Genomic DNA, 57,671 nt, shown 5'->3' with positions numbered 1-57,671 from the left:
CAATGGCTTGCGAAGCTGCCCTCGCAGTCGCGTGCACTGCAGCGTAACGACATTATCAGTGCGTCGCGAGCCGTGATTGATTTCGCGCTGCAACGGCGCGGAGGCGAGCCGAGCGCGGCGCAGCTCTCGCTGATCGACGTGATCGTCGATAGGGCGCTTGGAATTTCCAGCTAAGTCTGCGCGCGCCGCGCGTACATCTTCACCACGATGTGCCTAGCAAGCAGGCTTGACTAGCTTTATTGCTTAGCTATTCTTGTTTGGCAATTTTTAGAGCATGATCCGGAAAAGTGGAAACCGGTTTTCCGAAAAGATCATGCTCAAACAAAGAGATGAGATCATGATCCGATTTCTTCCAATCGGATCATGATCTAATAGGATCGATCTTGCAGCCTGAAGTTCTCGATACGCGTTTCCGTTCGGCGCTGGCCCGTCTGGCACAGCGTGGCCGCATCCTCACCTATGAAAAGCCGGTCGATCCGCATCTCGAACTCGCCGCGATGCTGAAGAAGCACGACGGCAAACAGGTCTTGCTGTTTCCGTCGGTCAAGGGCGCGGACGTTCCGGTCGTCGGCAATCTCCTGAGTTCGAGGGAAAACTGCGAAGCCGGCTTCGGGCTTGATTTCAGGGGCATCCGCGGTCTCGTGCAGCGCGCCCTCGGTGGTCCGCTGAAGCCGGAGCTTGTGAGCGAAGTTCCCGTTCAGGAAGTGGTGCTGCGCACCGGCTTTGACATTACGAAGACTATCCCTGCGTTGTTTCACGCGCCGGGCGACGCGGGCCGCTACATCACCGCCGGCATCGTGGTGGTGAAGGATCCGGTCACCGGCATCTACAACGCCTCCTACCATCGCCTGCAGCTATTGCGGCCTGACCGGGTCGCGATCAAGCTCGACTTCGGTCGTCACCTGCGGCTCGCATTCGAGCGCGCCAAGGAGCAGGGCAAGTCGCTCCCGGTCGCGGTCTGCATCGGCGCCGACCTCGCACTGCACTTCACCGCGGCGACCATGGGTTCGCAGATGCCGGAAAGCGCCGACGAGCTTGCCGTTGCGGGTGGGCTGGCGGGCCGGCCGCTTACGGTCGGTAAGGCGGTGTCGCAGGATCTCCTGGTGCCGGCGGAGAGCGAGTTTGTCCTCGAAGGTGAGATTCTCGCCGACGAGGTCGCCCCCGAGGGACCATTCGGCGAGTTCGTCGGCTTCGCCGCGCCGGCGGCCGACGCGCCGGTCCTGAAGATCACCGCCGTCACGCATCGGCTGCGGCCGATCTACCACGTCATTAACGGCTTCGGGCGCGAGACCATCATCCTGCGGAAATACGTGCTGGAGGCCAGCCTGCTGAAAGTGCTGCAGTCGGCGATTCCGATCGTGACTGACGTCGAGATGACGTCAGGCGGCCTGCATCGCTTCCACGCGGTCATTCAAGTCCGCAAGCAGAGCCGGCAGCACAATGGGCTTCAGCGCAACGCGATCCTGGCCGCGTTCGGTGCGCTGAAGGATCTCGATCTCATCACCGTAGTCGACCACGACATCGACATCCGCGATCCCATCGACGTGGAATACGCGGTGGCGACGCGGATGGAAGCGTCTGTCGACCTGTTTCTCATCCCGGGTGCGCGCGGCCACGAATATGTGCGCGTCAGCAAAGAGGGCGTGCGGACCAAGCTCGGCATCGACGCCACAGTGCCGTTCGAGGATCAGGACAAGTTCCGGCGGGTCGAATTCGCGCCGACGCCGGTCGAGCTCAGCGAATTCACGGCGGGCGAGACGGTTGCCAGGAGCGCGCTCGGCCTTGCGGGATCGAACATCACCTGAATCATTCTCACGAAATAGATCACATGCGGGGAAACGAAAGATGATGCGAATTGCGGCGGCCGTTCTGTCGGCAGGCATGGCATTGAGCGCCACGGCGGCATCGGCGCAGGAGTGGCCGAGCAAAACGATCAAGCTGGTCGTGCCCTATGCGCCCGGCGGCTACACCGATTCGGTCGCGCGCATCACAGCGCGGTATCTAGAGAAGGAATTAGGGCAGACGGTGATCGTCGACAACCGCGCCGGCGGCGGCGGCATTGTCGGCTCGGACCTCGTGGCGAAGTCGCCCGGCGACGGTTACACGCTGTGCATCTGCAGCGTGGGGGCCATTTCGGTCGCTCCGGTCGCGCAAACGACGTCGTATGATCCGGTGAAAAGCTTCAAGCCGGTCAGTGTCGTCAGCACGATTCCGCAGACCGTGATCGTCAACCCGTCGCTCCCGATCAACACGATGCAGGATCTCGTTGCCTATGCCAAGGCCAACCCTGGCAAGCTGAGCTATGGGTCCAGCGGCGCCGGCGGCCTGATGCATTACTCGGTGCAGCTATTCGATGCGCGGAACGGGACCAAGATGACGCACGTTCCGTTCAAGGGCGGTTCGCCGGCCACGGCCGCCGTGGTGTCGGGCGAGGTCAATTTGTCCTTCACCAACATGACCGATGCGTTGCCGCAGATGGAGGCCAACAAGGTGCGCGCGCTGGCGGTGACGTCGGCCAAGCGCAACGAGTTCGCGCCGCAATTGCCGACAGTGTCTGAAACGGTGACGCCGGGCTACAGCGTCGAATCCTGGAACGGCCTGATGGCGCCGGCCAGCACGCCGGACTCGATCATCGCCAAACTGTCGGACGTGCTGAAGAAGATGGCGGCCGACCCCGAGGTCAAGAAGAGCATGGCGGTGGTCGGCGCCTCGACCGAGTTCACGACACCAGACGAATACAAGGCGCAGATCGCCGCTGAAGTCGAGCAGTGGCGCGAGCTCCTCAAGGAAATCGCCGAGAAGAAGAACTGACTCACCTCGGGATAGGTGAGCGGGAGGCAATATCAGCATGAGGTCACCTGCCGGGCGGCGCGGCCACAACACCGACTTCTATTCCGGCTTGCTGCTGGTAGCGGTCGCGACGGTCGCGCTGCTTTATATCCGAACGCTCTCAGTCGGCACCGTCCTGGAGATGGGGCCAGGCTACTTCCCGCTCGGGCTTGCGCTCGTTCTGTTGGGCATGGGGCTTTGCCTTGCCGTCAAGGGACTGCTCGCTGAAGGCAATCCGATCGGATCGTTCCATCTGCGGCCATTGATCTGCGTCCTGCTATCGTTCACGGCCTTCGGCGTGCTGGTCGAGCGCGCCGGGTTGATCATTGCGATCCTGGCTCAGGTGGCGATTGCGCATTTCGCGTCCGTCGAGACCCGTTGGCAGCAAAGCCTCGTGAGCGGCGTGCTGCTCGCGGCGGCGTCAGCCGTGATCTTTGTGTGGCTTCTCAAGATTCCGGTGGACCTGCTGCCATGACCGATGTGTTCGCCCAGCTTGGTCATGGCTTCGCCGTCGCCGCGACGCCGATAAATCTATTCTTCTGCCTGGTCGGTGCCATCTTCGGCACGCTGATCGGTGTGCTGCCCGGCCTTGGCCCGGTCGCCACGATCTCGTTATTGCTGCCCGCGACCTATGCGCTCAGTCCGGTCTCCGCGATCATCATGCTGGCCGGCATCTACTACGGCGCCCAGTATGGCGGATCGACCACGGCGATCCTGGTCAATATTCCCGGCGAATCCACCTCCGTGGTCACCGCGATCGACGGCTACAAGATGGCCCAGCAGGGCAGGGCGAGCGAGGCGCTCGCGATCGCAGCCATCGGGTCGTTCATCGCGGGATGCATCGGCACGGTCGTCATCGCGCTTCTTGGACCGCCGCTCGCCTTGATGACGCAGCAATTCGCCTCGCCGGACTATTTTTCGCTGATGGTGCTCGGGCTCGTCTCGGCGGTGGTGCTCGCCAACGGTTCGGCGTTTCGCGCCATTGCGATGATCTTTCTCGGCCTGCTGCTCGGCATGGTCGGCATGGACCTCAACACCGGCGAAGCCCGCATGACGTTCGGCCTCGTTGAACTGTCCGACGGCATCAATTTCGTCGCGCTTGTCATGGGGCTGTTCGGCGTCGCCGAAGTGATCTCCAATCTCGAAGGGGCATCGGTCCGCATCGTCAACCAGATGCGGATCGGCACCATCTGGCCATCGTTCAGCGCATTGCGAGGTGCCTGGGGGGCCGTTTTGCGCGGCACCGCCCTCGGCACGTTGTTCGGCATCCTGCCGGGCGGTGGTGCGACCATCGCGTCGTTCTCGGCCTACGCCCTCGAGAAGCGCGTCGCCAAAGATCGGTCACGGTTCGGCAATGGCGCCATTGAAGGCGTGGCAGGACCCGAAAGCGCCAACAATGCCGCGGCGCAGACCTCGTTCGTGCCGTTGCTGACGATGGGCATCCCGACCAGCGCCACCATGGCGTTGATGGTTGGCGCCTTGACGCTGCACGGCATCGCGCCCGGACCCATGATCATCTCCCGGCAGCCGGACCTGTTCTGGGGCCTGATCGCCAGCATGTTCCTCGGCAATGCAATGCTGGTGATCATCAATCTGCCGATGATCGGCATCTGGGTTCGTCTGCTCGCAGTTCCATACCGGCTGCTTTATCTGGTCATCGTCGTCATCTGCGCCATCGGCGTCTACTCGGTGAATAATTCGAGCTTTGACGTTTACATGACGGTCGGCTTTTCCCTGCTGGGTTACGTCCTGCGCAAGCTCGACGCCGAGCCGGCGCCATTGTTGATGGGCTTTGTGCTCGGACCCATGGTCGAGGAGAATTTCCGGCGCAGCCTGATCACCTCGCATGGCGATCCCATGGTCTTCCTGCAGCGGCCGATAAGTCTCGCGCTGCTCCTGATCTCGGCAGCGTTGCTGATCTCGATCATGATGCCGGCGATCAGGCAGCGCCGCGTCGAAGTCTTCCAGGAATGAGCGGCCGGCAGGACGCCCATCGCGCAACCAGGAACGAGCCCGTGAACAAGCATGATCCGGTGCAACCGGCCGGTCCGGTAACGGCTTTGCGCAGCGGCGGCCAGCTATTGGTCTCCGCATTGCGCATCAATGGCATCGACCGAATGTTCGGCGTGCCCGGCGAGAGCGCGCTGCCGATTTTCGACTCGTTATTGGATGCAGGCATCCACTTCGTGACCTGTCGTCATGAGGCCACGGCTTCGCATATGGCGGAAGCGGACGGCAAGATTTCCGGACGCCCCGGGGTTTGCGTCGTCAGCCGCGGCCCCGGCGCGATGCACGCCGCGATCGGATTGCATACCGCCTGGCAGGATTCGACGCCGATGATCCTGATCATCGGACAGGTGCCGCGCAGCCACCGCGGCCGCGAGGCATTTCAGGAAATCAACTACGTCAGAACATTCGACGACATGACGAAATGGGTCGGCGAGGTGCAGTCGCCGGACCAGATTCCCGAGTTCGTCAATCGTGCCTTCCACATTGCGATGCAGGGGCGTCCCGGCCCGGTGGTGCTGTCGTTCCCCGAAGACGTCCTTAGTGCCATCAGCGATGCCGCCGATGCGCTCCCTGCGCAGATTGTCGAGACCGCGCCGTCAGATCAGCAAATAGCGCGGGTCGGCGAACTGCTCAGTCGAGCCGAGAAGCCGCTCGTTATCGTCGGCAATCTCGGCTGGATGCCGGAGGCGGCCGAGCAATTCAAGGCGTTCGTTGCGCGCAACGAGCTGCCGGTCGTTGCAGGCTTCCGGTCGCAGGACGTGCTGGACAATCGAAGCCCGAACTATGTCGGCGATCTCAGCCTCGGCTGCAGCAAGGCCTTGATGGAGCGCGTCAAGGCGGCAGACCTGCTCCTGGTGATCGGGGACAGGCTTGGCGATGTCACCACCAACCATTTCTCATTGCTCGACGTGCCGACGCCGAAGCAAGTCCTGATCCATGTGTTCCCGGCAGCCGAAGAGCCCGGCAGGACCTATAATCCGACACTCGCGATCCAATCGAGATCGTCCAATTTCGTCGCCGCGCTCGCGAAGCTGCGGCCACTGGATGCAAAGCCGTGGGCTACATGGCGCGAGGAGTCACGCCAGGCTCTGGTCAACTATCAGTCGCCACGGCCCGATACGGCGAGCTTCGATCTCTCCAAGGTGATCGCCCATCTCAATCGCGTATTGCCTGATGATGCCATTGTCACCAATGGCGCCGGGAACTATACGATCTGGCTGCATCGCTATTACGGCTACCGGCAACTCGGCACGCAGATTGCGCCGAAGTCCGGCTCGATGGGCTATGGCCTGCCGGCGGCGATCGCAGCGAAGCTGCGTCATCCGGACCGCACGGTGGTCTGTCTCGCCGGCGATGGTTGCTTCATGATGGCGTCGCAGGAGTTTGCGACCGCGGTTCAGCACAAGCTTCCGATCATTGTCATCATCGTCAATAACGGTATGTACGGCTCGATCCGGATGCATCAGGAGAGCCATTTTCCGAATCGACCGAGCGGCACGGATCTGCTGAATCCGGATTTCGCGGCCTTGGCGAAATCGTATGGGGTGCACGGCGAGATTGTCGATCACCACGATCAATTCCCCGATGCCTTTGCGCTGGCTGTAAAGGCAGATCGGCCGACCGTCATCGAACTGCGCGTCAATCGCAATCAACTCACCCCGGATCGTAGCCTGTAAAAGTTCGGCTCAAGAAATCGCGCCTACATGGAACGGACATGAAGAACGACATCGAATTCACTTTGGTTGCCGAGAACGCCGCAACGCCGCTCAAATTGTCGATCACGCAGGCGGTGATCGCCGGCTGGACCGGGCGCGATCCGGTCGCGCGCGATAAGCACATTGCCGAGCTTGCGGCGATCGGCATCGCGCCGCCGGCCTCGACGCCGATCTATTACCGATGTGCCGCGCGCAGGCTGACAACCGCCGGCAGCATTGAATGCACCGGCACCGAGTCGAGCGGAGAGGTCGAGTTCGTGCTGTTTGGATTTGAGGGGCGTACGCTCGTCGGCGTCGGCTCTGATCACACCGATCGCAAGGTCGAAACCTACAACATCACGGTGTCCAAGCAGATGTGCGACAAGCCCGTGGCGCCGATGCTGTGGGATCTCGCCGAAATCGAAGGCCACTGGGACCAGATCATGCTGCGATCCTGGGCGACGATCGCCGGCGAACGCGTGCTTTATCAGGAAGGCGCGCTGAGCGGAATGCTGCCGGTGCCCGATCTCATCGAGCGCGGATTTGGCAGTGGCAAACTGCCTGACGGCTGCGCCATGTTCTGCGGCACCTTCGCCGCCAAGGGTGGCATCCGCCCAGCCAGCCGCTTCGATTATGTGATCGAAGATCCGGTCCTGAAGCGCAGCATCAGCCACGGCTACGAGATCATCACGCTGCCGGTGCTAGGCTAAATCCCTACGCCGGGACTTCACACCCGGCGCTGTCAACTTCGCAGAAGCGCTTGTAAAGCCACTTCTGCCCGTCATGCCGGCGCCACACGCGGCCATGCACCAGTTTTCCGGTGATCGATCGCCGAGGGACGATGACGATCCATAGATGCCAAAGTCTCGTCCAGGATGGCTTTGGACGGCGGGCGATCATCAGCGGTGTTTCCAACGCTGGAACGAAACCCATCGGGCGGAGTATAATCGCCCGATGGGCATCGCCATGTTAGTCCCGGCAAGGGCAATTTCCGGCGAGGCCGATGCTATCGCGACCGTGCGCGCGGTCTCAATGACATTCGGTCGTTAAGCTTGATGCTGGCGATTCCGGTTAATTCTGGAACTCGGTCGACGCTTTCCTGTCCGGGTCTCGATCATTCTTGTTGCCTTCGGAGAGGCGGACGCGCCGCTCATAGTGTTGCGCCAATTGCAGCAGGCGTCGCTTGATCAAGGGATCAGCTTGCTCCGCAATAGCGCGAACCGCACGCGCTCTTTCTCTGCAAAACTCGTCATCCATTCGATTGGTCCCCGCAGACATTCCGCAAGCGCGAGAGACCTTAGCGTGGTTGACCCGATTTAATTGTGATCGAGATCACACCTCCAGGTCAAAGTCGAAGCGAGTTCCAGCTACGCGGTGACGCATATCTCGACATACGCCGTGATCTGCAAGACTTCCGCACATCCGGATTGGAGCGACGGCATTCAAATTTGACGGGGCAACGTAGGAGTTTGATATCGGAAGAGCAGCGATCCTCGCAAATCTTCCAGCACTCGTATCGACGGCAACGCAATCATTGCCTGTCCTGGCAAACAAAGCTGGTTTCATTTCATTGACTGAAGATCGATCGCTCTTACGATTTGCTGATCATAGTTTCGTCTCCGCCGACGCTTCAGCGACCGAGGCATGGCGGAGCAACAGGATCGCGCAACCATGTCTAGCCTCGAAATGCTCATGCTGCTCGAACTTGCATATGGCCGCCCGGCATCGCTTCGAAGGGTTGAAGAACCTTCGCCGGTAGCGCGTCGACTGCGTCGGCGCCTCCGGCGGTTGGTCGCTCTGGTGCGAAGGTCGCAGTGGCCGGCAACGCGGCGGCGTCAGCACGGCAGCCTGGGTGGGGTTTTCCGGATCGTCCCCTAGAAGAAGCCCTTGGCCGGCAGCGCTGTGCCGCTGATCTCGTATTGCCCGATCGAGCGCGCCTTGAAGTTGGTGGGGTTGTGTGAGGACAGGGTCCGAGCGTTGCGCCAGTGGCGGTCGAAGTTGGTGACCTTCTTGGTGGCGGAGGCGCCGCCGACATCGAACAACAGGCTGCCGGCGCGGATCGCGAATTCGTCCGCCACGATCTTGGCCTTTGCCGACAGCAGCGCAGCCTTGTGCGCCGCCTCGACTGCGTCGGCGGCGCCCGCGTCGAACGCATCGGTCGCGACGTCAAGCGCTTCAGCCGCCGCCAGCACCACGGTCTCGGCAGCGAAGGCGCCGCTTGCGATCTGGCCGACGGTCTGCTGCAGCAGGGGATCGTCGGTCGGGGTCTGGCTCGGCGCATAATAGAAGGTCCGCTTGCGGGAGCGGACCAGGGCTGCTGCGTCGTGCAGGCTGGCGCGCGCAATGCCGGCGACGATCGCGGTCAGGAACAGTTGCGCGAACGTGTTCGAATAGGGCACCCCATAACCGATGTCAGGCGCATCGAACACGACCTCCTGCCGCTTGACCTTCACATCGCGGAAATGGGTCGTGCCGGTTGCCGTCAGCCGCTGGCCGAGGCCGTCCCAATCGTCAATCAGCTCAACGCCGTCCCGCTTCACCGGAACGATCGTCGCGCCCATCGCCCCGGTGGGATCGGCGGCGCGCACTAGCACGTAGTCCGAATAGAGCGTGCCGGTGCTGTAATATTTCGTCCCGTTCAGCAGGAAGTCGCCGTTCCCGTCCGGCGTCAGCGTCGTGTTGGGCGTGATGTCGCCGACCTTCGGGCTCTCCAGCTCGGTGGTCGCCAAGCCGATGATGGCACCTTCGGCGACCGCCTTCTGCCATTCCCGGCTCTGCTTGTCCTTAGGCGTGCGCACCAGGCGCTCGACCACGCTGAAATGGTTGCGAAGGATATGTGCGACATTGGCATCGGCTTCACCAAGACTGATCACGACCTCGAACAATTCACGGATCGTGCTGCCGGCGCCGCCGGCTGCCGTCGGGAGTCGCAGCGCGCCCAGCCGCGCCTTGCGGATCAGGTCGATCTCCTGGAACGGAAGGACACGGTCGCGCTCGCGTTCGCTGGCGCCTTTCGCAATATGCTTCAAGAGCGCCTCAATATCCGGGGAGCGGGGATCGAGACGGTGCGGAGACCCAAGCGAATGCGCGGATACAGGCTTGTTCATCGTTTAACCCGAAATGGAGATGAAGTGATCGTTCAGAGCTGAGCCAGGTGATCGGTGATCTTGACCGGCTCGGGCAAGACCTTGCGTGCCACCAGCCAGTCGGCGGCCTTCTGCAGGTCGGCGAGGAACTTTTCGTCATTGACCGGGAAGTAGCGGTACCGGCGGTTCAGCGCGATGAACTGGTCGCGCACCTGGTCGCTGTATTTGCCGGCTTTCTGCGCGATGTATTCGGCGTCCTTGCTGTTCTCCGAAATCCATTTGCCCTCAGCGCGGAAGGCGTTATTGACGGCGCGGACCAGCGCCGGATTGTCGGTCGCGAATTTGCGGGTGGTGAGGTAGGAAGTGTAGTCGATCTGGAAATCGAGGTCGCGCCCCTCGAGGAAGATGTCGTGCGCCTTGTATTCGAGGCGCGCGATGTCGACGCCGGGGCTCCACATCGACCATGCATCGACCTTGCCGGAGGCGAGCGCCGGCGCCGCATCGGGTGGATTGAGATAGACGAACTTCACCGCGGAGCGATCGACCTTGTGCTTCTCCAGTGCCGCGACCAGCAGGAATTCGCCGAGGCCCGAACGGTTCACCGCGACCGACTTGCCGACGAGATCTTCGATCTTGCTAATGCCGGAATCGTCCTTGGCGATGATCGCAGTGGTGCGCGGCTCGTAGACGACGAATTGCGTGAACACCAGCGGCGAGCCGGCGATGATCGCGGCCAGCGCGGGCGTGGTGCTGCCGCCGAAGCTGAAGTCGGCGCTGCCGCCGGTCACCGCCTGCAGGGTCGGTGCATGGTTCGGGAACGGTCCGAGCCATTCGACCTTGATGCCGTCCTTGGCCAAGAGCTTGTCGAACTCGCCGCGTTCCTTGGCGATCAGATTGAGGCCGCTGAGGCCCCAGGTCAGGCGGACGGTGTCGGTGGTTCGGCCGGTCGCCGATCGCGCGGTCTTGGGCAAGCCGAGGCCGGCGAGCGTGCCGAGGCCCGCGGCGGCAGAGCCGAGGAAACGGCGGCGCGACGGCTTTGCAAACGCGAAGTCAGACATGGATGAATGATCCTTCCGAGAAAGCTCAAGCAGTATGGTGAGACGCAACGACGCCGAGCTCTGTGAGCAGCTCGGCGCGGGCAATCCGGCTTGCGCCATCGCCCTTGGTTCGATGCTCGAACGCAATCCGCCCTTCGCGCATCACCAGGATGCGGTCGGCGAGCGCAATCGCTTCGTCCACGTCGTGTGTCACGAGCAGGACACCCGGCCGATGGCTCGCGACCAATTCGCGGACGAGATCGTGCATGCGGATGCGGGTCAGCGCGTCGAGCGCGGCAAAGGGCTCGTCGAGCAGCAGCAACTCCGGCTGTTGCACCAGGGCGCGTGCCAACGCGACGCGCTGCGCCTGCCCGCCGGAAAGATTGCGCGGCCAGTCATCGAGGCGGTCGCCGAGCCCGACCTCGGCTAGTGCCGCTGCGGCGCGTTGGCGTGGATCCTTGACCTGCAGTCCGAGCGACACGTTGCGCCAAAGACTGTCCCACGGCAGCAGACGATGCTCCTGGAACACGACCGCCGGACGTCGCGGCGCGACGATGCGGCCATCATCGATCGGATCGAGCCCCGCCAACGCGCGCAGCAGCGTGGTCTTGCCGCAACCGCTTTCGCCGAGCAGGGCGACGAACTCGCCGCGTTCGATGCGCAGATTGAGGTTTTCGATCACGACCCGGCTGACATAGGCACGACGCAGGTTGGTCACCATCACCGCCGGTGAGGCAACAGACGAGGGCACGACATGAAGGGTCACCGCGCGCCTCCATAATTCGGGTGCCAGGCGAGCAGGCGCCGTTCGAGCAAGCGCGCGATCGCATCCGCTGCGACGCCGATCAGCGCATAGATGACGATCGTCAATACGATCACGTCCGTGCGCAGGAATTCGCGGGCATCCATCGCGAGGAAGCCGATGCCGGACTGCGCACCGATGGTCTCGGCCACCACCAAGGCAAGCCATGCGGTCGCGAGCGCATAGCGGACGCCGGTCAGGATCGAGGGCAGGGCGCCCGGCAAGATGATCCGCCGGATCAGTTCAAGCGTGCCAAGGCCCTGGATGCGTCCGAGCTCGATCAGCTTCGGATCGACCTGGCGGATCCCCAATGTGGTGTTGATGTAGATCGGAAAGGTGACGCCAAGCGCGACCAGGAAGATCTTCTCGGCTTCGCCGACGCCGAGCCAGACGATCACCAGCGGCAGCGCCGCCAGGAACGGGATCGCGCGGATCATCTGCACGCTGCGGTCGATCGCGGCCTCCGCGATGCGCGAGAAGCCGACCAGCGTGCCAAGCGCAAATCCGATGCCGCCGCCGATCGCAAAGCCCGCTGCAGCACGCAGCAGGCTGATGCCGAGATCGTTCAGCAGGCTTCCGGTGGTCACAAGCTTGAACGCCGTCCTGACGACCTTGCTGGGCGCCGGCAACACGTGCGGCGACAGCCATCCGGCCTGCGCCAGCACCTCCCAAACGACGAGCAGCGTCACCGGCGCCAGCCAGGAGAGCAGTTGCAGTGTGCGGCGGCTCAGCTCGATTGGCTTCCGCGGGGATAGAGCCGCGCCGTCCTTGGGCTTGATCTCATCGAATTCGGCCGGGGAGACGGTCTGTTCCAGGGTACTCAAGATAACGTCGTCCTCGTTTTCATCGAGTTGCATGATGCACGCGCGCATGACGTGGCATCAAGATGCCGCGCGCGAGACACATCAGACTCGGTGGGCGCCGCATTGCCGCCCGTGAGTGCAAGCCGTTTCACACCTTGCAAAATGTCCCACGAATTTGGCCGGACAGAAATAGAGCGGTTTTCCAATTGTCAGGTGTGGCGGAGTGTTCTGGTTTCTTTTGCGCGCGCAGGACGGCAAAGAATATCTTTCAGCGCGGCTGCGCTTGATCTCTCCTCGCGCTTTGGCGAAAACAACCGCGCGCAATTCGAGAGAAATCAAAATGACGGCACGACCGCTTCGTTTCGGCATCTGGGCGCTGGTCCATGGACCGCGCGCCGCGCATCAGGATCCGGAAGAACCCTATGATGCATCATGGGAGCGCAACCGCGATCTGGTGCTGGTGGCCGAGCGGCTCGGCTATGACTCCACGCTGGTCGCGCAGCACACCATCAATCCGCATCAGGAGGATCTCGATCAGTTGGAAGCGTGGAGCGCGGCGGCGGCGCTTGCGGCACTGACGAGCCGGATCGAGATCATCGCCGCCATCAAGCCGTATCTCTATCACCCCGTGGTATTGGCGAAGATGGCGCTTGGAATCGAGAATATCAGCCGCGGCCGCTTCGCGATCAATCTCGTCAACGCCTGGAACAAGCCCGAGCTCGAAAAGGCGGGCATCGGCTTTGCGGAGCATGACGCGCGCTATGCCTATGGCCGCGAATGGATCAGCGTGGTGTCGCGCCTGATGCAGGGCGAACGCCTGACCTACAAAGGCGAGCATTTCGACGTGCGCGACTATGCACTCCGGCCCGCCGACCTTTACCGGCAACGGCCGCTGATCTATGTCGGCGGCGAATCCGAGCCGGCGCGGGCGCTGGTCGCCGATCACGGCGACGTCTGGTTCATCAACGGCCAGCCGCTGGCGGATGTCGCGGCGCTGATTGCCGATGTCGCGGCGCGGCCGCGGGTCTCGGCGCCGGTACGCTTCGGCCTTTCGGCATTCGTGATCGCGCGGCAGACCAATGAAGAGGCCCAGGTGGCGTACCGGCGGCTGTCGGACCTCGCCGCCAAGGATGCGTCGATGCGGGCGATCCAGAGGCAGAACACCGATCCGAAGGTCGTGATGATGCAGACAATGCAGAAGACCGCGCGGGTCGGCAGCAATGGCGGCACGGCCGCGGGCCTTGTCGGCAGCTATGACGAAGTGGCATCGCGCATTCTTGCATTCCACGGAGCCGGCATTGAGCTGTTCATGCTGCAGTTCCAGCCGTTCGAGGCGGAGATGGAGCGTTTTGCGAACGAGATCATCCCGCGCGTGCGGCAGGTGCGGTCCGCGTTGGCGGCCGACGGAACATCATTGTTGGCAGGTTCGCGCTAACGATCGGTCGGTGTCAAAAACGGGCGTGCCTGTTCGGCTGGGAGGAATTTTCTCTCGTGGAGGCGAGCGACGAAAGCTTGGCCTACGTCTCCGCCGATATCTGGAATTGCCAGCGGCACCTGCTCGCGTAATTGTGCGCTGCAGCGTGTAGCCGAAAGACCGGAAATCCAGCAATGAATGTGCATCAATCTCTTGCGGCCTCGCGACCTGCGGAGGCATTTCCGCCCGTCGCGCCGGATGTCCTCGCCGAAGACGCGATGGTGCGGTTCGAGGCCGTCTCGAAGACCTATCCCGCCTATCGCGGCAAGCCGAGCGTCATGGCGCTGCAGGACATCGACTTCGCGATTTCGCGCGGCGCCATCACCGGCGTGATCGGCCGCTCCGGGGCCGGCAAATCAAGCCTGGTGCGGCTGATCAACGGGCTGGAGAAGCCGACGACAGGCCGCGTCATCGTCGACGACAGCGACATCTCGGCGCTTTCCGGCCGCGAGCTGCGGCTGGCGCAGCGCTCGATCGGCATGATCTTCCAACACTTCAACCTGCTGTCGTCGCGGACGGCAGCGGACAATATCGCCTTGCCGCTTGAAATTGCCGGCTGGTCAAGAGCCGAGATCGCCGCGCGCGTCTCGGAGCTGCTCGACCTCGTCGATATCGCCGACAAGCGCAACCGCTATCCGTCGGAGCTCTCCGGCGGCCAGAAGCAACGGATCGGCATCGCGCGTGCGCTGGCGACGCGGCCGAACGTGCTGCTGTCTGATGAGGCGACCTCGGCGCTCGATCCGCAGACGACGCGCTCGATTCTCGACCTGCTCGCCAATATCAACCGCGAGCTTGGCGTGACCATCATCCTGATCACCCACGAGATGTCCGTCGTACGACAGCTCGCCAAGGAGGTGATCGTGCTCGATGCCGGGCACATTGTCGAGCGCGGCCATGTCGCCGACATCTTTACCCATCCGCAACATGCGATCACGCAGAGCTTCCTCTCCGAGGTTCTCGGCGATGCCGTTCCGGTCTCCTTGTCGAGCCGGCTGCAGCAGCAGCCTGTACCAGGTGGCCAGGCCGTGATCCGCGTGCTCGTCCGCGGCGATGGCGGCGACCGGCTGGTGGCGCGCCTGTCGCGCGAGCTTGCGATCGATGCGGCGCTGTTGTCGGCGCGGATCGACGAGATTGGCGGCCAGCAGGTCGGTTCACTGACGCTTGGCGTGCCCGGCGACGAGGCCGTGGTTGCACGCGCGCTGTCCTTCCTTGTCCAACATCGGTTTTCCGCGGAGCGTCTCGGCTATGTCGCCTGAACTCATCAATCTCATCATCCAGGCGACCGGCGAAAGCTTGTTCATGGTCGCGGTTTCCGCTGCGCTCGGCACGTTGTTCGGCCTGCCGATCGGCGTCTTCCTTGCGACCAGCCGCAAGGATGAATTGTTCGCCGCACCGGCCGCGAATGCGATCCTTGGCATGATCGTCAATGCGACGCGCTCCACGCCCTTCATCATCCTCGTCGTTGCGATCATCCCGTTCACGCGCCTCGTTGCGGGAACCTCGATTGGGTCGGGGGCGGCGATCGTTCCGCTCACCATCGCCTCGACGCCTTTCATCGCGCGCCTCGTCGAGGGCGCGATCCGCGAGGTCGATGCCGGCTTGATCGAAACGGCGTCGTCGTTCGGCGCCACCCCGCTGCAAGTCGTGCTCAAGGTCCTGATCCCCGAGGCGCTGCCGGGGCTCGTGCTGTCGCTGACGCTCGCGGTGGTCAGCCTGCTCGGCTATTCGGCGATGGTCGGCGCTGTCGGCGGCGGCGGACTGGGCGATCTCGGCATCCGCTACGGCTATCAGCGCTTCATGCCGGGTATGATGCTGGCCGTGGTGGTGGTCCTGATCGTGCTGGTGCAGACGGTGCAGACCGCCGGCGACTATCTGGCGCGCCGGGTCAACCGCCGGCTGCGCCATCGCTGAAGCCGCGGGATTTGGTTACGACCCCTTCGGCGCCCAGATCTTGACGTCGGTGGTATCGACCTTCTTCGGGATCAAGCCTTCGGCGACGAACGCATCCGCGATGCGCTGCTGCTCCGACAGGCCGGCGACCGTGACCGCGCCGACCTTGTAGGAGCGATGGCTGTTGGCTTCTTCCACCGCGGCGGCATCGATGCCCCAGAGGCTGGCGAGAATGGTGGCGGCGTCCTTAGGGCGGGCTTTGACCCACGCGCCAGTCTCGGCAAGCTTGGTGAAGATCACGTTGAGCGCGTCGCCGCGGCGATCGGCGAACGCGGCCGAGGCGACATAATAGCGCTTATAGCTGGCAAGGCCGTTGCTGCCGTCGGAGAGCACGCGCGCGCCGGACTGTCGGCTTGCGCTGGTGAGGAAAGGATCCCAGGCCACCCAGGCGTCGACATTGTTGCTGACGAAGGCGGCGCGGCCGTCGGCCGGCGTCAGGTAGGCGGGCGTGATATCCTTGAAGGTGAGGCCGGACTTGGCGAGCGCGGCAAGCAACAGGAAATGGCTGCCCGCGCCTTTTGTCACCGCAACCTTCTTGCCCCTCAGGTCGGCTACCGTTTTGATGGGCGATTCCTTCGGAACCAGGATCGCCTGCGCAGACGGCGATGCCGCTTCTTCAGCGACATAGGCAAGCTTGGCGCCCGCGGCCTGTGCAAAGATCGGCACGGTGTCTGCGACGTCGGCGCCGAAATCGACGCTGCCGACATTGATGGCCTCGAGCAGCGGCAACCCGCTGGTGAATTCGTGCCACGACACAGTGATGCCGAGCGGCGCGAGCGCTTTCTCCAGTTCGCCATTGGTCTTGAGGATCGCGGTGAGCGTCGAGGACTTCTGGTAGCCGATCCGGATTTCCTCCGAGATCGCAGGGCGCGCCAGCGAGACCATCGCCAGCAGGCCAAGCGCGCCCATGGTAAGCCGGCGCGTGACGGGTTTGATCCGGGAGGCGGCTGGAACTTTCGGGCGCTGGCGAGGCAAAAACAGCATATCTGTGGCTTCCAAAAAATGCGGATGAATTCCGGAGCCTCATTTGTGATCAATCGCGTGCCGGTGGCAATTACGGAGAAGTCGTCTGATGTGGTGCAAAATTCTCCGCAGGCGACAATTATGAGAACTACGTTTTGCGTGACACCCTTTCACCATGCCGCGTCATTCGCTGCTGTCGAAGATCAGTTCTTGCGGAGAACAGAAGTATCGCACTGCAGCGCAGAGCGAATGTTTTGTTCCCGGGTTTGAATGATCGCAGCCGTTTCGTCGTTTTGTCACGCAGGCGGTTGAAGCGCGGAATGATCGGCGCTAGTGGCAGCCAAGTCCATTTGTCTGATACTTGGAGAGCTTTATGCGAATCTTTACCGCGATCGTTGCGGCGGCCGCATTGTTTGCCGGCGCCGCAAGGGCCGAGACCATCCGGGTTGGCGTCACCGCTGGCCCACACGCCGAGATCATCGAGGTGGTGAAGAAAGTGGCCGCCGAGCGCGGCTTTGACATCAAGGTCGTCGAGTTCACCGACTACGTCATTCCCAATCAGGCGCTGGCGCTGAAGGATTTGGAAGCGAACTCGTTCCAGCATGAGCCCTATCTGAAGAACCAGATCTCCAAGACCGGCTGGAAGATCGTGAAGGTCGCCAACACCATCGCTTCGCCGCAGGGCGTCTACTCGCTGAAATACAAGAAGCTGGCGGATCTGCCGGAGGGCGCGCGGGTGGCGATCGCCAACGATCCCTCGAACGGCGCGCGCGGACTGATGATCCTCGCCCTTCACGGCGTGATCAAGCTGAAGGACCCTAACAATGTCGCCTCGACGATTGCCGACATCACCGACAATCCGAAGAAATTGCGCTTCGTTGAGCTCGATGCGGCGCAGCTCCCGCGTTCGCTGCAGGACGTCGACCTCGTCTCGATCAACAACAACTATGCGGTGCAGGCCGGCCTCAATCCGGCGGTCGATGCGATCGCGCATGAGGCGGCGGATGGCCCCTGGGTCAACATCCTCGCGGTGCGCGAGGAGGACAAGGACAAGCCCTGGGTCAAGCAGCTTGTCGACGCCTATCACTCGGACCCGGTAAAGGCGTTCATCGAGAAGCGCTTCAAAGGCACCTACCTCGCTACGTGGTAGCGAGCACATCCGTCCGATCCGCGCTGCCGAACAGTCGATGCACTATTCGGCGGCGTCGGATCGAACGGCATCGGTCGCGGGGCGGCGAAAGCCTGCACCCGGGTGGGTCGCATGCAAGCGCGGTCCCCGTCCTGGAAACAGTTTCTCCCGCAAGGTGCCGTCGCGATAGGCGGTCTTGTAGACGCCGCGGGATTGCAGTTCTGGCACTACCAGATCGACGAAGGCGTTCAGCGATTCCGGCACGACAAGACGGAACAGGTTGAATCCGTCCACGTCGGTCTCTTCCGCCCAGGCGATCAGTTCGTCCGCAACGTCCTGCGGCGAGCCGACCACGAAGGGCGAGCGCGCGCCGAGGCGGGTCAAGCTGGCAAGGTCTCCGATCCTCACCGGCCGCTCGCTACGCACTGTGAAATTCTCGACCATCGACTGGATCGCATTGCTCTCGACATATTGGACGGCCTCTTCGGGGCGGTAGGTCGAGAAGTCGATGCCGGTCCACCCTGAGAGCAGCGCGAGCTGCCCGGCCTGATCGACATGGCTGGCATAATCCTCGAGCAGATCCTTGGCTTCGGCGCGCGTCGGGGCCACGATCACGGTGGCGCCGGCGAACAGCCTGATGTCATAGGGATCGCGCCCGAATTCCCTGGCGGCTTCCCTGATCTCGCGGACGGCGCGCGCGAGGATCGGCCTGGTCTGCCCGTTGAGGAAGATCGCTTCCGCATGCCTCGCGGCGAAGGCGCGGCCGCGCCGTGATGTTCCCGCCTGATACAACAATGGCGTGCGCTGCGGCGACGGTTCGGCGAGATGGATGCCATCGACACGATAATGTGAGCCTTCGTGCCTGACACGATGGACCTTCGCCGGATCGGTAAACACGCGCGTTTCGCGGTCGCGGCGGACCGCGTCGTCCTCCCAACTGCCTTCCCAGAGCTTGTAGACGGCAGCGAGAAAATCCTCCGCCGCATCGTAGCGCTCGTCATGGGCACGAGTGGTGGGCAGGCCCATCCCGCGCGCGCCACTGTCGAGATAGCCGGTCACGATGTTCCAGCCGATCCGTCCTTTGGTGAGATGATCGAGCGTCGAGAAGCGGCGGGCGAACTGATAGGGATGCTCGAATGTCAGGTTCGACGTGATGCCGAAGCCGAGATGCTTGGTGACCAGCGCCATCGCGGAGACCAGCAGCGTCGGCTCGGCGTTGGGCAACTGGACGGCGTGGCTGATCGCCGCATCCGGATTTCCGCCATAGACGTCGTAAATGCCAAAGACGTCGGCAAGGAAGATGCCGTCGAGCAGGCCGCGCTCCGCGGTTCTGGCATAGTCGACCCAATAATCAAGCGTGTTGTAGTCGATCGACGCATCGCGCGGATGCGACCACAGGCCGGCCCAGTTGTGGCTTGGCGCGGTCATGTTGAACGCGTTGAAGCGAAGTTCTCGCGGTCTCGTCATCAGCCGTTCCTCGGCAACGGGTTCGTGTTTCGCGGAGGCTATCACGCAAGCCGGACGACGTTGTTTTCAATTTGCGGCGCCGGATGAAAGATTACCGCCGCGCCAGGGCAAAACGGCAGCACGCGCATCGCTATTTTCTCCGACGCCTCGACAGCGCAGAGATCGGCAAGCATCATTCGTCGACGGCGCTCGCGAGGCCGCCTCATACGATCCTTCGAGAAGAGATGGACCTGACAAGATGAAGACGTTCATGCGTATGGCGCAGGCAGCCGGCCTGTTGCTTGCCCTGACCACCGCTGCGGTTGCCGACGAGCCGCTGAAGATCGCGACCAGCGCCGGCCCGGTTGGGCAGTTGGCTGGCTATGCCGCCAGGCTCGCCAAGGAAAAGGGACAGGACGTCAAGATTGTCGAGCTCAGCGACTGGGTCGCGCTGAACGAGGTGGTCAACAGCGGCGACGTCGACGCGAACCTGTTCCAGCACGGGACTTATCTGGCGCTGCAGAACAAGCAGCGCGGCTTCAATCTCGTTCAGGTCGACAAGGTCGGCGTGATCGCGCCGGTCGGATTGTTCTCGAAGAAGATCAAGAGCCTCGACGAGATCAAGTCCGGTGACAGCGTCGCGATTCCCAACGAGCCCTTGAACGGCGCGCGCGGATTGATCCTGCTTGAACGCGCCGGCCTGATCAAGCTGACGCCGGGCAAAGGTTTCGCGGTGAGCAAATTCGACATCATTGAAAATCCCAAGAACTTGAAGATCGTCGAACTCGATCCCGCGCAGACCTACCGTTCGCTCGATGACGTCACGCTGGCGCTCGTCAACGTCACCTATCTGATCTCGGCCGGCGGCGATCCGAAATCGGCGCTGATCATCGACCGCACCCTCGATGACGGCCTGGTGCTGCGCTTCACCGCGCGCGCCGACAAGAAGGACGATCCGCGCCTGAAGGCGTTCATCCAGGTCTTCAACTCGCCGCAGGTGAAGCAGTTCATCGAGGAGAAGCTGCCGGCCTTCATCCCGGCCGGGTTCAACAGCTAGAGCGTTTTCGAGCGAAGTGGACACCGGTTCGCGTGAAGAAAACGCGTCAAAACAAGAACCTAGAGCTTCGGTTCTGATTCCATCAGAACCGAAAATGCTCTAGGCAGGTTAGGACGAGCTGCGGACGATCGGCGCAGCGTCGCGATCGGTCGGCGTCACGGGGTGCAGGATGCTGGTCCGATTGCGTCCCGCCTTCTTCGCCGCGTACAGGGCGGAATCGGCCGCCGACATCAGCCGGTCCAGGACGATGTCTCGAGCGTGGGCGATCGATATCCCGGCACTCGCGGTGGCCATGATTTCAATGTTGCCATGGAGGATCGGCGCATCGCTGAACGTGGCGCGGACCCGATCGACGACGAGCCTTGCATCGTTGATCGTGGCGTCCGGCAGCAGCAGCGCGAATTCTTCCCCGCCGATTCTGCCAAAGATATCGCCCTGGCGGATCGCGCGCGCGGCGCGTCGCGCGAACTCGGCGATGACTTCGTCTCCGGCAGGATGGCCATGCTTGTCGTTGATGGCCTTGAAGTAATCGATGTCAAAAAGGGCAATCGCGATCTCGCACGACTTTCCCGATAATTTGGCAAGGCGGGCTGCGCTGGCCTCGAAGAAGCCGCGTCGATTGAGGACGCCGGTCAACTGATCCTTCATCGCGAGATCGCGGAGCCGGCGCTCGGAACGCTCGCCGATCATCAGAATGCCGAGGACGACGATCGCCACCATCGCGACGGCGGATTGGAACGGCGCAAAGGTGAGCCATCCCCGGAGCGGGCCCTGGCCGATTTCGTCGCGCATGACGAAGATGGCGATGGCCTGGCTGTAACTGACCACCGTCTCAAACAGGCAGATCAGCGCGATGCAGAGCCGCGGTGAAAGTTCCCGGGAAGAGGAGCGCCAGAGATCGAGGCCGATCAGGAGCGTCATCGTGCCGATCGCGAGATTGTAGTCGATCTGGCGAAGCGCGTAGCTCGGGTACGCGAACGGCAGGCCAAATGCCCAGATCAACGGCGGCAGCAGCGCCGAGGCGGGCAACGGCCGTTGGTCGAAAACGCGCAAGCCGCACCAGAGCGCGCCCGCGCCGAACAGGGCGAAAAAGCCGGGAACGCCTATGGCCGAGAGCTGGGGCAGCGTCTGGCGCTGTCCCGCAAGGATGACGCCAAGGCCGGACAGCAGGAACCCGAGGATCCACCAGGAATACGACTTAGTGGAGCGATCCCGCATCCATGTGATCAAGATGATCAAGCAACCGATCGCGCATGCGGCCTCGGCCAACAGCCCGACGGTGAACATATCGAACAAGGACCACAACTCCGGACCTTTCCCCGGCACGACCAGCTATCCGCCCGACCTTAAAGGAACGAGGGCGAATTCACTACAATTCGATCGATTGAATCGGTTGTGATGGATGATGTCGGTTACCGCACGCCATGCGCGCTTCCGTACCGGCCGGTATCGGTAGCCGGAGAGGACAGCGATCCGATCTAGTTCGGAAGGAACTGATTCGCGCGCGATGAAGCGGCGAGGGGCCGTGACGTGGTCAAGATAGTCTTAAGGAAATCGGGGAGCGGCGTCGATACGCAGCTCCCCGAGTCATGCAGATGTTCGATTCGTTCAGAATCTGTAGTTGACGCCGGCCTTGACCGTGTGAAGCTTGGTGCTGACGTCCATGCTGGCGCTCGAGAAGAAGCCGTTGGCGACGTCGGAAACCGTGTTGTTGAACACGGTGTGGCTGCCAAGGTCCACGTAGAGATATTCCGTCTTGAAGGACCAGTTCGGCGTAAGGGCATATTCGAGACCGGCGCCCGCGGTCCAGCCCCATTGCGTGTCGCTGGCCGCGATCGCGGCTGGCAGCGGACCAACAAGTCCATTTGCGTTGAAGGTCGCGTGCGATTTGACCTTGCCGTAAGCCGCGCCGCCGGTCGCGTAGAGAAGGACCCTGTCCCAGGTGTAGCCGAGGCGGCCGCGAATGGTGCCGAACCATTCGATCTCGGATCCGATGTCGAAGCTTGCGTTGCCGACAGCGTCCGGAGCGGTGAAGAGCGCGGCGCCCGCGAGCTTGCCCTCGATACCCGACCATTCGAAATCGGCTTCGATGCCGGCGACCACATTATTGGCGAACTGATAATTGTAGCCGATCTGGCCACCGCCGAAGAAACCGCTCGAGTTCAGGCTGACATTGCCGGCGAGGCTCGACTCGAGCGCAGGCGCTTCCGCCTGAAGCTGCCGCTGGAATGCCTGGAAGGGATAGTTGAACTTGTCGCCGCCAAAGCCGACATTGGCGCCGATATAGAAGCCGGTCCAGGAGAACACTGGGACGGCCGCGACGGGCGGCGCCTTGACCGGATAGGACAGATCGGCGGCAAAGGTCGGGCCCGCCGCCAAGCCAAGACCAAAGACAGTGCCGAGTAGAAACGTCTTCATTACCACGCCCCTAAATTTCCCTGGAGAAAGGGTTTTCCAGTGCATCGCCGTCATGGGACGGCGACATGTGAAGGCTGGGCGAGCGCGTCGTGACCTCGCGCTGGTCGAGCTCGACGCAGTTACTCGCAGCAGCCGTGTCGCAACATGGCAGGGGTTGCAGCGACGGTCTTGTTCTCGCCCGCACTGGATTTGAGCCCGAGCGCGCTCCCGCTAAACCGTTCGTCCCTGTGGCCGTTACGCAACAACCCGAAGCGGCATGCGAGCGATTCAGGGCGCGCTGCGGCAGAGTTACTCATGGCCCGCGTCGATCAGCCCCGGTAGCATGCGTGTGTAAGTGCAATTCCAAGAACAATGCATCAAGCAAGCTTCCACTCCGATAATCTCGATCCAGCGCTCGAAGACGATCGAAGGTTTTCCCTCTGGTATGAGAAGGTGGAGGCGCTCACCTGTTGTGTCGACATCACGCGATTCGACGATCGGCCGTTTTCGGGATTCCTCCGCTGGTCCGATTTTCAAGACGTTCACGTCACGCGATTCGGCGGCACTTTCGGCAGGATCAGGCGATCGAGGAGCGCCATTTCCCGCGGCCCCGATGATGATTTCTGCCTAGTGTTCCATCGCGGCGCGGGCACGCTGCGGGTGGATCAGTCAAACCGCGAAGCCAATCTTGCTTCCGGCGGCGCATTTCTCGGGACAAACGGCATGCCCGCCGACATGAGCTCCGATGCGCCCTTCGCCTGGACGACATTGACGGTCTCCAGGGAGCGGCTGGCGGCCCTCGTCGGCCAGGCGGACGACCTGTTGGCGCGGCCTCTCGATCCGCAGCGACCGGCCGTTGCGCACCTGCGGCGCTATATCGAAAGCGTCGTGAAGCTGTCGCGTGCGCCGCACGACCCGCAGCTTGACGCGCATATTCGCACGACTCTTCTCGACCTGATCGCGCTGGTGCTCGGCGCGCGCGGTGATGCCGCGCAGATCGCTACGACGCGTGGCCTGCGGGCATCGCGCATTAACGACATTATTGCCGAGATCGATCGAAGCTTCATGAGTGCTGGTTTCTCGGCAGCGAACGTTGCCCGCCATCTCGGTCTCTCGACCAGATATGTGCAGGATCTCTTGCAGGAGACGGGCCAGAGCTTCACGGAGCGCCTGCTGGAGCGCCGGTTGCAGCAGGCGCGGCACATGCTTACGAGCGAGCAGGGAGATCGTCTCAAGATCAGCGAGATCGCGCTCGCATGCGGCTTCGGCGAGGTCTCCTACTTCAACCAGCGGTTCCGCGGCCGCTTCGGAGTCACTCCGACGGAGTGCCGGCGCGATTCGTCCCGCCGTCGATCGATCAGCGATCGAGGTCCTCGCGCGCTGTGTAACCGGCTAGAGCATGATCCGGAAAAATGGAGACCGGTTTTCCGAAAAAGATCATGCTCAAACAAAGAGCTAGAGCGGGATGACGATTCGAAGAAAAGTCATCACGCTCTAGGTTTCGCGCCTGCGGATGGAGGCGATATCGTAGCGGGATAATCCGATGTCGCGCAGCATTCGGTCGTCGAGATCCCGCAGCTCTGCCGTGGCCTGGCGTATCGCCAGTTCTTCCCTCATCTTCGACAGCAGGAACGTCACCATCGCGCTGATCGAGACATACCATCGCGGAGCGTTCGGCGCCCGTTGGGTCCGTTTCGGATATGGTCGGGTGTAAAACAGTTGGTCGATGTGTGACATCGATATCTCCCGGCAAATATCAGTCCCGGGAGACTCTGCCGCAGCCATGTTTCCGGACCATTCCGACGCCGGAAAATACGGCTACGGCCGTAACGCGTGGCCGCGGCCGCTTTCCTGGCGATAACGGATAACAGAGCTCGCGCCACCTCGCCCTTGATGGAGCCACCGCCGCTGGTAAAAAAATACGGTGACATCGCGCCGATGTCAGCCGGCCATGCTATGAAGAGGCCGGCGCAGTCGCCGTCTCTCTAAAACAACCCCAAGGACTTTCGTATGAAAGTGGTCAAGCTCTTCGGTCTAACACTAGGTGCGTCACTTGTGCTGTCCTCTGCAGCGCTGGCCCAGGACATCAGGGTGGCGGTTGCCTCATCGATCACCGGCAGCGAAGCCGCGTTCGGCCGCCAGTTCCAGAACGGCGCCGAGCAGGCGGTGGCCGACATCAATGCCGCAGGCGGCCTCCTCAACAGGAAGCTGGTGCTTGATGTCAACGACGACGCCTGCGATCCCAAGCAGGCGCGCTCGGTGGCGGAGAAGATCGCCAGTGCGAGAATTCCGTTCGTCGCCGGCCACTATTGTTCTTCGTCGTCGATCCCGGCGTCGGAAGCCTATGCGGACGGCAACGTGTTGCAGATTTCGCCGGGCTCGACCAATCCGCTGCTCACGGAGCGCAAGCTGTGGAACGTGCTGAGGGTCTGCGGCCGCGACGACCAGCAGGGCCTGGTTGCCGCCGCCTATATCGCCAAGAATTTCGCCGGCAAGAACATCGCGATCCTCAACGACAAGACCACCTACGGCAAGGGGCTTGCCGACGAAACCAAGAAGGCGCTCAACAAGGCCGGCGTCACCGAGAAGATGTTCGAATCCTTCAACAAGGGCGACAAGGATTTCAATTCCATCGTGTCGCGGTTGAAGCGCGAGAACATCGATCTGGTCTATCTCGGCGGCTATCATCAGGAGGCGGGTCTGATCCTGCGCCAGATGCGGGATCAGGGGCTCAAGACGGTGCTGATGGCGGGCGACGCGATCAATGACCGCGAGTTCGCCTCGATCACCGGTCCTGTTGCGGAAGGCACATTGTTCACCTTCGGTCCCGATCCGCGGGAAAAGCCGACCGCCAAGGCAATCGTCGAGAAGTTCAAGGCCAAGAACATCGATCCCGAGGGTTACACCCTCTATACCTATGCGGCGTTCCAGGTGTGGTCGCAGGCGGTGGCGAAGGCCGGTTCGACCGATCCGAAGAAGGTGATGGATACCATCAAGGCCGGTGAATGGGACACCGTACTCGGCAAGTTGGCATTCGATTCCAAGGGTGACATCAAGGCGATCGATTATGTCGTCTATAAGTGGGACGCCAAGGGCGGCTACGCACAGGTCGACAAGGGGCTGTGAGGTAGCATGATGTCCAGGGCCAACGGGCGGGTTCCGCTCGTTGGCGTATGTAGACGCTGTCTCAGGACTGCATCACGGCCTGTTGCCTGGTTCGCCCGATTGCCATGGCGAAGAACAGCAGTGCAAGGAGAGCGCAGAATTCCATCACGCCGGCCATCGATAGCGCCGTCCGGCCGTCGAAGAGAACAGCCGTGAGCGCGCTGGATAGTGCGCCGGATATCATTATAAGACAGTTGACTGCGGCGCTGACGGTGCCCGCCATTTCCGGCAGCGCTTGCAGCGCTCCCTGCATGAGGCCTGGCGCCCCGATGCCTCCGCTGAATACGACGGCGACGAACAGCAGAATAACGATGGTGGTCGGCGTCCAGTTCAACAGCGTCATGGCCAGCAGGACCGACGATGTAAGCGCCTGGATGGAAAATCCGATCGACAACGAATAATGCGATGGAACTCCGCGTGCGTTGAGCCGGCCGTCGAGGAACGCTCCAGCCATTCCGGCCAGCGCGGTCAGGCCGAATATGACTCCATATTGTGTTGAGCTCAGCCCGGCGACCTGGACAAGGAAAAGGGAGGACCCCGTCGCATAGGCGGCGAGAACGCCGAAGGACGCCGCGGCGGCAAGGAGATATGCGCGACAGGTCGGATGCGACAGGACGCAGCGATAATCTCCGACAAGCGCCACGAGGCTGAAGCGGGTCGCCGGCCGCGGCTTCCGGCCGTAGTCGGGGCCAAAGCGCAGGCCTATCAGCAAGAGAATCCCGAGTGCCGCAAGGCTTGCGTAGATCGCGCGCCAGCTCGCGAGATCGAGCAGGGCCGCTCCAGCCATCGGCGCGGCGATTGGGGAGACGTATATCGCCATGACGATGTTCGACAGTTTTTGGCGGACGATGGTGTCGTCGAACGTGTCACGGGCGATCGCGATGGCAAGGGTCATGGCTGCCGCGCCGATGCCCTGGATGACACGGCACGCAATCAACACCGGCAGCGATGGTGCCATCGCGCATCCGACCGAGGCCATGATGAAGATGATGGTGCCAAGCGTGACCACCGGTTTGCGACCGTATCGATCCGACAGCGGTCCGAACGCCAGCGGCGCAAGGCCGAAGCTGATCATGTAACTGCTGATCGTCAGGCCGGCGCTATGTACCGGAACTGCAAGAGAAGTGGCTGTGTCCGCGAGGGCCGGCAGCGCCATGTCGGTGCCGAAGCCCGGAAGAGTGGCCATCAAACCGAGCAGACAGGAGAACGCGACCGAGTCCGTTTTGCCTGGAGGCACCATCATTTGGATTTTTGCTTGTCGAAGGTTTGTGTCGTTCGTTGAGCGCTCGATCGAGGGACCACGCCCGACACTGTCAGCGGAATGTTGCGCGCTGATTTCAGTCCGCGTGCGCTCTGTTACTTCCGTAACCGAGGCTGCTTCGATGAGGATTGTTGCGGCTGTAGCGCATTCGTCCGCTCCGGTGACCTAACCGTAACACCGACCGAACACTAATGAGGGGCTGTGATTGGCCGGTCGTAGTCGACGGGCCGTCAGTGACCTCGGCTCAATTACCTAGCTCAACGGAGACCGTGCATGAAGGCGCTTCTCGTCTCGTCCCCGATGATGGGACATCTCCATCCAGTATTAGGAGTCGGGCGGGTCCTGATCGCGGACGGTTGGGAGGTCATGGGTCTGACATCGAGCTATCTGCGAAACCGCGTCGAAGAGATCGGCGCCACATTCCGCAGTTTCGTGCCCGCGGCCGACATCGATACGCGAGACGCCGCCAAGCTATTTCCGGAAATCATGACGGCGACGCCCGGCGCACAGCAATTGCGGCTGATCCTGGAGCAAGGTTTCGCCGATTTCATGCTGGCTCAATATGAGAGCATCAAAATCGTCATGCAGGAGTTTCCTCCCGACATCATCATCGGCGATCATCTCATGCTGGGCGTGTTGCCGATGCTGCTCGGTCCTCGCGCACGGCGGCCGTCCGTGGCCTTGCTTGGAACGACCTATCTCCTGTCACGTCGAGATGACGGCGCCCCGAACGATGCAGGCATTCCGCCCGCGCGCAACGACCAGCAACTAAGGGAGTATGCCGCGCTCTTTCAAACCTACGAACAATCGGTCTTTGGCCCGGCAGGACGATGCGTGAACGAGTACCTGGCCCAGATCGGGAGCAGGCCGCTGCGAATGAATCTTTATGACGCGATGGTGGAGCTGCCCGATATCTATTTGCAGCTCACGGTGCCGCGGTTCGAGCTGCCGCGCCGCCGGCTGCCAGGTTCGGTACACTTCGTCGGCCCGCTGCCGATCACGCCGAACCAGGCGCCGATACCTTCGTGGGCCTACGAATTGGATGGTTCACGCAAAGTCGTTCTTGTAACCCAGGGCACGTTGACCAATAACGACTTCAGCGAGTTGACCCTGCCGACGCTGGAGGCGCTGGCGAAAGAGCCGGATGTTCTCGCAATCGTCACAACGGGTGGACGTCCGATCGATGTGCTCGGCGGTCCGTTGCCTGGAAATGTGCGGGTTGCCCAGTATCTGCCGTTCGAGTGGGCATTGTCGAAGGCCGATGCATTCGTGACGAACGGCGGCTACGGCAGTGTCAATCAAGCCTTGAGTTATGGCGTTCCCATCGTCGTGGCGGGAACGGGAGCCGACCGGGGCGATGTCAGCGTCCGCATCGCCTGGTCGGGGGTGGGCATCAATCTGGCAACCAACGCACCCACCGCAGAACAATTGCGCCCCGCCGTGCGCTCGGTGCTGGATGATCCGAAATACCGCGAGCGCGCAGCATCGCTGGCGGAGGACATTCGCAAGATCGATACCGCATCGGAGATCCGTCGCATTCTTCGGCAACAGATCTCGACCCCCTCGCAGGATCGCCCGCGCGCCAAGAAAGCCGCGCGGCGATAAGGCTGCCGTCCCGCCAGGAGTCGTCGGTCGGTCTTATCGGACTGCGCGCCGAGATCGGCTAGGGCTTGACCACGACTAGGACGACCACCGCTGTCATGGAGACGAGGATCAAGGGCAGCGTTGTCCAGGGTTTTAGCACCTTGTTCCTGACAAGGCGCCGGAGCTGGCCTGACTGGATTCCATGCACGGCCGAGAGCACAACGACAAAAGCAAGCTTGACTTGCAGCCACGTGCTGGAAAACCACCCGGCCGTGACCGCCAACGTCAAGCCGAAAGCCCAGACCAGCAGCATCGCCGGCGTGGTCAGCCAGCGTTCCGATTTGGCCAGAAAACCCGCGACAGGCTCGACCGATCCCGGATTCGCGCGCTCTGCCGCCAGCACGATCGAGGTGGTGATGGTGCCGGCTACGAAAAGGAAGGCACTGACGACATGCAGTGCCTTCAGCCATGGGTAAAGCGCAGCAAGGCTCACTGGACCGCACGGGTGCGCAAAGCTGCGGACTTTCGTGCGATGAACCGCGCGTTGGCAAAGCCCGCGAATGGGATGAACGCTGTCGCGAACAGGCGCACCGCCTCCGATCGGCTCCAGCCACCTTCCGCGATCGCCTGGATCGCGGCCCAGCAATAGCCGAGAAACGCAAGGCCGTGGACCGGCCCCATGACATGGACGGCGACGTTCCAGCCGGCGATATGCTTGAGCGGCACGGCGACTGCGACAAGCAGGACCAGCGTTGTCGCCTCGAGGACCGACAGGATCCCAAGCCACCGCAACTGCGTCGATTCGTAATCGTTGGACACGCGCACCTTCCCGCTTCAAGACCGGCGGCATGCATAGACAATGCCCCCCGCATTCGGTGAGTGGCCGAAATGACAACCTGCGATCATTTCCCGCCAAACCGCGCTTCGGCTATGTTCGCCGTGGTAGATGCTCGCTCCGAGGTGACCATGCATAAAGTTTCAGTTCTCGCGATGGACGGCTTCGTGCCGTTCGACCTGTCGGTCCCGTGCGAGGTGTTCGGGCGCGCGAGTGGCGTTGCCAGCTATAGTGTCCGCGTGTGCAGTGAGGCGACCGAAGTTCGGTCGAGGAATTTCACGCTGCAAACGGAGTGGGGCCTCGAGGAGCTCGTGTCGGCCGATACGGTCCTGGTGCCGGGAGTGGAGGATCCGACCGCTCCGGTCTCCCCGGCTGTGCTTGGGGCGCTTCGATCTGCCTGGGAGCGCGGAGCGAGACTGGCGTCGATCTGTTCGGGAGCCTTCGTTCTGGCGGCAACCGGCCTTCTGGATGGGCGGCGGGCCACGACGCACTGGATTTGCGCAGACGAGTTCGCACGGCGCTATCCCCGCATCCAGGTCGATCCAAACGTGCTGTTCGTCGACGAGGGGCGCCTGATCACCTCCGCCGGAGCCTCGGCCGGGGTGGACATGTGCCTGCATCTGCTACGCCGCGATCATGGCCAAGCCGTTGCGGCCGATGCCGCGCGGCTCGCCGTTGCGCCCCTGGTCAGGGACGGCGGCCAATCCCAGTTCATCCGGCACGAACCGCCGAAATCCGCCGCCAGCCTGACCACGCTGCTTGACTGGATGAGCGCCAATCTCGACCGCGCGCTCACGGTTCGGATGCTGGCCGATCAGGCGCGCATGAGTCCGAGGACGCTGGCGCGACGGTTCGAGGAACAGACCGGAACGACGCCACTGCAATGGCTGCTCAAGATGCGCATCCGCCGGGCGCAGGAACTGCTCGAAACCAGCGAGGCTTCGGTCGATCAGATTGCAAGCTCGGTCGGATTCGAATCCGCGGTTACCTTCCGATCGCGCTTCCGGAAAGTCGCCGGCATCAGCCCGACCGCCTACCGTCAACGCTTCGGTGCCCGGGAGCGCTGACCGCGATTTATTGTCCGACATATGTGCGGTGGTGGATTTGGCTTCTCAGATGCCACTTGAGAAATATTGATAATTTACAATAGTTTATTGGGAATCCGAAGGAGCGAGGCATCGGTTTGGCTGGTCGCCAGTTGCAAGCTTGGCTGTCTTGGCGCTAATTTTGGTCCGACAATAATGGTCCCGCGCCGCCGGAGGCGGTAGGCGAGGGCTCCAACCTCGATATTTGGAATAGGGAGGCCGAGGCGCGCGTGATTGCTGATCCGTCGCTATCAGGAAATCCGGGACTATTGTCGGCCGCGGAAACCGCGCCGGCCGACTGGGATCGCCTTGCGCGCTATCTGGAAGCGCACGGCATGAGTGTCGATCTGGCGCAGCCGATCCGGCAGTTCGCCGGTGGCCTCGCCAATCGCAACTATCTCCTGATCGCCAACGGTGCCCCGACTGTCCTGCGCCGTCCGCCCGACGGCGACCTGCCACCGGGCGCCCATGACATGGCGCGCGAGCATCGCATCCTGTCGCGCCTTGCCGATGCGCTGCCCTTCATAGCAAGGGGGCTGCACTATTGCGGCGACCGCAGCGTCATCGGCGTTCCCTTCCAACTGATCGAGTATCGCGCAGGGCTCGTCATCCGCGGCGCGGATCTGTCGCCGCTGCAGGGGCGCGACGATGCACCCGGGATTCTCTCGGAGATGATGGTTGCAACATTGGCCGCGCTGCACCGGGTCGATGCGCGCGTGGTCGGACTTGAGGATCTCGGTCGCCCCGAGGGTTTCATCGCCCGCGCGATTGCCGGCTGGTCGAAACGTGGGGCGCTGGTTGCCGAGGATGGCGCGCTGCAAGGTCTATTGCAGGACATTTCGCAGTGGCTGTCCCGGCAGACATTCCGCGACCGGACACCGACGCTGCTGCACTGCGATTTCAAGCTCGACAATTTGATCCTAAATCCGCAGACGCTCTCGCCGGTCGCGCTGGTCGATTGGGACATGGGAACGCGGGGCGATCCGCTGTTCGATCTGGCGACGCTCTTGAGCTACTGGGCGCAGCCGGATGATCCGCCGGCGTTGCAGCGGCTGCAGCAGATGCCGACGGCTCAGCCCGGATTCTGGCGGCGTGCCGAGGTCGCGCGGCGCTATGCCGACCTGACCGGTCTGGATATCGACGACCTGCCGGCGATGCGCGTGCTCGCGCTGTTCAAGCTCGGGATCGTGTTCCTGCAATTGCACCGCCAATGGGTCAACGGCGCGGTGAGGGACAATCGCTATGCCGACTTCGCCCGCGTTGGCGAAGATATTCTTCTGGTCGCGCGCGATGCCACGACCGGAACTGAGCGAGGAAACTGACGATGCATCAACTCGACATGAACTTTTCGCTGCCGCCGCGCGTGTCCGAACTGGCCGATCGCGTGAAAGCCTTCGTCAAGGACACGGTGGTCCCGTTCGAAAAGGACAAGCGCTGGACGTCCCATGGACCGACCGATGAGCTGCGGCGCGAGCTCAATGCGCTCGCGCGCAAGGCCGGCGTATTCGCGCCGCATGCGCCGGCGGAATATGGTGGCCAGCATCTGTCGCATATCGGCCGCGCCGCCGTGTTCACCGCCGCCGGCTATTCCATGCTCGGTCCCGTCGCGCTGCATTGCGCCGCGCCCGACGAGGGCAACATCCATCTCCTTGATGTCGTGACGCGGCCCGATCAGCGCGAGCGCTATTTGAAGCCGCTCGCGACCGGAGAAGTCCGCTCCTGCTTCTGCATGACGGAGCCTGCTCCCGGCGCAGGCTCCGATCCTGGCCAGTTGCAGACGACGGCGCGGCGCGATGGCAATGACTGGGTCATCGACGGCGAGAAATGGCTGATCACCGGCGCCGAGGGCGCCGCCTTTGCGATCATCATGGCGAAGACGAGCGGCGGCGGAATGGAAGGGGCAGCCACCATGTTCCTCGCCGACATGTCCGATGCCGCCATCACGATCGAGCGCACGCTCGACACCATCGATTCCAGCTTTGTCGGCGGTCACGCGGTGGTCCGCTTCAACGGGCTGCGCGTGCCGGCCGATGCCGTGCTCGGCGAGATCGGACAGGGTTTTCGCCACGCCCAGGTTCGCCTCGCGCCGGCGCGGCTGACGCATTGCATGCGCTGGCTCGGCGCCGCGATCCGCGCCCAGGAGATCGCTACCGAATACGCGCGGCGTCGCACCGCGTTTGGCAAGCCGCTCGGCGAGCACGAGGGCGTCTCCTTCATGTTGGCCGACAACGCGATGGATATCCACCAGGCGCAACTGACCATCTGGCACACGGCGTGGCTGCTCGACAAAGGCGAGCGGGCCTCGACCGAAAGTTCGATGGCCAAGGTGATCTGCTCGGAAGCGATCGCGCGCGTCGCCGACCGTTCGCTGCAGATCCTCGGCGGGCTCGGCACCACGCGCGATACCGTGGTCGAGCGGTTCTATCGCGACGTCCGCGCCTTCCGCATCTATGACGGCCCGTCGGAAGTGCACCGCTGGGCGATCGGACGGCGGATCGTGACCCATGGCGCGAGATAGGCGGCGGTAAGAGCCCGCCGCAGAAACAGAACAACAAGCGCAAAACGCGCGAGCAGGAGGAAATGATGCGCGATATCTGGTCACCGCCGAAGGAGCCTGCGGTCGAAAGCTATGAAAGCTTGTGCGCCAATTTCCGCTGGCAGGTGCCGGAGACCTTCAATTTCGGTGCCGATATCATCGACCGCCGCGCCCGCGAGCAGGATGGTCCGGCGCTGATCTGGGAGAACGCCGCCGGCGAGACCCGGCGCTACAGCTATTCCGATCTGTCGCGGCTCACGAACCGGCTCGCGAATGTTTTGCGGGCGAACGGCGTGGAGAAGGGCGACCGCGTCATCATCATGCTGCCGCGGCTGGCGGAATGGTTCGTCGCGCTAATTGCGGCGATGAAGATCGGCGCGGTGCCGATCCCGTGCATCGAGATGCTGACGGCGCGCGATATCGAATACCGCGTCGCCAATGCCGAGGCCAAGGCGGCGATCTGCCGTCCCGAGCAGACTGCGAAGTTCGCATCCGTGGAGACGCTGATCCCGGTCAGGATCGCGCTCGGCCAGAGGTCGGGCTGGCTCGATTGGAACAGCGAAGTGGCGCGCGCCTCCGAGACGATCGAGCCGGCGATCGTCAGGGCCGAAGATCCCGCGATCATGTACTACACGTCAGGCTCGACCGGCCATCCGAAGGCCGTCGTCCATGCCGCGCGGGCGATCTATGCGTGGCGGGTGTCGGCGATCTACTGGCTCGACCTGCGTCCCGGCGAGGTGATCTGGTGCACGGCAGACACCGGCTGGAGCAAGGCGGGCACGAGCATCATCTTCGGACCGCTGAGCTGCGGCGCCTGTTCTTTCTTTTTCGACGGCCCGTTCGTGCCGAAGGATCGGCTCGAACTCCTGCGCAAGCACCAGGTCACTGTCTACTGCGCGCCCGGCACGGAGCTGTCGCGGGTCGTTGGCGAAGTCCGCGCACGCGGTGATCTCGGCCGGCTGCGCCGCGTCGTCACCGCGGGCGAAGCCATGAACCCCGTCGTCGCCGAGCGCTGGGAAGCGGCGACCGGCATCCGCATCGATGAAGCCTATGGGCAGACCGAAGCCTTGATGGTCGCGCTGAACTATCCAGGCGAGCCGGTCCGTTACGGCTCGATGGGGCGTCCGTCGCCGGGCTCCGATCTTGATGTGATCGACGCTGATGGCAACCGCTTGCCACCGGGGCAGGAGGGTGATCTCGCGCTGAAGATGCCCAACCCGCAATTGATGCTCGGCTATTGGAAGGATGCGGAGCGCACCGCGGCCTGCTTTGTCGACGGTCCCGACGGGCGCTGGTTTCTGACCAGCGATCGCGCGGAGAAGGATGCCGACGGTTATCTCTGGTATCGCGGGCGCTCGGACGATGTGATCAATTCAGCAGGCTATCGCATCGGCCCGATCGAGGTCGAGAACGCGCTGGCCGAGCATCCGGCGGTGCAGATGTGCGCGGTGGTCGGCAGTCCCGACATCGAGCGCGGCGAGATCGTGAAGGCGTTTGTGGTGTTGCGGCAAGGCAATACGCCGTCGCCGGAGCTGACGCGCGAATTGCAGGATCACGTCAAGTCGGTCACCGCGCCTTACAAATATCCGCGCGCGATCGCGTATATCGCGGAGCTTCCGATGACGATCACTGGCAAGATCCGCCGCCGCGATTTGCGCGACCGCGAGTTCGCGCGCTCTGCATCGTCATCGTCCAGAACGCCAAGCGTTGTCTGACCAAAATGTCCGTAGCAGACCTCAACAACGTCCAAGAGCGCAACGAGCCGGTCTACCGGTTCGTGGTGCGCAGCATCGAAGCCAAGATCATGTCGGGCGAGTGGGCCGTCGGCGACCGGGTGCCGGCGGAGACCGCGCTGGCCGCGGGCTTTGGTGTCCACCGCTCGACGGTCCGCGAAGCGATCCGGGTGCTGGAGCAGAACGGCCTCGTCCGCCGTCACGACGGCGGCAAGCTGCTCTATGTCTCCGTGCCCCGTGAGGCCGACATTTCCGAGAAGGTGACGGCGGCGATCGTGCTGCAGGAGATCAGCTTCTTCGAGCTCTGGGAAAGCATGCGTTGTTTCGAGCCGGTGCTGGCCGAATGCGCCGCCACGCGGATCGACGACGATATGCTGGCCGCGCTCCGGGCCAATGTCGACAAGACCAAGACGGCGCTCGAGGACAAGCAGAGCCTCGTCGAACTCGATATCGAGTTTCACCAAATCATCGCGCGCGCCTCGCGCAACCGCGCCCTGCAGCTCAGCCGCGAGCCGATGAGCCAGCTATTCTATCCGGCTTTCCTGCGGGTGTTCTCCCGATTGAACGCGGGCGAGCGTCTGGTGTTCGCCCATGAGAAGATCCTGCAGGCGCTCAGCGATCGCAACCCCACCGAGGCGCGGTCCTGGATGGACAAGCACATCGTCGATTTCCGGCGCGGCTATGAGCTTGCCAATTTCGATATCGAGGCGCCGATAGGCTGGTCGCAGCGACCCGCGTAGGTCGCGTCAATCTCAAAAGCGGAAGCGCAACCCGGCCGTAGTGGCGACGTTGCTATGCTCGAAGAAGCCGAACCCCAATCCGCCGTTGACCTGCGTGAACATCACGCCGACATAGGTATCCCATTTAGGCGCAAACCTCCAATCGACCGCGGTGGAAATTGCGTCGAACGTCCCGGCGCATTGCGGGTGTTCGCTAGAGGAGCAGAAGGCGGGGCCTCTGGCGGCAGTGCCGAAGAAGGAGTCCTGGATGTAGTGATAATAGGCGCCGATCACGTCCAGATCGTCGGTTATGGAGTATTTCGCGCCGGCCCACATGACCTGAAAGGTCTTGTTGCGGAGCCCGCCGACGCCGAACGCGGCATTGTTGATGTTCGTGTTGTTGAGGGCATCGCAGCCCTGACAAAGGAAGTTTCCTGCGATGTCGGTGAAGGCGACTTGCGGATTGCTCGGCGGCTCGTATCGGATGTATTCGTAACCGGCGTACAGCTTCAGCGACTTGGTCGTGTATCTCGCCACCAACATCGCGGCGGTGTTGTCGGAGATCGTCGCCGTCAGGGTCTGCGGCAGGAACGGGGGGATCGGCGCTCCAAACGCGTTGTTTGCGTTTGCTCCCGACGCCAGCGCGAGCGATACGGAATTCTTGACATGGCTGTAAATGGCGTCGACCGAGAGCACGTCATTGCCGCGGATCGGAATGTCGCCGCCGAGCTGGAATTGATAGGCGCCGGTGGAGGCATTGTTCTCGTCATAACCGCCGAACTGCCACAGCGCCGCTGCCCGGAAGTGGTTGAAGTTGTACCGGTACTTCACCGACGTCGAGTGTCTGCAGTTTTCGGTGTTGCCGCCGCCGCAGGTTATACCCTGGAAGCCGATCGCCGAGAATCCGTAGGAGGCGCCGAACGGATCGTAATCGAACACGGCATCCAGCGTCAGCGAGTTCTGCCGGAAGAGGGTCAGCGTGCCATAAGTGGGAGAACTGACGCCGACGTAGCCCTGACCGTTGTACCACTGGCCGGCGCGGCTTGAATCCGAGTAGGCGGTTTGCAGGTTTTGCGGGACGCCGGCGTTCGCGGCAATCGATCCGGGTCCATTCGAGAATCGCAGCGAGTAGGGGTCGAAGCCGGCATCGAGGTCAAAGACGAAAGAAAAGTCCTCGCCGATCGGCCTGGTTCCTTTGATGCCGATGGTCGAATTGCTCAACGCATTGGGCGCAAGGGTCCATGTCGCCAACCGGTTCTGTTTCTGGATCAGGTAGGAGGCTGCAACTGCAGATCGCGGATCAAACGACGCACCGTGGCTTTGCCAGCCGAAGCCGGTGTCGATGATGCCGAAGACCGTAATGCCTTCCCAGGTGAGCTGGCAATTGGTCGTGACGAAGTCCGATGGGTCGGTGCACGGACGCGGCGTCATGGCCGAAGCCGCCGGCGCCTTGGTCGGCGTGACGTCGGCCGCCCATGCCTCCGATGCGCCCGAGGCGCCGACAACCGCAAGAAGGAATGCCGCACAGATCCCGAGCTTTGCCATCAGAAAGCTCCCGGCGACCGGCCCCACGGCGCCTGGCCAAGCTTGGCTTGCCGGCCGATCGTGCAGCAAGCAACATTCAACAGGTTGTGCAGCGCCCAGCCAAAAAAGTTCGTTCCAGTAGCGGCCGGGCCACACTGCGCTACCAGCGGAGGCCCCGCGGACCGGATCCCTTCCTCCGCCATCACTTTTTGGTGCAACGCGGCGATCCAGCCATCGACAGAGCATCGATCTGTCGTTGCTATACGTTCATACCGTTGGCTTTCCCGATCCGGGTGCTATTGATCCGGATCAAACGGGACAAAGGCGCGAAACGTGAGTCTTGCAGGGATAACAATGGCCCGGTTCGCCGGTGCCGTCGCATTGGGGACCGCCATGTTCGGCGCGCTGGCCGCCGCCGAGGCCCAGCAGGCCGCCGGACCCCCGGCTGTCGGTATCATCGAGGCGGTCAAGCGGCCCGTCACCCAATCCAACGAGTTCCTGGGACGGATCGAGGCCACCAATCGCGTCAATGTGGTCGCCCGCGTCACCGCCTTCCTGGAAAAGCGGAACTTCGTCGAAGGCGCCGAGGTCAAGACCGGCGATATGCTCTACGAGCTCGAGCGCGGCCCGTTCGAGGCCGACCTTGAGTCCAAGAAGGCGCAGGTCGCGCAATTGCAGGCAACCCTCGTCAACGCCAAGCTGACGACCGGCCGCGCCAAGGCCTTGCTCGGCGGCCCGGCCGGCCAGCAGTCCACCTATGATGCCGCGCTCGCGAACGAGCAGAGTCTGGAAGCGCAGGTGCAGGCCGCCCAGGCGCAAGTCGACCTCTCAAAGATCAATCTGGACTACACCCAGATCCGCTCGCCGATCGACGGCAAGATCGGCCGCACGGCGGTGACCGAGGGCAACGTCGTGAGCCCGAGCTCGGGGGTGCTCACCACGATCGTGAGCCAGGACCCGATGTACGTCACCTTCCCGGTCTCGGTGCGCGAAGCCCTCACGCTGCGCGACCGCTACGCGACGCTGGGCGGGTTCAGGGCGGTCGTGATCAGGGTCCGTCTGCCCGACGGCAAGCTCTATGACCAGGTCGGCCAGCTCAACTTCGTCAACAACACGATCGCGCAGAATACCGATACGATCACGCTGCGCGGCATTATCCCCAATCCTGTGCTGCCCCATCTGTCGTCGGCAGACGACGTCACGGTGCGCCAGCTCACCGACAATGAGTTCGTCACCGTCCTGCTCGAGGGCGTGCAGCCGGTCGATGTGGTGGCGATCCCGCGCTCGGCCGTGCTGTCGGATCAGCAGGGCGACTATGTCTTCGTGCTCGGGGCCGACAACAAGGCGGAGCAGCGCCGGATCGTCCTCGGACAGTCGACCGCGACCATCGCTGCGGTGACGACTGGGCTTTCGGTCGGAGAGAAGGTGATCGCTGAAGGCATGCAGCGGGTGCGGCCCGGCCAGCCCGTGGCGCCGGGACCGGCGAGCGCGCTGATCCAGTCGAGCCTGAAGGAAACGGCGGAAAACACCGGATCGAGCCAAAGCAGCGGCGCGATCGGTCCGAAGCCTGCGGGCACCAGCCCATGATTTCCGCCGTCTTCGTCGATCGTCCACGGCTTGCCATCGTCATCGCGCTGGTCATCACCATCGCGGGCGCGCTGGCGTTGCTGCAAATCCCGGTGGCGCAGTTCCCGGACATCGTGCCGCCGCAGGTCACCGTCACCGCCAACTTCCCCGGCGCTTCCGCCGAGGTGGTGGAATCGAGCGTTGCGCAGCCGCTCGAGGCCCAGGTCGTCGGCGTCGACAAGATGCTCTACATGAAGTCGACCAGCGGCAATGACGGCAGCTACACGCTGACCGTCTCGTTCGCGCTCGGCACCAATCCTGACATCAACACCGTCAACGTCAACAACCGCGTCCAGAGCGCGCTCGCGCAACTGCCGACCGAGGTGCAGGCGCAAGGCCTGGTCGTGCAGAAGAAATCCTCGGCGGTGCTGCAGTTCATCGTGCTGTACAGCAAGAGCGGCCAGCAGGATCCGCTGTTCATCACCAACTACGCGATCATCAACGTGCTCGATGCGATCTCGCGTACGCCGGGCGTCGGCCAGGCCTCGCTGTTCGCGAAGCTGAACTACTCGATGCGGATCTGGTTCGACACGCAGCGGCTCACCAGCCTCAATCTGGCGCCGTCGGATGTGATCGCGGCGATCCGGGCGCAGAGCGTGCAGGCCCCGGTCGGCCGCATCGGTGCCCGTCCGATCGCCGACGATCAGCAGTTCCAGTTCAACGTGCAGACGCAAGGGCGACTCACGACGTCGGCTCAGTTCGGCAATATCGTGCTGCGCGCCAATCCGGACGGCTCGGTGCTCCGGATCAGCGACGTCGCCCGGGTCGAGATCGGCGCCCAGAACATGGACAGCGAGTCCCGGATCGACGGCCAGCCCGGCGTGCCGATCGGCATCTATCTTGCGCCGGGGGCCAATGCGGTGACCACCGCCGCGGCGGTGCAGTCCACGCTCACCAGACTGTCGGAACGGTTTCCTCCTGGCCTGACCTATCTGGTGCAGTACGACTCCACGACCTTCGTCTCCGATACCATCAAGGAAGTGCTGAAGACGCTCGGCGAAGCCTTCGTGCTGGTCGTGATCGTCGTGTTCCTATTCCTCGGCAACCTGCGCGCCACGGTGATCCCGGCGGTCGCGGTGCCGGTCAGCCTGATCGGCACCTTCGCGGTTCTCCTGATCCTCGGCTATTCCGCCAACACCGTGTCGCTGCTTGCGATGGTGCTTGCCATCGGCATCGTGGTCGATGACGCCATCGTCGTGGTCGAGAATGTCGAACGCGTGATGGAGAGCGAGCCCGAGCTGTCGCCGGCGGAGGCCACCAAGAAGGCGATGGCGCAGATCACCGCGCCGATCATCGCGATTTCGCTGGTGCTGTTGTCGGTGTTCGTGCCGATTGCGTTCATCCCCGGCATCTCCGGAACCCTGTTCCGCCAGTTTGCGGTGACGATCAGCGCGGCGATGGTGATCTCGGCGCTGAACGCGCTGACGCTGTCGCCGGCGCTCTGTGCCGTGTTCCTGCGGCATACCGGGCCGCGCCGCGGCATCATGGGGCGCGTGCTCGGCGGCATCGACTGGGTCCGCGACCGCTATGCCGGCATGGTGCGCCGGCTGCTGCGGGTGGCGATATTGTCGCTGGTCGCGGTGCTGGTGTTTGCCGGCGGCGTTTTCGGCGTGTCGCGAATAACTCCGACGGGCTTCCTGCCCGAGGAGGATCAGGGCGCCTTCTTCATCTCGGTGCAATTGCCTGACGGCGCGTCGGTGTCGCGCACCAGCCAGGTGACCAAGCAGGTCGAAGCGCTCTTGAAGAACATGCCGCAGGTCGAGCACGTGCTCTCGATCATCGGCTTCTCGCTGCTCGACGGCGCGAGCGAGCCGAACTCGGCCTTCATGGTGGCGCGCATGAAGCCGTTCGCCGATCGGCGGGCGGCCGCGGATTCGGTGCAGGCGACGATCCGGCGAATGTTTGGTGAGGGCGCGCAGATACGGCAGGCCAATATCCTGCCGTTCAACCTGCCGCCGATCATCGGGCTTTCGACCTCCGGCGGCTTCGAATATCAGCTCGATGCGCTGGAGGGGCAGGATCCGGCCGCGCTCGGCAGCACAATGACCGGCCTGATCAATGCGGCCAACCGCGATCCGCGGCTGGCGCGCGTGTTCTCGACCTTCACCGCGACCAATCCATCGATCTATCTCGACATCGACCGGGCCAAGGCGCAGGCGCTCGGGCTGAACATGGCCGACGTGTTCACCGCGCTGCAGGCGACGCTGGGCGGCATCTACGTCAACAACTTCAACCTGTTCGGCCGCACCTGGCAGGTCAATGTGGAGGGCGAGGCCGCCAACCGCGGCGACATCTCCGACATCTGGCAGATCTATGTCCGCAACAGCGGCGGCGAGATGGTGCCGATGCGCTCCATCGCGAGCTTGAGGATCGTCACCGGACCGCAGGTCATCACCCGCTACAACAACTACCGTTCGGTCACCATCAACGGCAGCCCGGCGCCGGGCGTCTCGTCGGGCACCGCGATCGCCGCAATGGAGGAGATTTCGCGGGCGACGCTGCCGGCCGGCTATTCCTACGAATGGACCGGCACCGCCTATCAGGAGCAGGCGGCCTCGGGGCAGACCGGCATCATCCTCGCGCTCGCGGTGCTGTTCGCCTATCTGTTCCTGGTTGCGCTCTACGAGAGCTGGACCATTCCGATCCCGGTCCTGTTGTCGGTCACGGTCGGCGTGCTCGGTTCGTACACGGCGATCAAGGTCGCGGGCTTGAACCTCGACCTCTACGGCCAGATCGGCCTCGTGGTGCTGATCGCGCTCGCCGCCAAGAACGGCATCTTGATCGTCGAGTTTGCCAAGGAGCAGCGCGAGGGCGGATTGCCGATTGCGCAAGCCGCGGAGCTCGGTGCCCAGATGCGGTTCCGCGCCGTGATGATGACCTCGATCGCCTTCATTCTCGGCCTTGTGCCGCTGGTGGTCGCGACCGGCGCCGCCGAGATCAGCCGCAGGGCGGTCGGCACAGCGGTGTTCGGCGGCATGCTCGCCGCAAGCTCGATCGGCATTTTCCTGGTGCCGATGCTCTACGTCACCTTCCAGCGCTGGCGCGAAGAGGCGAAACGCCGTTTCGGCAAACCGGCCGAAACACCGCACGCGCCGCCCGCGGAGTAGAATGGTGGGTGAATTGGCCGAATTCCGATATCCCGCCGCGCAAGTTTCGGAGCACCTCTGATGATCAACGCCCGTCGTTCGCTCACCCAGATCTTTCTGTTCCCGGCGATCATCGCAGTGATCGTCGCCTTCGGCCTGGTGTCCGCCTTGCTCGGCGACGGCATCTGGGACACGACCTCATGGATCGCACTCGCAGTCCCGCTCGCCGTCACCGCATTCTTCGCCTGCAAGAAGCGCCCCGCGGATTTGTAGGGGCGGACTAGCTAGCTGGCGAAGCGTAACCCACCATGCTTTCTGGCAGCAAACGCCGCCGTCATTCCAGGGCGCGCCTCTTGGCGCGAGCCCGGAATCCATCGGGTCGCGGGCGCTGCCGGCGAAATGGATTCCGGGCTCATCGCTTCGCGATGCCCCGGAATGACAGACCCCGTCATTGCGAGCGGAGCGAAGCAATCCACGTCTCCACAAGCGGCGCTACACTGGCCGGGCCGAGCGATGATAGCCGGCGCGAAGCTCTGCCGGTCAAGGCGGGCTCCGCGCCGGTGCAGTCGTTCCATTGAAGCCTGCTATACCGTGACGCTTTCCTGCTCGGGCGTCTTTGCGGGCTTGACGACCGTTGTCGGGGTTCTGAGCCATGCCTCTTCGGTAACGGCGATCATGGAAGGCTGGTCGATGATACCGATCGAGTCCCACGTGAACATCGCATAGCCGAGCTTCGTACCGTCGACTCCGGCCGGCACAGTGACCTGAAGCTGCTGTGCGAGCCAGTTGAGCGAGCCGTATCCGCAAAGGCTAACGCAATGGTCCTCGTTGGTGTCCTTGTTGAATCCAAGGCCAAACCATCCGGTCTTCCCGTTCGTGGAGTTCCATGCGGTCTGGAGTTGGGTTGCGGCAACGCCAATCTTGACCGGACCTTCCGCAATTGCGCTGTTTAACGTGGAGGGATTCGTCCAGTCGACCGAATAGATCTGGCCGTCATCGTAGATGTGCCGGCTCTGATGGAAGCCGTTTTCCTGCATCCAAACCATCACCTGATGCAGATAGGCTCCCTCCAGCACCCCATGTTTCGTCGCCCATCTTATCACTTCGTTGTCCGAAATGAAGATTTCCGGATTGTGACACGCCTTCGCAAACGCTTCTTCGGCAGTGACGCAATCACCATGATCGAAATTGCCCCAAGAGGACAGCCTGTGAGGGATCGTGATGAAATGGGGAGGTGCCGCTGCAAGGCCGACTACACTATGCGGGGTGGCGGCCGCCAAGACGCTCCTCGGCGTGGGAGTCGCTCCGCGTTTGGGATATCTACCTTGTCCACTTCCTCCAAGCTGAATTGCCATGGTATGTCTCCGTTTGCTGAAATGAACTTCGATTATTTCCGCTTAGGCTCCATTGCTTCGTCCTTCGTTCCACGCTGAGCATCGTCATGCTGCTGCTGATCCGGCGAAGAGTCTGTCTCCTCGCCTTTCTGATCGTCGGCTGCGTCGGGTGCGTCAGGGTTGTACTTTGGTGCTTTGTCGCGCACCTCTTTCGGCGTAGGGAAAGCACCCCGCTTCGGAGTGGGAGGTTTGCTGTTCATATTTTACCCCTTTGTTGGGGAAGCCCTCCGGCGACCATCGCATCCCATTTTACCAATGGTTGATGCGCTACGATCAAAACATGATCGTGCTGGTTGCATTGTGAGCTCGTTCACAGCCACAACGTTTTTATTGGATGCGACGCTTTCCGCAGTTTTGTCGACGCGGACGTCTCGACATTGTTCACGTCCCGGCTCCATTAACCCGGAGCGGGCCCGACAACGTCCATGTGAACGCGAGCACGACGATTGACAGCGCGCCTATGAGCCGGCGCCCGAGCCGTCAACGCGCTGCGTTGTAGACATCACGCAGGATTTTCGTCTCAAGCTCCAGATCCTCGAGTCGATCCTTGACGACATCGCCGATGCTGACGATGCCGGCTAGCTTGCCGCCGCGTAGTACCGGCATGTGGCGCACGCGGTGGTGCGTCATCAGTTTCATCACGCGATTGACACTCTCGTCCGGAGACACGGTAGCCACACCGCATTGCATGATTTCCTTCACCAGCATCGACCCGGCCGTCTGGCCATAGCGAGAAAATGCATGAACGATTTCACGTTCGGAAATCAGACCGAGAACCGAGTTCTCACTCGTCACCACGAGAGCGCCAATATTCTTTGCGCGGAGCCAGTCTGCCGCCCTCTTGATGCTGGCGTCCGGAGCTATTGTTGTGACATCGGTGCCCTTCCGCCTCAGAATGTTTTCGATGGTCATAGTTTCCTCCCATCGTGTGGCCTAGCCGCCTATTCCATCCCGCCCCCACAACTGGGGCCACGTACCATGGCATCCATTCTCCTCGATTGGGAGCATCAGCGTATCATATTGGCAGGAAGCAGTCAGCGAGTATCGGGGCCGCGGTGTAACGGCGGCAGAGGCCGTCGGTTGGTTTGAAGTCGTCGTTTTTGTGCTCTCAACCCCATCCGACGATCAGCTTGAGCGCGCCTTCGAGGAATAGCTGGGAGCGAAGGTGACCGTAGGTCCGGTCCCATCGTCCGGACCTGAGATCGTCGCATCCAATGGAACAATCGATCAGCCGGTCTTGTGCGAGACGTTCTTGACCACCGTGTAGCACTGCAGGCCCTCGGTGCCGCCCTCGCGCCCATAGCCGCTCTCCTTGACGCCGCCGAAAGGCGTTTCGGCGACCGAGGCCACGAAGTGGTTGATCGAGAGGTTTCCGGCCTCGACGCCCTCGGCGAGACGATCGGCATTCTCAGCCGAACGGGTGAACGCATAGGCCGCGAGACCAAAGGGGAGGGAATTGGCTTTCTCGATGGCTTCGTCGAGCGTCTTGACGGGGTTGACAAGCGCGAGCGGACCGAACGGCTCTTCGTTCATGGCACGGGCATCGTCGGGCACATCGGCGAGCACCGTGAGCGGGAAATAGTAACCGCGATTGCCGAGCCGATGTCCGCCCGCAAGCACGCGCGCGCCCCTGGCCTTGGCGTCGGCAACCAGCGTTTCCATGGCATCGATCCGCCGCGAGTTTGCCAGCGGGCCCATCTGGCTCGACGGATCCAATCCATTGCCGACCTTCAGCGCGCTCGCCTTCTCGGCAAAGACATTGGCAAATCGATCGTAGATCGATTCCTGGACGAAGAAGCGCGTCGGCGCGACGCAGACCTGTCCCGCATTCCGTGACTTGCCGACCACCGACGCGGCCGCCGTTGCGACCGGATCGACGTCGTCGCAGACGATCACAGGGCCGTGGCCGCCAAGCTCCATGATCGCCGGCTTCATGTGAGTGCCTGCCATCGCGGCCAGATATTTGCCGACCGGGATCGAGCCTGTGAACGTCACCAGCCGGATGCGCGATTGCGGGATCAGATATTCTGATATCTCCGCCGGATTGCCGAAGACGAGGTTCAGCACGCCGGCAGGCAGGCCCGCATCATGAAAGGCGCGCACGAGCTGGACGGCGCCGGCGGGCGTCTCCTCGGACGCCTTGAGGATGATCGAGCATCCCGAAGACAGTGCGCCGGCGACTTTGCGCGCCGGCGAACTCATCGGAAAATTCCAGGGCGAGAACGCTGCCACCGGACCGATCGGCTGCCGCAGCACCGTGTGCCGCATTCCGGGCTCGCTTGGGATCACGCGGCCGTAGAGCCGCTGTCCTTCCGTTGCATCCCACTCGATGATCTCGCAACCCCGCAGGATTTCCAGCCTGGCTTGCTCGATCGGCTTTCCCTGCTCGAGCGTCATCGCAACCGCCATCTCATCGACACGATCGCGAATGAGTGCGGCCGCCTTCAGGACGATCTGCGCACGCTTGAGCGGCGCCGTCTTGCGCCAGATCGCAAATCCTCTTTCGGCGGCATCGAGCGCGTCGTCGAGGTCGGTTCGCGTTGCCGTGGGCACCGTGCCGAGCGTGGTTTCGTCGGCGGGATTGATGATGGGCTGCCCGCTGGCGTGCTTCCAGCGGCCGTCGATATAGAGCTGGATTTCAGGATAATTTGCCATGGTCATTCCTTTGTTGTTCTTGGTGGCAAGGAGCGCGGGCGCCGCGCTTTACGCGTGCGCGCCGGATTGAAGCGCGGTGCCGGCTAGCGGGATGCCGTGAAGCCATTCGGTAAAGACCTGCTCGGCTTGCGCGGCGACGGTCTTCGAAAGCTTCAGCGTTGTTGCCCTGAGGTCAGAGATCGATATCTTCGCCGCCGACAATTCGGCCGCGTGGCCGACATACCACTCTTCCAACTGGCGCGGATCGGCCTCGAGATGGAACTGGAGCGCGAGCGCGTTCTGCCGATAGGCGAAGGCCTGGTTCTCGTAATTGGCGTTTGAAGCGAGCCTTGAGGCTTGCTGCGGAAGATCGAAAGTGTCGCCGTGCCAGTGCAGCACGGTCGGATCTTTCCCGAGGCGGCGCAGGCAGGACGAGGCGCCTTCCGGCGTGAGACCGATCGTTCCCCAGCCGATCTCCTTGGCAGGGCCGGCGAACACGCGGCTGCCGAGCGCGCGTGCCATGAGCTGGGCACCGAGGCAGATCCCAAGCGTCGGCAGGTCCTGTTGCAGCCGGTGCTCAAGCAGCGCAATTTCGGCATTCAGGAACGGGTAGTTGTCGGACTCGTAAACCCCGATCGGCCCGCCCAGCACGATCAAAAGCTCGGCATTCCTGATCGATCGATCGGAGAGGTCGTCGACCGCAGCGTCGCAGAACGACACGCTCCAGCCTTCGCGCTCCATGATCGGGGCAAGGAGCCCCAAATCCTCGAAAGCCACATGGCGTATGGCGATGGCAGAACGGCGCTGTCGAAACATCTGGAAATCCGAGCATTCGTTATATCATCACAAATATAACGTATCTCTGCCAAAGGTGTCTAGCGACGGCGACAGCTTAGCGATCGGAGTGCATCCGTTCCAGGAAATCCTTCACGCCGCTGACCTTGCCGGTTTCGGAGGCGACGTAGCCGGGAAGGGCGTCGATGGCTTTATGGAAGTCGCCGCTCTTCATGATCTCGAGCACGCGCCGCATCGGCTCGGTCTCGAGGAACGCCTTCTTGCAGACGAAGAAATAATCTTCCGTGAGCAGCCGGATGAAATCGAGCCCGAATTGGCGGGCGGCCGCTTCGACGCCGAAACTCGCATCCGCCATGCCGCTGGCGACATAGGCAGCAACGGCCGCATGGGTGAATTCCATCTGCTGCGCGCCGTTGATCTTGCTCTCGGGAATCCGGTGCAGCGCCAAGAGCTGATCGAAAAGCTGCCGGGTGCCTGAATCGTGATCGCGGTTGACGAAGCGCGCCTTGCGATCGACCAGATCCTTCAGTGAGCTGATCTTCAGCGGATTGCCGCGCTTGACCATGAGGCCCATTTCGCGTGTGACGAAACTGATCACGCGGTCCTCGCGCGGATCGAGCCAGTCGCGGCACGCCTGGATGCCTTGCGCGCGCAATTCGCCGCGCGGCAGATGCACGCCGGAGAGGTCGCAGGCGCCCTGCGCCAGCGACACTAACGAGTTCTGGTTGCTGACATAGCGGAGGTCGACGCCCATGCCGGGCTCGCGGTCGAGGAATTCGCGCAGCTTGGAGACGGCAAAGCCGTGGCTGGCATGAACGCGGATCACCGATGGACGCTGGTGCAGGAACGGTTTGATCTCCGTGACCAGTTCCTGCGCGAGGTTTTCGAGCTGCGGGCCGAGGCGAGCCTGCATGCGCTCGCCGGCCCAGACCAGCTTCTCGCCGAACGGCGTCAGCCGCGAGCCCTTGCCGCGCTGGGTCTCCACCAGCGGCACGCCGAAGAACTCCGACCATTGGTCGATCAGGTTCCAGACGTGGCGATAGGACAGATGCGCATCGATGGCTGCGCTCGAGATTTTCCCGGTTTTGCGGATCTCGTTGAGGATGCCGAGGATCACCACAGCCGTCTGCGGGCTGCCTTCGCGGTGAAATCGCCAGATGGTTTCGATCTCGATGTGCAGCATCGACCTATCTTCTCAATATGAAGTGAAATTCATATTATCGTCAGCCATAGGCAGAAAATATCATATTTACTGCAGGATATCTCCTCTTAGGTTTGGTATACCAGATAGGAGGAAATATGATGTCAATTGCATATGACTATGCGCGGGAGGCCTTCGGCCGTTCCGCTGTCAGGGACGAGCTGCTGCTGATCGACGGCGCCCGCGTCCCGGCCATCTCCGGACGCACATTCAAATCCCTCAACCCTGCGACCGAGGAAGTGATCGCGACGATCGCGGAAGGCGGTGCCGCGGACGTCGACCGCGCCGTTGCGGCCGCGCGCCGTGCCTTTGAGGGACCATGGCGGACCATGCGCGCCGCCGAACGCGGCCACATCCTCTTGAAATGGGCCGAGCTCTTGAAGCAGCATGCCGACGAGATCATCGAGCTCGAGAGCCTCGATGCCGGCAAGCCGATCGCGGCGGTGCTGCGGCAGGATTTTCCGGCGGCGATCGATACGCTGACCTATTACGCCGGATGGGCCGACAAGATCGGCGGCGACGTGGTGAGCACCCGCGACGATGCGTTGACCTACACGGTCCGCGAGCCGGTCGGCGTGGTCGCCGCGATCGTGCCCTGGAATTTTCCGCTGATGATCGGCATGTGGAAGCTCGCGCCGGCGCTGGCGTGCGGCTGCACAATCGTCATGAAGCCGGCCGAGCTGACCTCGCTGTCGGCGCTGCGGATCGGCGAGCTCGCGCTCGAAGCCGGCCTGCCGCGCGGCGTGCTCAACCTCGTCACCGGACCGGGCCGCATCGCCGGCGAGGCGCTGGTCAATCACCCTGACGTCGACAAGGTCACGTTCACGGGCTCGCCCGGCGTGGGGCGCGGAATCATGCGCGGCGCGGCCGGCAATTTCAAACGCGTATCGCTGGAGCTCGGCGGCAAGTCGGCCAACGTCATCTTCGAGGACGCGAACCTCGATGCCGCCGCGAAGGCCGCGGCTGCCGGCATCTTCTTCAACGCCGGACAGGTCTGCTCGGCTGGCTCGCGCGTGCTGGTGCAGGAGAGCGTCTATGACGAGGTGGTCGAGCGCTTGGCTGCACGCGCGAGCGCGCTCCGCATCGGCGATCCCCAGGATCGCGCCACGGCTCTCGGACCGGTGATTTCCGAGAAGCAGATGAGCACCATTCTCGACTATGTTGACATCGGCAAGAAGGAAGGCGCGTTGCTCGTGACCGGCGGCGAGCATGTCGGCGATCGCGGCTATTTCGTCAGCCCCGCCGTGTTCGCCAACGTGAAGCACGAGATGCGGATCTCGCAGGAGGAGATCTTTGGCCCGGTCGTCAGCGTGATCAAGTTCAAGGACGAGGCGGATGCGCTGAGGATCGCCAACGGCACCGCCTACAGCCTTGCCGCCGGCGTCTGGAGCAGCGACATGGGCCGCGTGCAGCGCTTCGCCAAGCGCGCGCGGGCCGGCACGGTGTGGATCAACACCTATGGCTACACGGATGTGCGGCTGCCCTGGGGCGGCGAGCGCGATTCCGGCCTCGGCCGCGAGCACGGCACCGCCGCCATCGACAATTTCAGCGAGCCCAAGGCGGTCTGGATGAACCTCAACGTCTGAAGGCGTGAGAGGTCGGTGCGCGCGGCGGAAGGTCCTCCGCTTCCGCCGCGACATCGCCAGCGGTTTCGTCTAAGGTCCGCGCTCCGCGGCACCTGGACGAGCGAGGCGATCATGCGCACGAAAAAATTTGGCCACCATGGCCCCGACGTCTCCGTGATCGGGCAGGGCACCTGGTATCTCGACCGCGGCGATCGCAAGGCGGCGGTCGCGGCGCTACGCCGTGGCATCGAGCTCGGCATGACCCATATCGACACCGCGGAGATGTATGGCGACGCCGAACTGGTGATCGCGGATGCGATCGAAGGCCGGCGCGACGAACTGTTCCTGGTTTCAAAAGTGCTGCCCAGCAACGCCTCGCGCCGCGGCACCATCACCGCCTGCGAGCGCTCGCTGAAGCGGCTGAAGACCGACCACCTCGATTGCTATCTCCTGCACTGGCCCGGATCCTATCCGCTGGAAGACACCGTCGCGGCGTTCGAGGAACTGGTCGCCTCCGGAAAAATACGGTCCTGGGGCGTCAGCAATTTCGACGCCGATGATCTGGGCGAGATCCTCGAAGTTTCTGATAAGGGCAGGATCGCCTGCAACCAGGTGCTCTATCACCTGCAGGAGCGCGCGATCGAGCACGCCGTGATCCCCTGGTGCGAGAAGCATGGCGTCGCCGTCGTCGCCTACTCGCCGTTCGGCCACAATGATTTTCCCTCGCCGCGGAGCAAGGGCGGCGACGTGCTGCAGAAGATCGCCGAGGCACACGACGCCACGCCGCGACAGGTCGCGCTGGCTTTCCTCACGCGCGCGGCTGCCGTGTTCGCGATCCCCAAAGCATCGAGCGCGGAGCACGCCGCCGAGAACGCGGCGGCCGGCGACCTCGTGCTCAGTGCCGGCGAGATCGAAGCTTTGGACAAGGCTTTTCAGCGCGGTCCGAAGCCGCGCTCGCTGCCGATGCTCTAGGAGCATCATCGCGGAAAAGTGGACACCGGTTTTCCGAAGCGGATCATGCTCAAAAAAATAAAGTCGCGTCACGATTCTTAACAAAGTGTTGCAACCGCGTGGCGTGCTGCCGCGCACATTCGCGCATATCGGCGTCCTGTTTTCGGACCTTGTCGCGCGCCGCCATTTGGCGTTTTTTAGAGGCTCGCAGATTCGCTTATTTGTGCTTCCGAGATTGCCGTGACACCGCCCCCCGCCGCAGCCGCCAGGCTGGACAGCGCACCACTGCCATTGCCTGCAAAGAAATCTTCGCCTGCGAAGAAATCCGTCTCCCGCAAAGCTCCCGCCCGCGCCGATCGGCCGTTCAAGGGCATCGCGCTGATCCTGCTGTCGACGATTTTCCTCGGCACTTCCGACGTCACGTCGAAATATCTGTCGACGACGCTGCCGTCGATCGAGATCACCTGGATCCGCTTCTTGGTGTTCGCGCTGATCATGTCGCCGGCGATGCTGCCGGGCTCGCCGCTCTTTGCGCTGCGGACGGGACGGGTTGGCCTGCAGTTTCTCCGCGGCACGACGCTGCTCGGTTCGTCGCTGTTCTTCATCTCCGGCTTGAGCTTCCTCCCGATCGCGGAAGCCTCCGCCACCGGCTTCGTGGCGCCACTCTACGTCACGGCGCTGTCGATCGTTTTCTTAGGCGAGAAAGTCGGCTTGCGGCGATGGATCGCGACCGCGCTCGGCCTCATCGGCGTCCTCATCATCCTGCGTCCCGGCACCAGCGCGTTCCACGTCGCCGCCTTCTTCCCGCTGCTGTCGGCGTTCTGCTGGGCCTCGACCTTGATCATGACGCGCATGATCAGCGGCCGCGATGCAGCCATCACCACCATGACCTATTCCGCGATCACGGGCTTCGCGATCATGACCGTCATGGTGCCGTTCGCCTGGGTCACGCCCACTTGGCACGACATTCTTCTCGGCATCCTGGTCGGCGTGGCCTCGACCGCCGGCCAGTGGATCGTGGTGCTGGCTTTCCGCTATGCCGATGCCTCGGTGCTGGCGCCGTTCTCCTACACGCAATTGCTCTGGGTCAGTCTGCTCGGCTACTTCATCTTCGGCGAGGTGCCTGGTGTCTGGACTATCACCGGCGCTGCCTTCATCGTCGCGTCCGGCCTTTACACCGCCCACCGCGAGCGAATCCGTCGCTCGCAGCTCCTGACCGTGCCCGGCGAGCCCTCGCCGAACGCCTGATTCCGTGCGCGGAGTGAGACGTATCGCCGCGCAATCGTTGCGACAGCGCCACAGTGGCGCCGCGAAAGCTGAGCGATCAGCCGCCTTCCGCCGGATTTTTGCCACCCGCCGGGAAACCGCATGCTACCTGAGTTCCAGGGACGCGCCGCGAGGTGCGGGGGAATGAGGGGGCGTTGGCGTGTGGTTTCGGTTGCCTGCTGGTCTCGGCGCGCACACGGCCGCCGTGGCGGCGATCCTGGCTAGCCTGTGTCTGTCGACCGTAGCGGCGCATGCGCAATGCGTGCCCGATCCGGCAACGAGCGGGGCGACTGTCACCTGCAGCGGCCTCGTCCCCAGCGGTTTTGAAGCCGGCGCCGGCGTCAACAGTCTCACGGTCAACGTGCAGTCGGGAGCGACCGTTGGCGACAACGGCATAGCGGCGATCGGCCTCAACGACTCCAATACCGTCATCAATAACGGTACGCTTTCCGCTGCACCAGGAAGCACCGGCATCTTCGCGGGCCAGAACAACACGATCACCAACGCCGCGACCGGCTCCATCACGGTCGGCAACTTCGGCAACGGTATCTTCGTCGCAGGCAACAGCACGGTGACCAACGCCGGCACGATCACGACAGGCTTCACCTCTTCGCCCACGGCCGGCATCTTCGCGATCAACGACAACAACACCATCACCAACACTGCGGGCGCCAGCATTACGGTCGGCCACGACGCCGCGGGCATTGCTGTGCAGGGCAACAACGCGGTGATCAGCAACGCCGGCTCGATCACATCAGACGATTTCGGCATGGCTATCATCGCAGCCGGCGACAACACGAAGATCACCAACAGCGGCACGATCAACGTCGGCATGTTGGGCTATGGCATTATCTCGTTCCCGCTCTCCCTCGGCGCGTCCGGCACCATCACCAACACAGGCAGCATCGTCGGCGGCGACAGCACCACAGGCATCTTCGCGGTCGGCGATTCCCTCACCGTCACAAACGCGGGCACGATCACCGTCGGAAACAACGCGCCGGCCGCCGGCATCGAAGTCTCGACTGCCGGGTCTGCCGGCAGCAATCAGGTCGTCAACACCGGGACCATCAATGTCGGTAGCGACGCCGTCGGCATCGTGGTCAACGGTGGCGGCTCCGTCTTCAATTCGGGCACCATCAACGCCGCCACCGGTTTCGCTGCGATCGAGTTCTGCGGCTGCGGTTTCGGCACCCCCAATGTGCTGACGCTCGGCCCGGGCAGCGTCATCCACGGCCTGGTGTTCGGCAACGGCGGCGACACCTTCCAGCTCGGCGGCACCGGTACCGGCACGTTCGACCTCAGCCTGATCGGACCGGGAAATCAGTATGATGGCTTCTCGACCTTCAACAAGGTCGACAGCTCGAAATGGACCGTGACTGGCACCGGCGCGCAGGACTGGAATGTGCTCGGCGGCACGCTCGCAGTCGATGGCGTCATCAACGGCAGCGTGGCGGTCAGCGCCGGCGGCGTGCTCTCGGGCGTCGGCACGGTCGGCAACACCGCGATCGCGAGCGGCGGCGCGTTCATGCCGGGCAATGCGGTGCCGGGTGCTTCCACCACCGTTGCCGGCAATCTCGCACTGCAGTCCGGCGCGCTCTATCTGGTGCAGCTCAGCTCCACCACGTCCTCCTTCACCCATGTGACCGGCACGGCTACGCTCGCCGGTTCGGTCGGCGCCAGCCTTTCGCCCGGCAGCTCGGTTTCGAAGCGGCCCTATACGATCCTGACCGCGGATGGCGGCCTTGGCGGGACGACATTCGGCGGCCTCAATGTGGCCGGCCTGCCGGGCGGCCTGACGGCGGCGCTGAGCTATGACGCGACCAATGTCTATCTGACGTTCGGTCTCGACTTCGGCGCCGGGTCCAATCTCAACATCAATCAGCACAACGTCGCTGGCGCGCTGACCAACTTCTTCAATGCCAATGGCAGCATTCCCTTGCCGTTCGCATCGCTGACGCCGGCCGGCTTGACGCAAGCCTCGGGCGAGGTGGCGACGGGATCGCAGCAGGCGACCTTCAACGCGATGAACCTGTTCCTGGGATTGCTGACCGATCCGTTCATCGCCGGCCGCAACGGCGGCCTCAGTGACGGCGCGGGCGCAATGCCCTTCGCCGATATGGACGGCGCCAACGCCTACGCCTCAACCCGCATGGCGCGCAGCAAGCGCGAACGCGATGCCTACGCCGCCGTCTATCGCAAGGCACCCGCCGCGCCGCCGGGCTTCGACCCGCGCTGGAGGGTGTGGGCTGCAGGCTTTGGCGGTTCGCAGACCACGGACGGCAACGCCGTGCTCGGCTCGAACAACGCGAGCAGCAGCGTCTATGGCACCGCTGTCGGTTTCGACTATCGCGTCTCGCCGTCGCTGCTCGCGGGCTTTGCGCTTGCCGGCGGCGGCACCAATTTCAGCGTCAACGGCCTGGGCTGGGGCCGCTCCGACCTGTTCCAGGCCGGCGCATTCGCGCGCACCACCACGGGCCCGGCCTATCTCTCCGCCGCATTCGCCTATGGCTGGCAGGACGTCACCACGGACCGCTTCGTCACCGTCGCAGGTGTCGATCACCTCCGCGCCGAGTTCAACGCCAACACCTATTCTGGCCGGCTCGAAGGCGGTTATCGCTACGCCACGCCGTGGCTGGGCCTCACGCCCTATGCGGCGGCGCAGGTGACGACCTTCGACCTGCCGAACTATGCCGAGGCCGTGGTCTCCGGAGCCAGCACCTTTGCGCTGAACTACACCGCCAAGAGCGTCACCGACACGCGCACCGAGCTCGGCCTGCGCGCGGACAAATCCTTCGCCGTGGAGGACGGAATAGTGACGCTGCGCGGCCGCGCCGCCTGGGCGCATGACTTCAACCCGGACCGTGCCGCGAGCGCCGTGTTCCAGACGCTGCCGGGCGCAGCCTTCGTCGTCAACGGCGCGGCGCAGGCGCATGATTCCGCGCTCACCACGGCATCGCTGGAGATGAAGTGGCTGAACGGCTGGTCCGCGGCCGGAACCTTCGAAGGCGAATTCTCCGGCATCAGCCAATCCTACGCCGGCAAGGGCGTGGTGCGCTTTTCCTGGTAGCCAGAAAGCGTAGGGTGGGCAAAGCGCAGCGTGCCCACCATCCACGGTCGGTGCAAGAAAGGTGGGCACGCTGCGCTTTGCGCACCCTACAACGCGTTCCGTCAGAACGCTGCCGGAACGTACATCTCCGGCGGGATCGGGCCGCGGTGATAGTCGGGATTGCGGACGCGCGGCGGCAGCGCAACCGCGATGTGCTGCACCGATTGATACGGAATCTGGCTGAGCAGATGCGAGATGCAGTTCAGCCGGGCGCGCTTCTTGTCCACGGCATCGACGATCCACCACGGCGAGTCGGGCAGGTGGGTGTGCTCCAGCATCGTCTCCTTGGCCTTGGTGTATTGCTCCCACCGCGACCGCGCCTCGACGTCCATCGGGCTCAGCTTCCACTGCTTCAGCGGATCCTGGATCCGCATCGTGAAGCGGAACTGCTGCTCGTCGTCGGTGATCGAGAACCAGTATTTGATCAGGATGGTGCCGGAGCGGATCAGCATGCGCTCGAACTCCGGCACCGACTTGAAGAATTCCTGGTATTGCTCGTCGGTGCAGAAGCCCATCACACGCTCGACGCCGGCGCGGTTGTACCAGCTACGGTCGAACAGCACGATCTCGCCGCCGGCAGGCAGATGCGCGACATAGCGCTGGAAGTACCATTGGGTCCGCTCCCGCTCGCTTGGTGCCGGTAGCGCCGCGACGCGGCAGATGCGCGGGTTGAGGCGCTGGGTGATGCGCTTGATCACGCCGCCCTTGCCGGCGGAGTCGCGGCCCTCGAACAGGATCACGACCTTCTTCTTCTCGTGCTGCACCCAGTCCTGCAGCTTCACGAGTTCGCCCTGCAGCCGTAGCAATTCCCGGAAATAGAGCTTGCGATCGAGCGCAGGCAGGCCGCCGCGCGCGGGGTCGTCGAGATCGTCCAGTCGCGCGTCGTCAAGTTCGAGCTCGAGTTCCTCGTCGAGATTGTCGGCGATTTCCTGGTTGATGCGCTCGCGCAGGGCGGCCTCGTCGATCGGAGTGGATGTGGTCATGGAGTGCTGTCTCTCGGCTGCTCACAGTCGGGATGTGGAGTGCGGGAATTGACGCTGCTTGTGTGACATCGGAATGACGAGCGTCTCACACTGGCGTCGCAGGCGTGCTAAGAAGCTCCGCTGTTGCCCGTGCGAAGGCGGGGCATCCAGTAAACGCTGGCGCTTGTGGCTTGGCCGAGAGGCTGGCGTTTACTGGATCGTCCGCCTGCGCGGACGATGACGGCGGAGTGGGGGCGGCGACTGAGGGAGCCTCAGCCGTTGTTGCTGGCCAAAAACGAAAAGGATGGGAGATAGCCTAATGATCACGCTGACTGCCAAAGACATCCTGCCGGAGGACGGCACCAACGGCACGCTGGTCGGGCGCGTCTGGTTGCCACGGCGTGACGGACCTGCCGTGGTCGCCGTGCGCAGCGACGGTGTGTTCGATGTGACCGCGCGCTTTCCGACCGTCAGCGCATTGTGCGAGGAGAGCGATCCGGCCGCCGTGCTGCGCACCATCAAGGGCGAACCGATCGGCGACCTCGACAGCATCGTGGCCAACACGCCGCCGGACCGCCGCGATCGGCAAAAGCCGTGGCTGCTCGCGCCGCTCGATCTGCAGGTGTTGAAGGCCGCCGGCGTCACCTTCGCCATTTCGATGCTGGAGCGCGTGATCGAGGAGCGGGCACGCGGCAATCCCGCTTCCGCCGAGGCCATCCGCAAAGAGGTGGTGCGGCTGGTCGGCGACGATTTCTCCAAGCTCAAGCCCGGATCAGAGGAGGCGATGCGGCTGAAGCAGGTGCTGATAGAGCAGCAGGCCTGGAGCCAGTACCTGGAAGTCGGCATCGGCCCCGACGCGGAGGTCTTCACCAAGGCACCGGTGTTGTCCTCGGTCGGCACCGGCATGGATGCCGGGTTGCATCCGAAATCGACCTGGAACAATCCGGAGCCGGAGGTCGTGCTCGTCGTCTCGAGCCGCGGCAACATCGTCGGCGCCACGCTTGGCAACGACGTCAACCTGCGCGATTTCGAGGGACGCTCGGCGCTGCTGCTCTCCAAGGCCAAGGACAACAACGCCTCCTGCGCCGTCGGCCCGCTGCTCCGTTTGTTCGACCGCAGTTTTTCGCTCGACCATGTGCGCAACATGGATGTCGGCCTGACCGTGAAGGGTCCGGACGGCTTCGTCCTCGAGGGCCACTCGTCGATCAGCAAGATCAGCCGCGATCCGACCGACCTCGTGGCGCAGACCATCGGACCGGTCCATCAATATCCTGATGGCTTTGCGCTTTTCCTCGGCACCATGTTCGCGCCCGTAAAAGACCGCGATGCGCCGGGCCAGGGCTTTACCCACAAGCGCGACGACATCGTCACGATTGCAGCACCCGAGCTCGGCAAGCTCGTCAACCGCATGCGCTCAAGCGACGAATGCGAACCCTGGACGTTTGGTATCTCCGCATTGATGAAGAGCCTCGCAGTCCGTGGTTCGTAGGGTGGGTTAGCGAAGCGTAACCCACCACTTCTCGAGCCTCAAACTCCGCCGTCATTCCGGGGCGTGCGAAGCACGAACCCGGAATCCATTTCACCACGTGTTCTGCGGCTGGATGGATTCCGGGCTCGATGCTTCGCATCGCCCCGGAATGACAGCCCCGTCATTGCGGGCCAACGGGTCGCGCGAACGCGCGCCCGATGACAGGCTCCGCGAAGCAATCCACGTCTCCACGCGCGGCGCTATGGATTGCTTCGCTCCGCTCGCAATGACGATGTGGGTTGCCTTGGGTGCGACATAACAACCCGACGGGCAAATCAGCAAAAGTCTGTCCAGCCCTCGCGCAAAAAACATTCCGCTTCCGCCGTCGGGCAAATCAGTGATTTAACTCCGCGCGTCTCACCCAAGAGAGGGGCGGGTCGCGATCGTCACGAACGTTGCGGTGAGATGCGGTGGACGAGAGTGTCACGACTGACGAGC

At 63.1% G+C, this 57,671-nt stretch carries 49 protein-coding genes (1 of these 49 running past the window's edge); 28 read left to right on the top strand and 21 right to left on the bottom strand.

Annotation, left to right across the window (positions count from 1 at the left end):
* From OZ411_RS14085 to OZ411_RS14055, 7 genes are all read left to right on the top strand, one after another.
* Window positions 1-174, top strand: partial view of a TIGR02444 family protein gene (locus OZ411_RS14085; protein WP_282528424.1) — the 3' end only. It extends 402 nt beyond the left edge of the window; the window shows 174 of its 576 coding nt (coding positions 403-576); the start codon falls outside the window, past its left edge; its stop codon occupies window positions 172-174.
* 209 nt (window positions 175-383) lie between these two features.
* Window positions 384-1,805, top strand: a complete 1,422-nt coding sequence (locus OZ411_RS14080) for a UbiD family decarboxylase (RefSeq protein ID WP_282528423.1) — start codon at window positions 384-386, stop codon at window positions 1,803-1,805.
* A gap of 40 nt (window positions 1,806-1,845) precedes the next feature.
* Window positions 1,846-2,811 carry a tripartite tricarboxylate transporter substrate binding protein gene (locus OZ411_RS14075; protein WP_165421184.1) on the top strand — a complete coding sequence of 322 codons (966 nt, stop codon included), beginning with the start codon at window positions 1,846-1,848 and terminating at the stop codon, window positions 2,809-2,811.
* Window positions 2,812-2,848: 37 nt separating this feature from the next.
* Window positions 2,849-3,304 (top strand): tripartite tricarboxylate transporter TctB family protein, encoded by a 456-nt coding sequence (locus tag OZ411_RS14070; protein WP_130579754.1) that lies wholly within the window; start codon window positions 2,849-2,851, stop codon window positions 3,302-3,304.
* On the top strand, window positions 3,301-4,803 hold the full coding sequence (locus OZ411_RS14065) for a tripartite tricarboxylate transporter permease (protein ID WP_130579755.1): 1,503 nt from the start codon (window positions 3,301-3,303) through the stop codon (window positions 4,801-4,803). The genes OZ411_RS14070 and OZ411_RS14065 overlap by 4 nt, the downstream gene beginning before the upstream one ends.
* 41 nt (window positions 4,804-4,844) lie before the next feature.
* Complete coding sequence (locus OZ411_RS14060) at window positions 4,845-6,515, top strand: thiamine pyrophosphate-binding protein (RefSeq protein ID WP_282528422.1); 1,671 nt, start codon at window positions 4,845-4,847, stop codon at window positions 6,513-6,515.
* A gap of 38 nt (window positions 6,516-6,553) precedes the next feature.
* Window positions 6,554-7,243, top strand: a complete 690-nt coding sequence (locus OZ411_RS14055; RefSeq protein ID WP_130579757.1) for a DUF2848 domain-containing protein — start codon at window positions 6,554-6,556, stop codon at window positions 7,241-7,243.
* Window positions 7,244-7,604: 361 nt separating this feature from the next.
* Here OZ411_RS14055 and OZ411_RS14050 read toward each other — a convergent pair whose 3' ends face one another.
* The 5 genes from OZ411_RS14050 to OZ411_RS14030 form a co-directional block, all read right to left on the bottom strand.
* Entirely contained in the window at window positions 7,605-7,790 is a 186-nt protein-coding gene (locus OZ411_RS14050; protein ID WP_282528421.1) for a hypothetical protein, read from the bottom strand.
* Window positions 7,791-8,407: 617 nt separating this feature from the next.
* Window positions 8,408-9,640, bottom strand: a complete 1,233-nt coding sequence (locus OZ411_RS14045) for an acyl-CoA dehydrogenase family protein (RefSeq protein ID WP_349017009.1) — start codon at window positions 9,638-9,640, stop codon at window positions 8,408-8,410.
* A gap of 32 nt (window positions 9,641-9,672) precedes the next feature.
* Complete coding sequence (locus tag OZ411_RS14040) at window positions 9,673-10,677, bottom strand: NrtA/SsuA/CpmA family ABC transporter substrate-binding protein (RefSeq protein ID WP_282528419.1); 1,005 nt, start codon at window positions 10,675-10,677, stop codon at window positions 9,673-9,675.
* Between the two features lie 25 nt (window positions 10,678-10,702).
* Complete coding sequence (locus tag OZ411_RS14035) at window positions 10,703-11,377, bottom strand: ABC transporter ATP-binding protein (RefSeq protein WP_282528473.1); 675 nt, start codon at window positions 11,375-11,377, stop codon at window positions 10,703-10,705.
* Window positions 11,378-11,418: 41 nt separating this feature from the next.
* Window positions 11,419-12,195: an ABC transporter permease subunit gene (locus OZ411_RS14030; protein WP_282528472.1), complete on the bottom strand. Its 777-nt coding sequence runs from the start codon at window positions 12,193-12,195 to the stop codon at window positions 11,419-11,421.
* 406 nt (window positions 12,196-12,601) lie between these two features.
* Here OZ411_RS14030 and OZ411_RS14025 point away from each other — a divergent pair, with 406 nt between their 5' ends.
* The 3 genes from OZ411_RS14025 to OZ411_RS14015 all read left to right on the top strand — a co-directional run bounded on the left by OZ411_RS14025 (window position 12,602) and on the right by OZ411_RS14015 (window position 15,646).
* Window positions 12,602-13,696 carry an LLM class flavin-dependent oxidoreductase gene (locus OZ411_RS14025; RefSeq protein ID WP_282528418.1) on the top strand — a complete coding sequence of 365 codons (1,095 nt, stop codon included), beginning with the start codon at window positions 12,602-12,604 and terminating at the stop codon, window positions 13,694-13,696.
* Between the two features lie 173 nt (window positions 13,697-13,869).
* Window positions 13,870-14,991 carry a methionine ABC transporter ATP-binding protein gene (locus tag OZ411_RS14020; RefSeq protein WP_282528417.1) on the top strand — a complete coding sequence of 374 codons (1,122 nt, stop codon included), beginning with the start codon at window positions 13,870-13,872 and terminating at the stop codon, window positions 14,989-14,991.
* The gene (locus OZ411_RS14015; protein ID WP_282528416.1) at window positions 14,981-15,646 is read left to right on the top strand and encodes a methionine ABC transporter permease; all 666 of its coding nucleotides are present in this window, start codon (window positions 14,981-14,983) and stop codon (window positions 15,644-15,646) included. The genes OZ411_RS14020 and OZ411_RS14015 overlap by 11 nt, the downstream gene beginning before the upstream one ends.
* Before the next feature lie 15 nt (window positions 15,647-15,661).
* Here OZ411_RS14015 and OZ411_RS14010 read toward each other — a convergent pair whose 3' ends face one another.
* Window positions 15,662-16,594 carry an aliphatic sulfonate ABC transporter substrate-binding protein gene (locus OZ411_RS14010; RefSeq protein ID WP_282528471.1) on the bottom strand — a complete coding sequence of 311 codons (933 nt, stop codon included), beginning with the start codon at window positions 16,592-16,594 and terminating at the stop codon, window positions 15,662-15,664.
* A 427-nt stretch (window positions 16,595-17,021) separates the two neighbouring features.
* On the opposite strand from OZ411_RS14010, the gene OZ411_RS14005 reads away from it, so the two are divergent.
* Entirely contained in the window at window positions 17,022-17,798 is a 777-nt protein-coding gene (locus tag OZ411_RS14005) for a MetQ/NlpA family ABC transporter substrate-binding protein (RefSeq protein WP_282528415.1), read from the top strand.
* A 42-nt stretch (window positions 17,799-17,840) separates the two neighbouring features.
* On the opposite strand, the gene OZ411_RS14000 is transcribed toward OZ411_RS14005, so the two are convergent.
* A complete protein-coding gene (locus OZ411_RS14000) occupies window positions 17,841-19,244 on the bottom strand; it encodes an LLM class flavin-dependent oxidoreductase (RefSeq protein WP_282528414.1) in 1,404 nt (467 codons plus the stop codon).
* A gap of 41 nt (window positions 19,245-19,285) precedes the next feature.
* Window positions 19,286-19,420, bottom strand: a complete 135-nt coding sequence (locus tag OZ411_RS13995; protein WP_282528413.1) for a hypothetical protein — start codon at window positions 19,418-19,420, stop codon at window positions 19,286-19,288.
* A 62-nt stretch (window positions 19,421-19,482) separates the two neighbouring features.
* Here OZ411_RS13995 and OZ411_RS13990 point away from each other — a divergent pair, with 62 nt between their 5' ends.
* Window positions 19,483-20,280, top strand: coding sequence for a MetQ/NlpA family ABC transporter substrate-binding protein (locus tag OZ411_RS13990; RefSeq protein WP_130579767.1), 798 nt, complete (start codon window positions 19,483-19,485; stop codon window positions 20,278-20,280).
* A 108-nt stretch (window positions 20,281-20,388) separates the two neighbouring features.
* On the opposite strand, the gene OZ411_RS13985 is transcribed toward OZ411_RS13990, so the two are convergent.
* Together OZ411_RS13985 and OZ411_RS13980 are read right to left on the bottom strand one after the other, a co-directional pair.
* Window positions 20,389-21,567 carry a diguanylate cyclase gene (locus OZ411_RS13985; protein WP_282528470.1) on the bottom strand — a complete coding sequence of 393 codons (1,179 nt, stop codon included), beginning with the start codon at window positions 21,565-21,567 and terminating at the stop codon, window positions 20,389-20,391.
* Window positions 21,568-21,888: 321 nt separating this feature from the next.
* The gene (locus tag OZ411_RS13980) at window positions 21,889-22,698 is read right to left on the bottom strand and encodes an outer membrane protein (protein ID WP_282528412.1); all 810 of its coding nucleotides are present in this window, start codon (window positions 22,696-22,698) and stop codon (window positions 21,889-21,891) included.
* A 351-nt stretch (window positions 22,699-23,049) separates the two neighbouring features.
* On the opposite strand from OZ411_RS13980, the gene OZ411_RS13975 reads away from it, so the two are divergent.
* Window positions 23,050-24,216 carry an AraC family transcriptional regulator gene (locus OZ411_RS13975; RefSeq protein ID WP_282528411.1) on the top strand — a complete coding sequence of 389 codons (1,167 nt, stop codon included), beginning with the start codon at window positions 23,050-23,052 and terminating at the stop codon, window positions 24,214-24,216.
* On the opposite strand, the gene OZ411_RS13970 is transcribed toward OZ411_RS13975, so the two are convergent.
* On the bottom strand, window positions 24,172-24,414 hold the full coding sequence (locus tag OZ411_RS13970; protein WP_165421186.1) for a DUF1127 domain-containing protein: 243 nt from the start codon (window positions 24,412-24,414) through the stop codon (window positions 24,172-24,174). The genes OZ411_RS13975 and OZ411_RS13970 overlap by 45 nt on opposite strands.
* Before the next feature lie 273 nt (window positions 24,415-24,687).
* Between OZ411_RS13970 and OZ411_RS13965 the strand changes: the two genes are divergently transcribed.
* A complete protein-coding gene (locus tag OZ411_RS13965; RefSeq protein WP_282528410.1) occupies window positions 24,688-25,803 on the top strand; it encodes a branched-chain amino acid ABC transporter substrate-binding protein in 1,116 nt (371 codons plus the stop codon).
* 61 nt (window positions 25,804-25,864) lie between these two features.
* Here OZ411_RS13965 and OZ411_RS13960 read toward each other — a convergent pair whose 3' ends face one another.
* Window positions 25,865-27,085, bottom strand: coding sequence for a multidrug effflux MFS transporter (locus tag OZ411_RS13960; protein WP_282528409.1), 1,221 nt, complete (start codon window positions 27,083-27,085; stop codon window positions 25,865-25,867).
* A 291-nt stretch (window positions 27,086-27,376) separates the two neighbouring features.
* On the opposite strand from OZ411_RS13960, the gene OZ411_RS13955 reads away from it, so the two are divergent.
* Complete coding sequence (locus OZ411_RS13955) at window positions 27,377-28,708, top strand: nucleotide disphospho-sugar-binding domain-containing protein (protein WP_282528408.1); 1,332 nt, start codon at window positions 27,377-27,379, stop codon at window positions 28,706-28,708.
* Between the two features lie 58 nt (window positions 28,709-28,766).
* Here the strand turns inward: OZ411_RS13955 and OZ411_RS13950 are convergent, their stop codons facing one another.
* Both OZ411_RS13950 and OZ411_RS13945 read right to left on the bottom strand, forming a co-directional pair.
* The gene (locus OZ411_RS13950) at window positions 28,767-29,180 is read right to left on the bottom strand and encodes a CopD family protein (RefSeq protein WP_282528407.1); all 414 of its coding nucleotides are present in this window, start codon (window positions 29,178-29,180) and stop codon (window positions 28,767-28,769) included.
* The gene (locus OZ411_RS13945; RefSeq protein WP_282528406.1) at window positions 29,177-29,506 is read right to left on the bottom strand and encodes a DUF3817 domain-containing protein; all 330 of its coding nucleotides are present in this window, start codon (window positions 29,504-29,506) and stop codon (window positions 29,177-29,179) included. Before OZ411_RS13945 ends, OZ411_RS13950 begins: the two co-directional genes overlap by 4 nt.
* Window positions 29,507-29,617: 111 nt before the next feature.
* On the opposite strand from OZ411_RS13945, the gene OZ411_RS13940 reads away from it, so the two are divergent.
* The 5 genes from OZ411_RS13940 (at window position 29,618) to OZ411_RS13920 (ending at window position 35,616) form a co-directional block, all read left to right on the top strand.
* Window positions 29,618-30,589, top strand: a complete 972-nt coding sequence (locus OZ411_RS13940) for a helix-turn-helix domain-containing protein (protein ID WP_349017010.1) — start codon at window positions 29,618-29,620, stop codon at window positions 30,587-30,589.
* Window positions 30,590-30,837: 248 nt separating this feature from the next.
* Window positions 30,838-31,929 carry a phosphotransferase family protein gene (locus OZ411_RS13935; RefSeq protein WP_282528404.1) on the top strand — a complete coding sequence of 364 codons (1,092 nt, stop codon included), beginning with the start codon at window positions 30,838-30,840 and terminating at the stop codon, window positions 31,927-31,929.
* A gap of 2 nt (window positions 31,930-31,931) precedes the next feature.
* A complete protein-coding gene (locus OZ411_RS13930; RefSeq protein ID WP_282528403.1) occupies window positions 31,932-33,125 on the top strand; it encodes an acyl-CoA dehydrogenase family protein in 1,194 nt (397 codons plus the stop codon).
* A gap of 65 nt (window positions 33,126-33,190) precedes the next feature.
* A complete protein-coding gene (locus OZ411_RS13925) occupies window positions 33,191-34,858 on the top strand; it encodes an AMP-binding protein (protein WP_282528402.1) in 1,668 nt (555 codons plus the stop codon).
* A 5-nt stretch (window positions 34,859-34,863) separates the two neighbouring features.
* The gene (locus tag OZ411_RS13920; RefSeq protein ID WP_282528401.1) at window positions 34,864-35,616 is read left to right on the top strand and encodes an FCD domain-containing protein; all 753 of its coding nucleotides are present in this window, start codon (window positions 34,864-34,866) and stop codon (window positions 35,614-35,616) included.
* Window positions 35,617-35,628: 12 nt separating this feature from the next.
* On the opposite strand, the gene OZ411_RS13915 is transcribed toward OZ411_RS13920, so the two are convergent.
* Window positions 35,629-37,140 (bottom strand): porin, encoded by a 1,512-nt coding sequence (locus OZ411_RS13915; RefSeq protein WP_282528400.1) that lies wholly within the window; start codon window positions 37,138-37,140, stop codon window positions 35,629-35,631.
* A gap of 333 nt (window positions 37,141-37,473) precedes the next feature.
* On the opposite strand from OZ411_RS13915, the gene OZ411_RS13910 reads away from it, so the two are divergent.
* From OZ411_RS13910 to OZ411_RS13900, 3 genes are read left to right on the top strand one after another with little or no spacing between them, the layout of a single operon-like run.
* Entirely contained in the window at window positions 37,474-38,706 is a 1,233-nt protein-coding gene (locus OZ411_RS13910; RefSeq protein ID WP_282528399.1) for an efflux RND transporter periplasmic adaptor subunit, read from the top strand.
* On the top strand, window positions 38,703-41,852 hold the full coding sequence (locus OZ411_RS13905) for a multidrug efflux RND transporter permease subunit (protein WP_282528398.1): 3,150 nt from the start codon (window positions 38,703-38,705) through the stop codon (window positions 41,850-41,852). Before OZ411_RS13910 ends, OZ411_RS13905 begins: the two co-directional genes overlap by 4 nt.
* Window positions 41,853-41,912: 60 nt before the next feature.
* Window positions 41,913-42,104, top strand: coding sequence for a hypothetical protein (locus OZ411_RS13900; protein ID WP_282528397.1), 192 nt, complete (start codon window positions 41,913-41,915; stop codon window positions 42,102-42,104).
* A gap of 311 nt (window positions 42,105-42,415) precedes the next feature.
* Here the strand turns inward: OZ411_RS13900 and OZ411_RS13895 are convergent, their stop codons facing one another.
* The 5 genes from OZ411_RS13895 to OZ411_RS13875 form a co-directional block, all read right to left on the bottom strand.
* The gene (locus tag OZ411_RS13895; RefSeq protein WP_282528396.1) at window positions 42,416-43,111 is read right to left on the bottom strand and encodes a hypothetical protein; all 696 of its coding nucleotides are present in this window, start codon (window positions 43,109-43,111) and stop codon (window positions 42,416-42,418) included.
* Window positions 43,112-43,705: 594 nt separating this feature from the next.
* On the bottom strand, window positions 43,706-44,137 hold the full coding sequence (locus tag OZ411_RS13890; protein WP_130579558.1) for a CBS domain-containing protein: 432 nt from the start codon (window positions 44,135-44,137) through the stop codon (window positions 43,706-43,708).
* A 315-nt stretch (window positions 44,138-44,452) separates the two neighbouring features.
* Complete coding sequence (locus tag OZ411_RS13885; RefSeq protein WP_282528395.1) at window positions 44,453-45,880, bottom strand: NAD-dependent succinate-semialdehyde dehydrogenase; 1,428 nt, start codon at window positions 45,878-45,880, stop codon at window positions 44,453-44,455.
* Between the two features lie 48 nt (window positions 45,881-45,928).
* A complete protein-coding gene (locus OZ411_RS13880; RefSeq protein ID WP_282528394.1) occupies window positions 45,929-46,675 on the bottom strand; it encodes a glutamine amidotransferase in 747 nt (248 codons plus the stop codon).
* Between the two features lie 76 nt (window positions 46,676-46,751).
* On the bottom strand, window positions 46,752-47,837 hold the full coding sequence (locus OZ411_RS13875) for a substrate-binding domain-containing protein (protein ID WP_130579555.1): 1,086 nt from the start codon (window positions 47,835-47,837) through the stop codon (window positions 46,752-46,754).
* Window positions 47,838-47,956: 119 nt separating this feature from the next.
* Between OZ411_RS13875 and OZ411_RS13870 the strand changes: the two genes are divergently transcribed.
* The 4 genes from OZ411_RS13870 to OZ411_RS13855 all read left to right on the top strand — a co-directional run bounded on the left by OZ411_RS13870 (window position 47,957) and on the right by OZ411_RS13855 (window position 54,704).
* Entirely contained in the window at window positions 47,957-49,441 is a 1,485-nt protein-coding gene (locus OZ411_RS13870) for an aldehyde dehydrogenase family protein (protein ID WP_282528393.1), read from the top strand.
* Between the two features lie 111 nt (window positions 49,442-49,552).
* Complete coding sequence (locus OZ411_RS13865) at window positions 49,553-50,392, top strand: aldo/keto reductase (RefSeq protein WP_282528392.1); 840 nt, start codon at window positions 49,553-49,555, stop codon at window positions 50,390-50,392.
* 264 nt (window positions 50,393-50,656) lie between these two features.
* Window positions 50,657-51,619 carry a DMT family transporter gene (locus OZ411_RS13860; RefSeq protein WP_282528469.1) on the top strand — a complete coding sequence of 321 codons (963 nt, stop codon included), beginning with the start codon at window positions 50,657-50,659 and terminating at the stop codon, window positions 51,617-51,619.
* A 178-nt stretch (window positions 51,620-51,797) separates the two neighbouring features.
* A complete protein-coding gene (locus OZ411_RS13855) occupies window positions 51,798-54,704 on the top strand; it encodes an autotransporter domain-containing protein (protein WP_282528391.1) in 2,907 nt (968 codons plus the stop codon).
* Between the two features lie 101 nt (window positions 54,705-54,805).
* Here OZ411_RS13855 and ppk2 read toward each other — a convergent pair whose 3' ends face one another.
* The gene (gene ppk2 / locus OZ411_RS13850) at window positions 54,806-55,726 is read right to left on the bottom strand and encodes a polyphosphate kinase 2 (protein WP_282528390.1); all 921 of its coding nucleotides are present in this window, start codon (window positions 55,724-55,726) and stop codon (window positions 54,806-54,808) included.
* A gap of 298 nt (window positions 55,727-56,024) precedes the next feature.
* Between ppk2 and OZ411_RS13845 the strand changes: the two genes are divergently transcribed.
* A complete protein-coding gene (locus tag OZ411_RS13845; RefSeq protein WP_282528389.1) occupies window positions 56,025-57,194 on the top strand; it encodes a fumarylacetoacetate hydrolase family protein in 1,170 nt (389 codons plus the stop codon).
* Window positions 57,195-57,671: the final 477 nt, after the last annotated feature.

It is taken from the genome of Bradyrhizobium sp. Arg237L (assembly GCF_029990105.1).
GTDB lineage: Bacteria > Pseudomonadota > Alphaproteobacteria > Rhizobiales > Xanthobacteraceae > Bradyrhizobium.
This window is presented reverse-complemented; position numbering and strand designations above follow the sequence as displayed.

Excerpts from the sequence above, each read along its gene's own strand:
- OZ411_RS14075 (WP_165421184.1), top strand. The coding sequence starts at position 1,846 with ATGATGCGAATTGCGGCGGCCGTTCTGTCGGCAGGCATGGCATTGAGC.
- OZ411_RS14070 (WP_130579754.1), top strand. The coding sequence starts at position 2,849 with ATGAGGTCACCTGCCGGGCGGCGCGGCCACAACACCGACTTCTATTCC.
- OZ411_RS14065 (WP_130579755.1), top strand. The coding sequence starts at position 3,301 with ATGACCGATGTGTTCGCCCAGCTTGGTCATGGCTTCGCCGTCGCCGCG.
- OZ411_RS14055 (WP_130579757.1), top strand. The coding sequence starts at position 6,554 with ATGAAGAACGACATCGAATTCACTTTGGTTGCCGAGAACGCCGCAACG.
- OZ411_RS14050 (WP_282528421.1), bottom strand. The coding sequence starts at position 7,790 with ATGGATGACGAGTTTTGCAGAGAAAGAGCGCGTGCGGTTCGCGCTATT.
- OZ411_RS14045 (WP_349017009.1), bottom strand. The coding sequence starts at position 9,640 with ATGAACAAGCCTGTATCCGCGCATTCGCTTGGGTCTCCGCACCGTCTC.
- OZ411_RS14040 (WP_282528419.1), bottom strand. The coding sequence starts at position 10,677 with ATGTCTGACTTCGCGTTTGCAAAGCCGTCGCGCCGCCGTTTCCTCGGC.
- OZ411_RS14035 (WP_282528473.1), bottom strand. The coding sequence starts at position 11,377 with ATGGTGACCAACCTGCGTCGTGCCTATGTCAGCCGGGTCGTGATCGAA.
- OZ411_RS14025 (WP_282528418.1), top strand. The coding sequence starts at position 12,602 with ATGACGGCACGACCGCTTCGTTTCGGCATCTGGGCGCTGGTCCATGGA.
- OZ411_RS14020 (WP_282528417.1), top strand. The coding sequence starts at position 13,870 with ATGAATGTGCATCAATCTCTTGCGGCCTCGCGACCTGCGGAGGCATTT.
- OZ411_RS14015 (WP_282528416.1), top strand. The coding sequence starts at position 14,981 with ATGTCGCCTGAACTCATCAATCTCATCATCCAGGCGACCGGCGAAAGC.
- OZ411_RS14010 (WP_282528471.1), bottom strand. The coding sequence starts at position 16,594 with ATGGGCGCGCTTGGCCTGCTGGCGATGGTCTCGCTGGCGCGCCCTGCG.
- OZ411_RS14005 (WP_282528415.1), top strand. The coding sequence starts at position 17,022 with ATGCGAATCTTTACCGCGATCGTTGCGGCGGCCGCATTGTTTGCCGGC.
- OZ411_RS14000 (WP_282528414.1), bottom strand. The coding sequence starts at position 19,244 with ATGACGAGACCGCGAGAACTTCGCTTCAACGCGTTCAACATGACCGCG.
- OZ411_RS13995 (WP_282528413.1), bottom strand. The coding sequence starts at position 19,420 with ATGATGCTTGCCGATCTCTGCGCTGTCGAGGCGTCGGAGAAAATAGCG.
- OZ411_RS13990 (WP_130579767.1), top strand. The coding sequence starts at position 19,483 with ATGAAGACGTTCATGCGTATGGCGCAGGCAGCCGGCCTGTTGCTTGCC.
- OZ411_RS13985 (WP_282528470.1), bottom strand. The coding sequence starts at position 21,567 with ATGTTCACCGTCGGGCTGTTGGCCGAGGCCGCATGCGCGATCGGTTGC.
- OZ411_RS13980 (WP_282528412.1), bottom strand. The coding sequence starts at position 22,698 with ATGAAGACGTTTCTACTCGGCACTGTCTTTGGTCTTGGCTTGGCGGCG.
- OZ411_RS13975 (WP_282528411.1), top strand. The coding sequence starts at position 23,050 with ATGCATCAAGCAAGCTTCCACTCCGATAATCTCGATCCAGCGCTCGAA.
- OZ411_RS13970 (WP_165421186.1), bottom strand. The coding sequence starts at position 24,414 with ATGTCACACATCGACCAACTGTTTTACACCCGACCATATCCGAAACGG.
- OZ411_RS13965 (WP_282528410.1), top strand. The coding sequence starts at position 24,688 with ATGAAAGTGGTCAAGCTCTTCGGTCTAACACTAGGTGCGTCACTTGTG.
- OZ411_RS13960 (WP_282528409.1), bottom strand. The coding sequence starts at position 27,085 with ATGATGGTGCCTCCAGGCAAAACGGACTCGGTCGCGTTCTCCTGTCTG.
- OZ411_RS13955 (WP_282528408.1), top strand. The coding sequence starts at position 27,377 with ATGAAGGCGCTTCTCGTCTCGTCCCCGATGATGGGACATCTCCATCCA.
- OZ411_RS13940 (WP_349017010.1), top strand. The coding sequence starts at position 29,618 with ATGTTCGCCGTGGTAGATGCTCGCTCCGAGGTGACCATGCATAAAGTT.
- OZ411_RS13930 (WP_282528403.1), top strand. The coding sequence starts at position 31,932 with ATGCATCAACTCGACATGAACTTTTCGCTGCCGCCGCGCGTGTCCGAA.
- OZ411_RS13925 (WP_282528402.1), top strand. The coding sequence starts at position 33,191 with ATGCGCGATATCTGGTCACCGCCGAAGGAGCCTGCGGTCGAAAGCTAT.
- OZ411_RS13920 (WP_282528401.1), top strand. The coding sequence starts at position 34,864 with ATGTCCGTAGCAGACCTCAACAACGTCCAAGAGCGCAACGAGCCGGTC.
- OZ411_RS13915 (WP_282528400.1), bottom strand. The coding sequence starts at position 37,140 with ATGGCAAAGCTCGGGATCTGTGCGGCATTCCTTCTTGCGGTTGTCGGC.
- OZ411_RS13910 (WP_282528399.1), top strand. The coding sequence starts at position 37,474 with ATGGCCCGGTTCGCCGGTGCCGTCGCATTGGGGACCGCCATGTTCGGC.
- OZ411_RS13905 (WP_282528398.1), top strand. The coding sequence starts at position 38,703 with ATGATTTCCGCCGTCTTCGTCGATCGTCCACGGCTTGCCATCGTCATC.
- OZ411_RS13900 (WP_282528397.1), top strand. The coding sequence starts at position 41,913 with ATGATCAACGCCCGTCGTTCGCTCACCCAGATCTTTCTGTTCCCGGCG.
- OZ411_RS13890 (WP_130579558.1), bottom strand. The coding sequence starts at position 44,137 with ATGACCATCGAAAACATTCTGAGGCGGAAGGGCACCGATGTCACAACA.
- OZ411_RS13885 (WP_282528395.1), bottom strand. The coding sequence starts at position 45,880 with ATGGCAAATTATCCTGAAATCCAGCTCTATATCGACGGCCGCTGGAAG.
- OZ411_RS13880 (WP_282528394.1), bottom strand. The coding sequence starts at position 46,675 with ATGTTTCGACAGCGCCGTTCTGCCATCGCCATACGCCATGTGGCTTTC.
- OZ411_RS13875 (WP_130579555.1), bottom strand. The coding sequence starts at position 47,837 with ATGCTGCACATCGAGATCGAAACCATCTGGCGATTTCACCGCGAAGGC.
- OZ411_RS13870 (WP_282528393.1), top strand. The coding sequence starts at position 47,957 with ATGTCAATTGCATATGACTATGCGCGGGAGGCCTTCGGCCGTTCCGCT.
- OZ411_RS13865 (WP_282528392.1), top strand. The coding sequence starts at position 49,553 with ATGCGCACGAAAAAATTTGGCCACCATGGCCCCGACGTCTCCGTGATC.
- ppk2 (WP_282528390.1), bottom strand. The coding sequence starts at position 55,726 with ATGACCACATCCACTCCGATCGACGAGGCCGCCCTGCGCGAGCGCATC.
- OZ411_RS13845 (WP_282528389.1), top strand. The coding sequence starts at position 56,025 with ATGATCACGCTGACTGCCAAAGACATCCTGCCGGAGGACGGCACCAAC.